The sequence below is a fragment of the Actinoplanes sp. NPDC051411 genome (assembly GCF_040682075.1).
In the GTDB taxonomy this organism is placed as follows: Bacteria; Actinomycetota; Actinomycetes; order Mycobacteriales; family Micromonosporaceae; genus Actinoplanes.
In genome coordinates, this window is the sequence record NZ_JBFBAD010000081.1 from 1 (window position 1) to 45,900 (window position 45,900).

Below are 45,900 nucleotides of genomic sequence, written 5' to 3' on the forward strand. Positions count from 1 at the left end.
GCGGTACGCGCCCAGTTCGTGCAGCAACAGCTCGACCAGGCCGTCGCCGAGCGTCAGGCCCGATCGCCGGGCCGGCTCCTCGATCGCCCGTCGCCGCGCAGGGCGGCGCCGAAGCGGGACGCCGCGACGGCCACGGCCGCGTCGCGGGCGGCCAGCGTTTCCTCCGAGGTCAGCGTGCGGTCGGGGGCGCGGAAGGTCAGCTTGTACGCCAGGGACTTCTTGCCGGCGCCGACCTGGTCGGATTCGTAGACGTCGAACAGCGAAACCGACTCGAGCAGCTCCCCCGCGCCCTCGGCCAGCGCCGACTCGACCGACGCGGCCGGGACCGCGCGGTCGAGGACCAGCGCCACGTCGATCAGCGCCGGCGGGAACGTGGAGATCCGCTTGGCCTGGACCACCGGGGCGGCCGGGACCGCGTCGAGCGAGATCTCCATCGCGCAGGTGCGCTTGGGCAGTTCGAGCGCCGAGACCACCGCCGGGTGCAGTTCGCCCGCGAAGCCGACGATCACGCCGTCGACCGCGACGGCCGCGCACCGGCCCGGGTGCCAGGGGGACTTCTCGGCCGCCGCGAGGGTGACCCGGGCGGCGTCCATGCCGGCCGCGGCGAGCGCGATGCGGGCCGCCTCGATCGCGTCGGCCCAGCCGGCCGGGCGCCCGTCGCCCCACCAGCCGGACGGCTCGATCTCGCCGGTCAGCGCCACCGCCAGGTGCCACGGCTGCTCGGGGACGATCGCGTTGGCCGCCGCCCACTCCTCGTCGGTGGGCCGCCGGTCGACGCCGAGCATCGGCGGCGCGGTGGTCACCAGGTGGGGCAGGAAGACCGTGCCGATCTCGAACAGCGCCAGGTCGCGCTTGCCGCGGCCCAGGTTGCGCTTGACCGTGGCGAGCAGCGGCGGCAGCAGCGAGGTGCGCAGCAGCGGTTCCTCTTCGGACAGCGGGTTGGAGAGCCGCACCGCGCTGCGCCGCGGGTCGTCGGCCGGGTAGCCGAGCTGGTCGGCGGTGCCGGGCGTGACGAACGGGTAGGAAAGGACTTCGACGTATCCGTTTTCGGCCATCGCCCGGCCGACCGTGCGCCGGCGCCGCTGCGCCGGGGTGGCGCCCTGGCCGCCGCGGGCCGGGGGCAGCACGCTCGGGATGTCGTTGTAGCCGCCGAGCCGGGCGACCTCCTCGACCAGGTCGATCGGGGCGAGCAGGTCGGGCCGCCAGGACGGCGGGGTGACCTCGAGCGGCGTCGAGCCGGCGACCCGGCAGCCGACCTGGCCGAGCAGGTCGGTGACCCGGTCGGCCGGGTAGGGCAGGCCGATCCGCTGGGCCGGCAGGGCCGGATCGAGAAGGATCTTGGGAGAAGAAAGAACGTGGTCGATGTCGAGGATCCGCTCGTCGACCGTGCCGCCGGCGTGCGCGGTCAGGATCTGCACCGCCCGCTCCAGCGCCGCCAGGGCGATCGTCGGGTCGACGCCGCGCTCCCAGCGCTTGGCCGCCTCGCTGAACAGCTTGTGCCGGCGGGCCGTGCGGCCGACCATCACCGGGTCCCAGTGGGCAGCCTCGAGGAGCACGTCGACCGTCCCCGGGTGCCACTCGCTGGTCTCGCCGCCCATGACCGCGGCGAGCGAGATCGGCCCGGTGTCGTCGCAGATCACCATGTCCTCGGCGTCGAGCGCGCGGGCCACGCCGTCGAGGGTGGTCAGCTTCTCGCCCGGCCGGGCCCGCCGCACGATCAGGCCGCCGGAGAGACGGTCGAGGTCGAAGACGTGCATCGGCTGGCCGAGCTCGAGCATCAGGTAGTTGGTGATGTCGACCGGCAGCGAGATCGTCCGGATGCCGGCCGCGGTCAGGCGGCGCTTCATCCAATCCGGCGAGGGGGCCTTCGGGTCGATGCCGCGCACCACCCGGGCCGCGAACCGGTCACAGCCCACGGTGTCTTCGACGGTGACCGGGTGCGGAGCCTCGGCGGTCGCTCCGGGCGCATCGATGAGCGCCGGGTCCGTGTACGCGGCGGCGAACGCATGAGAGAGCTCGCGCGCCATGCCCCGCAGGCTCATCTGGTAGCCCCGGTCGGGGGTGATCTCGACCTCGACCAGCACGTCGTCGAGCCCGACCACCGGCCGGGCGTCGTCGCCGGGCGCGGCCACCCCGGCCGGCAGCACCACGATGCCGTCGTGGTCGTCGCCCAGCCCCAGCTCGCGGGCCGAGCAGATCATGCCGTTGGAGTTGCGCCCGTACGTCTTGCGGGCCCCGATCTTGAACCCGCCGGGCAGTTCGCCGCCCGGCATGATCACCACGACCAGGTCGCCCTCGACGAAGTTGCGGGCACCGCAGACGATCTCCTGCGGGGTGGCGTTGCCGACGTCGACCTGGCAGAAGCGGATCGGCTTCTTGAAGCCGGTCAGCTCCTCGATGGTCAGCACCTTGCCGACCAGCAGGTCGCCCTTGACCGTGGCGGCCTGGTCGACGATCGACTCGACCTCGAGGCCGAGATTGGTCAGCGCGTCGTCGAGCTGCTCGGCCGTCAGCGACGACGGCAACTCGACGTAGTCGCGAAGCCACGACAGTGACGTCTTCATCGCGCTCAGACCTCCATGCCGAAGTTCGTGGTGAACCGGACGTCACCCTCGACGAAGTCGCGCATGTCGCGCACCCCGTTGCGGAACATCAGGGTGCGATCGACGCCCATGCCGAACGCGAAGCCCGAATAGCGGTCGGGGTCGATGCCGCAGGCGACCAGCACCCGCGGGTTGACCATGCCGCAACCGCCCCACTCGACCCAGCGCGGCCCGTCGCGGTGCTGCGCGAACCAGACGTCGAACTCGCCCGACGGCTCGGTGAACGGGAAGTAGTGCGGGCGCCAGCGGGTGCGCGCGTCGGGCCCGAACATCGCCTTGGCGAAGTGGTCGAGGGTGCCGCGCAGGTGGGCCATCGTGATGCCCTCGTCGATGACCAGGCCCTCGATCTGGTGGAACACCGGGCTGTGGGTCGCGTCGAGCTCGTCGGAGCGGTAGGTGCGGCCCGGGCTGACCACATAGATCGGGGGCTGCCGGGTGAGCATGGTGCGCACCTGGCCGGGCGACGTGTGCGTACGCATCACCAGGCCGGGCAGGTCCACATAGAAGGTGTCCATCGTGCCGCGGACCGGGTTGTCCGGGCCGATGTTGAGCGCGTCGAAGTTGGCCCACTCGAGGTCGAGCTCGGGACCCTCCACGATGTCGTAGCCCATGCCGGCGAACAGGTCGCCCATGTGCTCCATCAGCGTGGTCAGCGGGTGCCGCGCGCCGCGGGGGCGGCGGTTCCACGGGAGGGTGACATCGACCCGCTCCTCGACCAGGACCTTCGCCGCCCGCTCGATCTCGAGCTCCTGCTGGCGCGAGTCGAACGCGCCCTGGATGGACTGGCGGGCCAGGTTGACACGCTTGCCGGCGTCGGACTTGGCGGCCGGCGGCAGCGAGCCGATCTCACGCCGGGCCAGCGACACCGGGGATCGGTCGCCCAGGTGGGCGGGTTTCAGGGCGCCGAGCGCGTCGAGGTCGGACGCGGCGTCGAACGCCGAGCGCGCCTCGGTCACGGCGGCCTCGAGCGCGGCCGGGTCGAGCAGGGCGGCCTGCTTCGGGTCATATGGATCGTTGCGGTAGGACATGGACTCCCTCACACCGTTATGCCACGGGCAGTGTACGGACGCGCGACTGGGCCGCAGCCCGCCGGTCAGGGAGTTTGGGGGTTCAGACGGCCCTCAGCCCGCGACCAGCGGGCTGACTAAAGAGCAACTGGGAACCCGGCACGGCGCCATCTTACCCAATCACTCGGTGACGGCGACGACGATCCCGGAGTGGGCCGGGATGGGCGAGTCCATCGCGGTCAGTTCGACGCCCGCCTGCTCGAGAGGGATCACGTTGCCGACCAGCCGCTGCGGCTTGAGCCGGCCGTCGGCGACCAGTTCGAGCATCGCCGGGTAGTCGGCGGCGGCCATCCCGTGCGAGCCGACGACCTGTAACTCCCGCGCGACGACGAGGTCCCACGGCAGCGGCGCCTGCGCGTCGGCGCCGAGCATCAGGCCGACCTGCACGTGCCGGCCGCCCCGGCGCAGGCTGCGCACCGAGGCCAGCGCGGTCGCGGCCGAGCCGTACGCGTCGATCGCCACGTCCGCCTCGTCGACCACCTCGTGCACGATGATCGCGCCGAGCGAGGCGGCCATCGCGTTGGCGGCCGGGGACGGATCGACCGCCGCCACCCGGTGGCCGAGCGCGACCGCGACCATGATGGCCGACAGCCCGACGCCGCCCGCCCCGAAGACCGCGACCACCGCGTCAGGATGCAGCGGCCCGTGCCCGGTGAGCGCCCGGAACGCGGTCGCGAACCGGCAGCCGAGCGCGGCCGCGCCGACGAAGTCGAGGGCGTCGGGCAGCCGGACCAGGTTGGTGTCGGCCGCCCGCACGACGACCCGCTCGGCGAACGAACCCCAGTGGGTGAAGCCGGGCTGGGTCTGATCGGGGCAGACCTGGGCCCGCCCGGACCGGCACCACTCGCAGTGCCCGCACCCGTTGACGAAGGGCGCGGTCACGCGCTCGCCCGGCACGAACCCGGTGACCTGCTCGCCGACCTGCGCGACCACGCCGGCGAACTCGTGGCCGGGCACGTGCGGCAGGCGCACCGGGTCGTGCCCGCGCCAGGCGTGCCAGTCCGACCGGCAGACCCCGGTCGCCTTGACCTCGACGATCGCGCCGTCGGGCGGGCAGACCGGGTCGGCGACCTCGCGCAGCAGCGGCAGCGTGCCGGTGCGGTCGTAGACGATCGCCCTCATTGCCGCTGGGCCCGCGCCGACGCGTAGAGGCAGACCGCCGCCGCCGCGGCCAGGTTGAGACTCTCCGCCCCGCCGTAGATCGGCACCCGCACCCGCCGGTCGGCCGCCTCGAGCAGGGACTCCGGCAGGCCGTGCGCCTCCGAGCCGAACAGCCAGGCGGTCGGTGCACCGAGTGCACCGTCGTCGAGCAGGGAGTCGAGATCGTCGGCGCCGGAGCCGGTGGTGGCGAGAACCTGCAGACCCGATGTGCGGAGATCGTCGACGACGGCCAAGGGGGAACGGATCACCTCAACATGAAACAACGAGCCGGCCGACGCGCGGACGCATTTGCCGTTGTACGGGTCGACCGCGTCACCGGCGAAGATCACCGCGCTCGCGCCCGCCGCGTCGGCCGTCCGCAGGATGGTGCCGGCGTTGCCCGGATCGCGCACCTCGGCGACCACCGCGACCAAGCGTGGTCGCTTGGCCAGGGCGTCACTCAGCGGCACGTCGAGTTGCTCACAGACCGCGACGAGGCCCTGCGGCTGCACGGTCTCGGCGAGCACCGCCATCGCCTCCTCGGTCACCACCGAGGCGGCCGGAGTCTGGGTCGTCAGATCGGCGTACCGCTGGAAAGCCGCCGCGGTGGCGAAAAGCTCGACCACCGCTCCGGCGCTCAGCGCCTCGCGAACGGCCTGCGGCCCTTCGGCGAGAAATCGGCCGGTCTGATCGCGATCCTTGCGGCGCTGCAGGCGCCGGGCAGCGACAACCCGGGGGGTACGCGGCGTGAAAGTCACTGCTTCTCCCAAAGCGAAGCGCCTCCCGAGATCCTCGGGAGGCGCTACAGGTGATGCGCGATCAGGCAGCCTGCGCGGCCGCGCCGCCGGTGCCCTCGGCCGCGACGGCAGCCCGCGCGACCTCGACGATCGCCGCGAAAGAGGCGGCGTCGTTGACGGCCATGTCGGCCAGGATCTTGCGGTCCACCTCGATCTCGGCCAGCTTCAGGCCCTGGATGAGGCGGTTGTACGTCATGCCGTTCGCGCGAGCGGCGGCGTTGATGCGGGTGATCCACAGCTGGCGGAAGTCGCCCTTGCGGTCACGACGGTCGCGGTACGCGTACTGCATCGAGTGCAGTACCTGCTCCTTGGCCTTGCGGTACAGGCGCGAGCGCTGGCCGCGGTACCCGCTGGCGGTCTCCAGCAGGGTGCGGCGCTTCTTCTGAGCGTTGACAGAACGCTTGACGCGTGCCATTTCGGTACTCCTTACAGGGTTACGAGTGTGGCGCGCGCGTCAGCGGCCCAGCAGCTTCTTGACTCGCCTGGTGTCGGCCTTGGCGACGACGACCGTACCGGTCATCCGGCGGGTGACGTGAGAGGACTTGCTCTCCATGCGGTGGCGCTTGCCGACCTGCTCGGTGAGGAGCTTGCCCTTGCCAGTCACCTTCACCCGCTTGCCCGTACCGGTGTGGGGCTTGAACTTCGGCACTGAAAGCCTCTTTCTGATCTTTCCGTCCGGCCGGGGACCGGACGGAAAAGCTGACTACTCTGCGATGGTCTCGGCGACCTCGGCGACCGGCTGCTCGGCGCCGTCCGCCTCGCCCTCGGCCTCGCGGGGCTCCCGCGGCGGTCGCGCGTTCGCCGCGATCGTGGCGGCCGCGGCCGCCTTCGTCGCCCGGTGAGGGGCGAGCACCATGATCATGTTTCGGCCGTCCTGCTTGGGACTGGCCTCGACGAAACCGAGCTCCGAGATCTCCTCGCTGAGCCGGCGCAGGAGCCGGAAACCCAGCTCGGGGCGGCTCTGCTCGCGACCGCGGAACATGATCGTCACCTTGACCTTGTCGCCCGCCTTGAGGAACCGCACCACGTGACCCTTTTTGGTCTCGTAGTCGTGCGGGTCGATCTTCGGGCGAAGCTTCATTTCCTTGATGACGGTCTGCTGCTGGTTGCGCCGTGCTTCGCGGGCCTTGAGCGCGCTCTCGTACTTGAACTTGCCGAAGTCCATGAGCTTGCACACCGGCGGCCGCGCCATGGGAGCAACCTCGACCAGGTCCAGGTCGACGTCCGCGGCCAGTTGAAGAGCGCGCTCGAGCGGCACGATGCCGACCTGCTCACCCTCCGGACCGACCAGGCGGACCTCACGAGCCCGGATCTGTTCGTTCACGCGTGGTTCGACGCTGATGGGGCCTCCTCAGAACGTACTTTTCTGCGCTTCCACAGCTCGTGCCGCGGACAAGCGCTGCCAATGTCGGTCGGCCCTGGGACCCCGAGAAAACGCCTCGGGTCACCCGGGAAAGCAGAAGGCCCCGGTGCGCGCCGCCTGAGGGTCTGAAACCTCAGTAGCGCATGCCGGGGCCCGCTCGACCGGTCATCGGCGCCCTGAAGGGACGCTCCCACGGCCTCGAGTATTCCCGGAGGAACACCGTTCCCGAAGGAACACCGAGGACCGCATGACCGGACCCGGCCGTCTTGTTGACGTCGGGTGGGAACCAGCGGGCTCCTCTTTCGCGCCCGCGAACCTGACTAGAGCTAACCAGAAAGGCACGCAGACGTGGTCGACTGCGAGCCAGTCTATCAGGCGTTGACGGACGCCTTGTGCAGGGCCCGCAAGGTGCGCACACCCTCGACCGCGTAGTCCTTGTCGGCCGCCTGCAGGGCGTGGATCGAGACCTGCTCCTCGTCGTAGAGGTCGAGCTGGGCCCAGGGCGAGTTGCGGTCGAAACGCACCGCCCGCACCACCGACCAGGGCAGTTCGTAACCACCCACCACGTTGCGGATCTTGATGCCCTCGGCGTCGGCGCTCACCTTGGGCCGGCAGAAGGTCAGGATGCCGAGGCCGATCAGGATGCCGAGGCCGATCATCGCGGTCTGGTCGCCCCGCTCGAACCGGCCCGAGTCGTCGAACCCGGCCGAGCCGTGCAGGCCGAAGCTGATCACGGTGAAGAGCACGACCACACCGGCCGCGGCCACACCGGCCACCCAACGGATCTTGTGCGGCCGGTAGGTCGCCGTCTTCTCGTCCACGACCCTCAGGCTACAACCGCCTTCGGATCACCTCGCCCACCACCCACGACAGGCCCTAAAGCCGACAGTTCGCAATGTCGGTGACCAGGATGGCCCGGGCGCCGATCTCGTACAGGTCGTCCATCGTGCGGTGCACCTCGGCCCGGCGGACCATCGCCTGCACGGCCACCCAGCCCTCGCGGTGCAGCGGCGAGACGGTCGGCGACTCGATGCCCGGAGTCAGCGAGGTCGCCGTCTCCATCAGGTCGGCCCGGACGTCGTAGGCCAGCATCACGTAGCTGCGGGCGACCAGCACGCCCTGCAGGCGGCGGATCAACTGGGCGACGCTGGTGGCGCCGCCGGCCTCGGAACCGGTGAGCTCGGGCCCGATCAGGATCGCCGAGGACACCAGGATCGGGTCGCCCACCGTGACCAGGCCGGCCTGACGCAGCGTGGCGCCGGTCTCGACCACGTCGGCGATCAGGTCGGCGACCCCGAGGCGTACGGCATTTTCGACCGCGCCGTCGAGGCGCACGACCTCGGCCTTGATGTCGTGATCGTCGAGGTACCGCTTGACCACGCCGGGATAGGCGGTGGCGATGCGACGGCCGCCGATCTCGTCGGTGCTCGACATCTTGCCGGCCGGGGCGGCCCACCGGAACGTGGCGCCGCCGAAATTGAGGTCGAGCATTTCCTGGGCCGGCACGCCGGAGTCGACCAGCAGGTCGCGGCCGGTGATGCCGAGGTCGAGGTCACCCGAGGCGACGTAGGTCGCGATGTCACGGGGTCGCAGGTAGAAGAACTGGACCCCGTTGGCCTCGTCGTTGCAGAGGAGGTCCTTGGGGTCGGTGCGCTGGCGGTAGCCAGCGTCCTTCAGCATCTGCGAGGCGGGCTGGGACAGCGTCCCCTTGTTGGGGACCGCGATGCGCAGCATCAGACGTGCTCCTTCTTCTCGAGTCATGGCCTGCCGAGGTGAGAAACGCACGTCACAGATGTCGATAGACGTCCTGGAGATCGAGACCCGTGGCGATCATGAGAACCTGGGCCTGGTAGAGCAGCTGGGAGATCTCCTCGGCGGCCCGCTCGGGCCCCTCGTGTTCCGCGGCCATCCACGACTCGGCCGCCTCCTCGACGACCTTCTTACCGATGAAGTGGACCCCCCGCTCCAGCGCCGCCACGGTCGACGATCCCGGGGGTTTGTCGGCCGCCTTCGTCTGCAACTCGGCGAACAGCTCTTCGAACGTCTTCACGGAGAGCCATTGTGGCAACTCATCACGGGATGACGACGAACGGCCCCAGCAGGTGGGACGTGCCCTAGGCTCCCGTTCATGGTCAGCCGAAACACCCTCATCTCAGCCGGCGCGACGGCGCTGCTGCTGACGGCGGCGGCGGGCTGCGCGCCCGCCGACGACACCCCCTCGGCCGGCGCGTCCGCATCCTCCTCAGCGGACGTCTGCCCTGCTGGCGCGCTTGGAACCAAGACCGCTGGCAAGATCACGATCGGCACCGACACCCCGGCCTACGAGCCGTGGTTCAGTGACAACAAGCCGAGCAACGGCAAGGGCTTCGAGAGCGCCGTGGCCTACCAGGTGGCCGAGCGCCTGGGCTACCCGGCCGGAAACGTGACCTGGGTCTCTGTGACCTTCAACAACGCCATCGCCCCTGGTCCGAAGGCTTTCGACTTCGACATCAACGAGTTCTCGGTGACACCCGAACGGCGTACCGCGGTCGACTTCTCCTCGCCCTACTACCTGGTGCGGCAGACCGTGATCACGACCAAGGGCTCCAAAATCTCCAACGCGAAGTCGATCGCCGAGCTCAAGACCGCGAAGCTCGGCGCCCAGGTCGGCACCACCAGCTATCAGGCCATCACCGACCTGATCAAGCCGAACGGCCGGCCCCAGGTCTTCAACAACAACGACGACGCCCTGGCCGCCCTGAAGAACCGTACGGTCGACGGCATCGTGGTCGACCTGCCGACCGCGTTCTACATGACCGGCGCCCAGCTCGACAACGGCGTGATCGTCGGCCAGCTGCCGCAGATCGGCGTGCCCGAGCAGTTCGGCCTGGTGCTCGACAAGGATTCCCCGCTCACCGGCTGCGTCAGCAAGGCCGTCGACACCCTGCGCAACGACGGCACCCTGGCCGTGCTGGAGAAGACCTGGCTGGCCGGCACCGGCGGAGCCCCCGAACTCCAGTGAGCACCGGCACTCACCGGCCCAGCGCCTACCAACCCAGCGAGATCCAGCTCGGGCGGGCCGCCTACCGGCAACGGCAGACGGTCCGCTCGGTGCTGATCGCGGCCTTCTCGACGCTCGTGGTCGGCGTCGCGATCTACCTCGGCATCACCGGCTCGCCGGGCTGGGACCGGGTCCGCACGTCGTTCTTCAGCTGGAGCGTCGCCAAGGCGTCGTTCGTGCCGGTGCTCGAGGGACTCTGGCTCAACATCCGGATGCTCGTCGTCTGCGCCGCGCTGGCCCTCGTGCTCGGACTGGTCATCGCGGTGCTGCGCACGCTCCGGGGACCGGTCTTCTTCCCGGTGCGGGCGCTGGCGACGACCTACACGTACGCGTTCCGGGGCATCCCGCTGATCATCGTGATCTACCTGTTCGCGTTCGGGGTGCCCGGGCTGCGGCTGCAGGGCACGCCCAACGTGTACATCCTCGGCGGCGCGGCGCTCGTGGTCACCTACGGCGCCTACCTGGCCGAGGTGTTCCGGGCCGGCATCGAGTCGGTGCACCCGAGCCAGCTGGCGGCGGCCCGGTCGCTCGGCCTCACCTACCGGCAGACCATGCGCCACGTGGTGCTGCCGCAGGCGATCCGCCGGGTCGCCCCGCCGCTGCTCAACGACACCGTGGCGCTGCAGAAGGACGTCGGCCTGGTCTCCCTGGCCGGGCCGGTCGATGCGGTACGCGCGGCCCAGATCGCCACCGCCGAACACTTCAACTACACGCCCTACATCGTGGCCGCCGTGCTGTTCGTGCTGCTGGCGCTGCCACTGATCGCGATCACCGACGCGGTCACGCTCCGGGCGGCCCGCCGCCAGAACGCGGGGGCCTGAATGCTGCAGACCGCACACGTCCGCAAGGTCTTCGGCTCGTCGGTGGTGCTCGACGACCTGTCGCTCGACGTCGGCGAGCACGAGGTGGTGGCCCTGATCGGCGCCTCCGGCTCGGGCAAGTCGACGCTGCTGCGCTGCATCAACCTGCTGACCGAGATCGACGACGGCACGATCACGCTGGACGGCGAGGACATCACCGACCCCCGGGTCGACCCCGATCTCGTACGCCGGAAGATCGGGCTGGTCTTCCAGTCGTACAACCTGTTCCCGCACATGACGGTGCTCGACAACATCACGCTCGCGCCCACCCGCGTACACCAGAAGAGCGCGAGCGAAGCGCGAGCCCAGGCCCGGGAATGGTTGTCCCGGGTCGGCCTGGCCGACAAGGCCGGCAGCTACCCGGACCGGCTCTCCGGCGGCCAGCAGCAGCGTGTCGCGATCGTGCGGGCGCTGGTCAACAGCCCGCGGCTGCTGCTGCTCGACGAGGTCACGTCGGCGCTCGACCCGGAGCTGGTCGGCGAGGTGCTCACGATGATCCGCGACCTCAAGAGCGACGGCATGACGATGGTGCTGGCCACCCACGAGATGGGCTTCGCCCGCCAGGTCGCCGACCGGGTCGCCTTCCTGGACGCCGGCCGCGTGCTCGAGCAGGGCCCGCCCGGGCAGGTGCTCGGCGACCCGGTGGAGGCGCGCACCCGCCAGTTCCTGGCCCGCATCATCGAGGCCGGCCGCCTGTAATCAGGCCGGCCGGGCGGATGCCTTCCGGCAATCCGGCCGACCGGCCCGCGCGGAATCCGCTCCCCCGCGCCACCCGGCAACCAGGCCCCACCCCACGAGAGATCCCGGACCGGCCGCCCTTCGGCCACCGGGCCCGTCCCCCCGCGACGCTGCCGCCCGACCGCCGACCGACGTGCGAAAACCAGGGTTCCGCAGCTCAGTCGTTGACCCCGCGCAGTGCGAGCGCCGCGTCGAGCACGGCGACAGCGGTCGCCCAGCCCTTGTCCTCGATCGAATCCTCCAGGCCCGCGCGGTCGCGGGCCTGGCCGAGACTGTGCACCGTCAGCACGCCGTGGCCGACCGGGGTGCTCTCGTCGAGCGCGACCCGGGTCAGGCCCGTGGTCACCGCCTCGCAGACGTACTCGAAGTGCTGGGTCTCGCCCTTGATCACGACGCCCAGCGCGACCACCGCGTCGCATTTGCGGGCGAGTGCCTGAGCGACGACCGGCAGTTCGACCGCGCCCGCCACCCGCGTGACGAGGACGTCGGTCACGCCGCACTCCTTGGCCGCGGCCTGAGCCCGCTCGATCATGTGATCGATCAGGTCGGCGTGCCACCGCGAGCCGACGATGCCGAGCCGCAGCCCGGACGCGTCGACGGTTTCCATGTGTGGATCACCGAAGCCGGCCATGTTTGCCCCCTTTGAAAGCAGTTTCGCGTTGAAGGCCGGAAAAATCAGCCCAACGCCTCGAACAGATGCCCCATCCGGTCCCGCTTGGTCCGCAGGTAGCGCACGTTCTCCGGATGTAACCGCACCGGCAGCGCCTCCCGGCCGAGCACGGTCAGGCCGTACCCCTCGAGCCCGGCCCGCTTGTCCGGGTTGTTGGTCAGCAGCCGCATCGACCGCACGCCCAGGTCGTACAGGATCTGCGCGCCCGTGCCGTAGTCGCGGGCGTCGGCCGGCAGGCCCAGCTCGAGGTTCGCGTCGACCGTGTCGAAGCCGCGGTCCTGCAGCTGGTAGGCCTGCAGCTTGTGCAGCAGGCCGATCCCCCGGCCCTCGTGCCCGCGCATGTAGAGCACGACGCCCCGGCCCTCCGAAGCGACCCGGGAAAGGGCCGCGTCGAGCTGCGGGCCGCAGTCGCAGCGCCGCGAACCGAAGACGTCCCCGGTCAGGCACTCCGAATGCACCCGCACCAGCACGTCCTCGCCGTCGCCGACCTCGCCGAAGACCAGCGCGACGTGCTCGCCGCCGTCCACCTCGGCGCGGTAGCCGACCGCGGCGAACTCGCCGTGCTCGGTCGGCAGCCGGGTCTCGACGACCCGCTCGACCTGCTTCTCAGTGCGACGCCGGTAGGCGATCAGGTCGGCGATCGAGATCAGCACCAGGTCGTGCTCGACCGCGAACTTCTCCAGGTCGGGGCGGCGCTGCATGGTGCCGTCGTCGTTGACCATCTCGCAGAGCACACCGGCCGGACGCAGCCCGGCCATCACGGCCAGGTCGATGGCGGCCTCGGTGTGGCCGGCCCGGCGCAGCACGCCACCCGACTTGGCCCGCAGCGGCACCACGTGGCCGGGGCGAGACAGGTCGGTCGGCTGGGTGCCGGCCGAGGCCAGCAGGCGGATCGTGTGGGCCCGGTCGGCGGCCGAGATGCCGGTGGAGACGCCGCTGCGGGCGTCCACGGTCACCGCGTACGCCGTACCCCGCTGGTCCTGGTTGGTGTGGTACATCGGCGGCAGTTCGAGCCGGTCGGCCTCGCCCTCGGGCAGCGGCACGCAGATGTAGCCCGACGTGTAGCGGACCATGAACGCCACCAGCTCGGGCGTGGCCAGCTCGGCCGCGAAGATCAGATCGCCCTCGTTCTCGCGGTTCTCGTCGTCGACCACGATCACGGCGCGGCCCGCCTTGATGGCCTCGACCGCCTTCTCGATGTCCTCAAACATTGCGGGCCCCCAGCATCTTCTCGACGTACTTGGCGATGACATCGACCTCGAGGTTGACCGGGTCGCCGACCGCCTTGCTGCCGAGCACGGTCATCTTCAACGTCGTCGGGATGAGCCCGACACTGAACGATTCGTCGTCCACGGCCATGACCGTCAGCGAGACGCCGTCGACGGTGATCGATCCCTTTTCCACGACGTACTTCTGGTTTTCCGCAGGAAGGGAGAACCGCAGGACTTCCCATTCCCCAGCCGGCTCGCGGCTCTCCAGACGGCCGACGCCATCGACGTGCCCCTGCACCAGGTGGCCGCCCAGACGGCTGCCGGCCAGCGACGCCCGCTCGAGATTGACCTGGCTGCCGACCTTCAGCGCGCCGAGCGAGGAACGCCGCAGCGTCTCACCCATGACGTCGGCGGTGAAGACGCCGTTCTCGTTGTCGATCACGGTCAGGCAGACGCCGTTGACCGAGATCGAGTCGCCGTGCCGGGCGTCGGACGTGACCAGCGGGCCGCGGACGGCGATGACCGCCGAATCGCCGCCCCCGTCGATGAGGCTCGTGACCTCACCCAGCTCTTCCACGATGCCGGTGAACATGTTAGATGGCCATTCCTTCCGAATAAGGGTGGTGGGCGGGGTGGTCGGATGGCTTTTGTCGGAGCGATGCGGTGAAACGCAGGTCGGGGCCGATCTGCGTCAGGTCGGTGAGATCCAGCTCGATCGCCTCGGCGATCGTGGTGACGCCCGCGTCGAGCACGGCCGTCTTGCCGGCGCCGAGCAACTTCGGCGCGACGTAGCCGATCACCTGGTCGACCAGGCCCTCCTTCAGGAAGGCACCGGCGAGGGTCGGGCCGCCCTCGAGCAGGATCGATCGGATGCCCCGGCTGAACAGGGCGGCGAGCAGGGCGTTCAGGTCGACGCGGCCCTCCGGGCCGGCACCGATCTCGTCGGTGGTCACGATCCAGGTGGGGGCGGCGGCGTCGCGAACGCGCGCGCCGGCCGGCGTACGCCCGTGCGAGTCGACGACGACCCGCAGCGGTTGCTTGATCGCGAGCGTGCCGTCCTTCAGATATCGCACGGTGAGCTGCGGATCGTCGGCGAGCACCGTGCCGACACCGACCATGATCACGTCCATCGTGCTGCGCAGCGTGTGCACGTCGGTGCGGGCGGGGGCGGAAGTGATCCACTGGCTGGTGCCGTCCACGGCGGCCGAGCGGCCGTCCAGCGTGGCGGCATACTTCCAGGTCACGTAGGGGCGGCCGCGGCGTACGGCGGTCAGCCAGGCGATGTTGCCCTGCTCCGCCTCGTGCCGGCGTACCCCGGTCTCGACCTGGACCCCGGCCCCGCGCAGCGCGGCCGCGCCGCCGGCCGCGCGTGGCGTCGGGTCGTCGACCGCGATCACCACCCGCTTCACCCCGGCGCCGATCAGCGCCTGGGCGCACGGACCGGTGCGGCCGGTGTGATTGCAGGGTTCCAGGGTGACGATCGCGGTGCCGCCGCGGGCGAGCTCGCCGGCCTGGGCCAGCGCGACGATCTCGGCATGGGGGCCGCCGGCGTAGGCGTGGAAGCCCTCGCCGACGACTTCGCCCTCGGCGTCCAGCAGCAGGCAGCCGACCACCGGGTTGGGGCTGGTCGTGCCGAGGCCCCGGGCGGCCAGCGCGATCGCGCGGCGCATTGCCTCGTCCTCGGTCACCATGGCGCTTTTCCTCCTCGCGCGGTGCGGTCACGCGCTGAGGGCAAAGGAGGGAGAAAACGCCAGGAACAGGACACGGGGGTGCACTTGATGCACCCCGGACGTGGAGAGCCCACGGTCCTATCCCGCGCGCTGTCTCCCATCCGGACTGTCTGACCTGCTCCCGCAGATCAACCGTCGGCCCTGGATTTTCACCAGGTCCACCGTCCGTCAGCTTCGACGTCCGGGTCGCGGGCTTACCGATCTTACGATCGGATCACCGCCGGTTCGGAATTTCACCGAGTCCCGCCAGCGCGTGGTGGGTCACTGCAAAGTCTTACACGCCGCACCCCGGTGGCCGCCACCCCCGCGAGCGACGTCACATCACTCGTCGGTGTCGGAATCCGAGCGGCGGCGGTCGATCGCGACATATGACCCCGGCTGGGACTTGGCGACCTTTTTCATCTCGGAGGCGACCGCGATCACCACCCGGGGGTCGGTGAAGCGCCGGCCCTCGAACGTCGCCTGGGCGACGCCGATCGACAGGGTGACCAGGGCGGCCCGGTTCTTGTTGCCGCGCCGGTCGGGCACCTCGATGAAGCCCCGCTCGGCGTCGGCCGGGTCGTAGAGCTGGTCGGCCGCCTGCTCGAAGTCGGTGACCGTGCGCTGGGTCAGCGGCAGCACCTGCTCGGGCGCGCAGATGAAGACGAAGTCGTCGCCGCCGATGTGCCCGAGGAAGACCGACGGGTTCTTGATCGTCGCGACCGCCTTGTGCAGGCTGCGGGCCAGCGCGGTGATGAACTCGTCGCCCCGGTCGAAGCCGTAGACGTCGTTGACGCTCTTGAACCGGTCGATGTCGATGTAGCCGACCGAGTATTCGCCGCCCGCCTTCATCCGGTCGGCGACCTCCCGGCGGACCCGGGCGTTGCCGGGGAGGCCGGTCAGCGGCGAGACCTCGCGCATCTCCTTGTTGCGCCGCAGCGTGGCCGACACCCGGGCGATCAGCTCGGCGTTGTCGAACGGTTTGACCAGGTAGTCGTCGACGCCGGCGGTCAGGCCGACGACCTTGTCGACGGTCATGCCCTTGGCGGTCAGCATGATCACCGGGAGCGCGGAGGTCAGCTGCTCGGCCCGGAGCATCCGGGTCAGCGTGACGCCGTCCATGCGCGGCATCATCCAGTCGACGATCGCCAGGTCGGGCCGCCGCGTCTCCATGAGCTCGAGCGCCTCCTGGCCGTCCCGGGCGCGCATCACCTGGTAGCCGTGCATCTCGAGGTTGAACGCGACGAAGCCGGCGATGTCCGGGTCGTCGTCGACGATCATGATCAGGTCGGGACTCTCCTCGGGCTCGAGCCCCAGGTCGTCGACGTCGTGGCGGATGGCGCCGGTGCTCATCGGGCGGCCGCGGCCAGCGCCCGCAGCTTCTGCACCGCCTCGGCCGGGTCGCCGGCACCGTAGACCGCCGTGCCGGCCACGAACGCGTCAGCCCCGGCCGCCGCCGCCTGCTCGATCGTGTCGGCCGCGATGCCGCCGTCGACCTCGAGGCGCACCTCGAGATCTTTGGCCGTGATGCGCCGGCGCACGTCGCGCACCTTGTCGAGCATCTCGGGCATGAACTTCTGCCCGCCGAAGCCGGCCTTGATCGTCATGATCAGCACGGTGTCCACGTAGGGCAGGAGCTCGAGATAGGGCTCGACCGGGGTGTCGCGGTCGATCGCCAGCCCGGCCTTGGAACCGGCCGCCCGCAGCGTCTTGGCCAGCGCCACCGGCTCGTCGCACGCCTCGGCGTGGAAGGTGACGTTATAGGCGCCGGCCTCGGCGTAGCCCGGGGCCCAGCGCTCGGGTTCGGTGATCATCAGGTGCACGTCGAACGGGAGCGCCGTCGCTTTGCGCAGGCTCTGCACGACCGGCAGCCCGATGGTCAGATTGGGGACGAAGTGGTTGTCCATGACGTCCACGTGCACCCAGTCGGCGGCACCCTCGATGGCGTGCACCTCGTCGGCCAGCCGGGAGAAGTCAGCGGCCAGGATGCTCGGGGCGATGATCGGCGATGGCTCCACGGCAGAAATCGTATAGCCTCGCGCCGCCGCCGGGTCGCGGCTGCCGGTAGCTGTGGACAACCGCCGCGCTAGAGTGACCGCCCGCTCGGGTGTCTGGGGAGGCCAGCAATGCGACGGTGGGCCGCCACCCTAACCTGCACGTTCCTGCTGTTCACGGCCTCGGCCTGCGGCGGAGCCCCGAAGGGGATCGACGGCGATCTCACCGACGACTGGGCGCCGCCCGCTCCGGCGGCCCAGTTCCGCCCGGCCGCCGGCACCTGCCACGATGACCTGAGCCCGGAGGGCTCGCTCGACGACTACGCCCCGATCCCCTGCACCGCGGCCCACGTCGCCGAGTCCGCCGCGGTCGTCGACCTGCCCGGCGCCGAGGGCCCGAAAGACCGGGCGCGGAGCGCGGGCGACGCGTTCAACACGTGCAGCAGGCAAGCCGACGCCTTCCTCGGCGGCGACTGGCGCACCGGCTGGCTGCTCCTGCAACCGGTGCTGCCGAGTCCGGCCGCCTGGAACGGCGGCGCCCGGTGGGTCCGGTGCGATCTGGCCGAGGTGTCGCCGCTCGACGGCCGCGTGATCAACCGCAAGACCAGCCTCAAGGCCGGGCTGAAGGCGGGTGGCGGGCTGCGGATGACCTGCGCCAACCCCACCATCAAAGGCGAGCAGGTCACCGAGATGCACCCGGTGACCTGCTCGAAGTCCCACACGTCCGAGTTCGCCGGCCTCTTCACGACGACCGCGAAGACCTCCGGCGCCGTCTCCGAGAACCAGGTGGCGAAGGGCTGCGACGCGGCGATCGCCCGGTTCACCCGGATCCCCGACGACGGTTCGATCACCGCCCGGGTCGGCTGGCTCGGCTTCCCGCCCGACGACTCGTCATGGGCGGCCGGCGACCACTCGATCCGCTGCTTCCTCTGGCTCAACGGCGAGAAGATGACCGGCTCCTACCGCAACGCCGGCCCCGCCAAGTTGAAGATCCACTACACTAGCTGACCCGGGCGGCCAGATTCTCGTTGAACGTCACGGTGTCGTTGAGCCGCGGGAACGGTGTCTCGGGCACCGGCACCCCGAGGAACGAGCAGAGCGGCTCCCAGCCCTGGGCCACCTCGAAAACGAGCAGGCGGTCGGCCGGGATCTCGCGCCGCACCCGCGCGTTGTGCTCGAGGAAACGCTGGATCGTCGCCTCGCGGTCGGCGAACCGGCCGTCGAACGTGCCTTCCCACACCGTGGCGTCGACCATGCTGATCACATCCGGGTCCATCACCCCCGACTCCCGGCCGGCGTTGGCCGCCGCATAGATCGTCTTGTCGGCGCTCTCATACCACTTCTCGGGGTCGCGGACGGTCAGGATGACCTTGGCCGCCGGGTGGCGGTCGACCAGCTCGCGCCAGAAGTACGTCATGGGCCAGTCGACGGTGGCCCGGTAACCCTGGAGGGCGACGTCGAGACTGTCGACATCGCCCTCGGCGGCCTTACGGATGAGCGCTGATGTTTCTGGGTCCTGCAACAGAGGAACCATGTGCAGGCATGGTCCGAAGCCCAGTTGTTCGAGGGCGACCTTGAGGCTGAGTGTCCCGGTTCGTCCGAATCCTGCGCCAATGACATCCATGCCCTCTGTATACCCTGAGCATGTCGATCAAAGCGGTGAAGATTGCCGAATCAGGCCGTCCGGCGCAACACCGCCAGGAACATCGCGTCGGTGCCGTGACGGTGCGGCCACAGCTGCACGGTCGGGCCCGCCCCCAGGCCAGGCATGCCGGGCGGCAGCAGCGGACGCGCGTCCACGAAGTCGACCTCCACGCCGCTGCGCCGCGCCCCCTCGCTGACTGTGACTTGCGTCTCGACCATATGGGGTGAACACGTCACGTAAGCGACCACTCCTCCGGGACGAACCGCCCGCAGCGCCGCGACCAGCAACTCCCGCTGCAGCCGGGTCAGCGGCGGCAGATCGGCCGGTTGCCGGCGCCAGCGCGCCTCCGGCCGCCGGCGCAGCGAACCGAGCCCGGTGCAGGGCGCGTCGACCAGCACCCGGTCGAACGACTCCTCGGGCAGGTCGGGGTCGCGGCCGACCGAGCGGCCGTCCATCGGCAACACGGTCACCGGCATGCCCTCGGTGGCCTGCTCGACCAGCCGGGCCCGGTGCTCGGCCACCTCGACCGCGGTCACCTCGGCGCCGCGCAGGGCGGCGATCGAGCCGAGCAGGCCGGCCTTGCCGCCCGGGCCCGCGCACAGGTCGAGCCAGCGGGTGTCGCGCCCCTCCAGCGGGGCGGCCAGCATCGCCGCCGCGACCAGCTGCGAACCCTCGTCCTGCACGTGCGTACGGCCGTCGTGGATCGCCGCCAGCTCGCGCGGGGAGCCGCCGTTCAGATAGACCGCGTACGGCGAGAACGCCCCCGGCACCCCGTCGACCTCGTCGGCCAGCTCGACCGCGTCGACCCGCCCCGGACGGGCGCACAGGTGCACGGTCGCCGGCTGGTTGTCTTCGATCAGGAGCCGGGCGGTGTCCTCGAGGTCGCCGCCGAGCGCCTCGGCGAACGACCGGATGATCCACTGCGGGTGGTTGTGCAGCACCGACAGGTTGCCGACCGGGTCTTCCGCATAGGGCGGAGCCAGCCGCTCCAGCCACTCGTCGAGCGAGCGCTCGGTGATCGCCCGCATGACCGCGTTGGCGAACCCGGACGCCCCCGGCGCCACCGACCGCACCAGGTCGACCGTCTGGTTGACCGCGGCGTGCGCCGGTACCCGGGTGTAGAGCAGTTGATAGGCGCCCAGGCGCAGCGCGTCGCGGGCCGGCGGGTCGATGCGGGCCACGTCACGACCGGCCGCCTCGGCCACGATCAGGTCGAGAGTGCCGAGCGCGCGCAGCGTGCCGTAGGTCAGCTCGGTGGCGAAGGCGGCGTCCCGGCCCGACAGGTGCATCTCGCGCAGGATGTCGGACAGGACCAGGTTGGCGTACGCGTCGTCGCGGTGCACCGCCGCGATCGCCTCGTACGCCGCCTGGCGGGCCGGGTCGGACGGCGGGCGACCGGAACGCGGAGCCCGGCCCGCACGGTCGTCGCGGGCATAGCCCGGGCCGGAGGGACGGCGCGGCCGGCCCGATCCGTGCGGCCGGTCGGCTCGATGATCGTTCACTGGAGCTTCTCCCCCGGTTGGATGCGCAGGCCACGGGCCCAGTCGGTGGCGGGCATCGGCTTCTTGCCGGCCGCACGCACCTCGCCCAGCGCGACCGGCGTGGTCGCCGTGCCGACCAGCACCTGCGTCCGCTCGATCAACAGATCACCCGGAGCCAGCCCCGCCGCGTTCGCCACCGGCTTGACCGGGCCCAGCTTGAGCCGGTCGCCGCGCAGCGTCGTCCACGCGCCCGGCGCCGGCGTGCAGGCCCGGATGCGGCGGTCGACCGCGAACGCCGGATCGTCCCAGCGGACGCGCGCGTCGTCGATCGTGATCTTGGGCGCGAGCGTGACCCCGTCAGCCGGCTGCGGATGGGCCCGGGCCGTGCCGGCGTCGATCGCGTCGAGCACCGCCACGAGCAGCCCCGCCCCCTCCCCGGCCAGCCGTTCGAGCAGGTCACCGCTCGTATCGGCGGGCCGGATGTCCTCGGTCAGCGTGCCGTAGACCGGGCCGGTGTCGAGCCCCGCCTCGAGCTCGAAGACGCTGGCCCCGGTCACCTCGTCGCCGTGCAGCACCGCGTGCTGCACGGGCGCGGCGCCCCGCCAGGCCGGCAGCAGCGAGAAGTGCAGGTTGACCCAGCCGTGCCGCGGAATCTCCAGAGCACTCGGCGGCACCAGAGCGCCGTAGGCGACGACCGGCACGCAGTCGGGCGCCAGCTCGCGCAGCCGCTCCTGGAACTCGGGCTCCCGCGGCCTCTCCGGCGTGAGCACCTCGATGCCGTGCTCGTCGGCCCACGCCCCGGCGGGCGAACGCACCAGGTGGCGGCCCCGGCCGGCCGGGGCATCGGGCCGGGTCACGACCGCGAGCAGTTCGTGGCTCGACGCGGCGATCGCGTCGAGAGCGGGCAGGGCGACCGCGGGAGTGCCGGCGAAGACCAGACGCAACCCGCTCACCGCCCCACGCCGAAGATGCCCCGGCCGTGCGGGCTCTCCTTGATCAGCGGCGGCCGGTCGGCGTTGTACCACTCCGCGGCCCGGATCTGCTTCATCGCGTCCTTCCGGCTGGCCGAGTCGAGGCGGTCGAGGAACAGCACGCCGTCGAGGTGATCCGTCTCGTGCTGCACACAGCGGGCCATCAGCCCGGTGCCGACCAGTTGCAGCGGGTCGCCGTGCTCGGTGAAACCCTGCGCGACCACGTTCTGCCGGCGTTTGGTGTCGATGTAGATGCCCGGAATCGACAGGCAGCCCTCGGGGCCGTCCTGCTCCTCGTCGTCGGGGAACGACAACACCGGGTTGATGATGTGGCCGACCACGTCGTCGACGTCGAACGCGAACACCCGCAGACCGACGCCGAGCTGCGGGGCGGCGAGTCCGGCGCCGCCCTCGTCCTGCATCGTCTCGATCAGGTCCTTGACCAGGTTGCGCAGTTCCTTGTCGAAGTCGACGACGGGATCGGCGGGCGAGCGAAGCACCGGATCGCCGAAGAGACGGATGGGCTGGACGGTCACGCGGAGAGACTCCCTCATTCAAAGCAACAGCCAAGTCTACGTTTCTAGAACAGAGCGGCCGGGTCGACCTCTATGCGTACCGGCAGGGCCGCCTTCCGGGCGCTGCGCACCCCCGACGCCTCGTGCAAGGCGTGCGCCATCTCGGCGGCCCGCCCCCGATTCACCCGGACGAGCATCCGCTCCTGCTCATCGTCGGCCGGAACCGGCCCGAGCAACTCGGCGCCGTCCGGCAGCTTCGCCGCCGACAGAAGCTCGGCGACGGCCTCGGCCTTCCCGGTCACGCTCGCCATCCGTACGGCCGGGGGAAAGCCGAGTTCGCGCCGCTCAGCCAGCTCGCGGGCGGCGAACCACCCCGGATCCCACCGCAGGAGCGCCTGCACGGTCGCCAGTCCCCCGTCGGCGACCACGACGACTCGCCCGTCGGACCTCGCCAGCGCCGCCGCGTTGAGCCAGCGGCGCATCGTCTCCTCGGCCGCCCGCAGATCGGCCCGGGTCAGCAGCGCCCACGTGTCGAGCAGAAGCACCGCGCCATAGCCACCCTCGGCCGTAGGTTCGGCCCCCGGCGTGGCGACCACCACGGCCGCTTCGCCGGGCACGTGATCGAGGACCTCGTCCCGCCCCGAGGTCCGGATCGTCGCCCCGGGAAACGCCCGCCCCAGCTCCTCGGCGGTCCGCCGGGCCCCGGTCACCGAGGCCCGCAGCCGGCGGCTGCCGCAGTTCGGGCAGCTGTACGCGGCGGCCGCCCGGCCACACCAGTGACAGGTCGGAACGTCGCGGGCCCCCGCCAGGCCGAGCGACCCCGAACAGTGCGGACACCGCGCCGGAGTCCGGCACTCGGCGCAGGCGGTGTTCGGCAGATAACCCCGCCGCGGCACCTGCACCAGCACCGGAGTGTCATGCTGCAGCGCCTGCCGGGCCGCCTGCCAGGCCAGGCTGGGCAGCCGCGCGGTCGCCGCACCCGGATCGCGCGCCAGCTGAGGATCGTCGCCGGTCGGGGCGATCGCCGGCGACCGCAGCCGCAGCGTGTCCCGCGGGGCCGAGATCTCCTTCGCCCAGCCGGTCTCCAGCAGCAGCTGGGCCTCGCCCGTCCGCGCGAAACCGGCCACCAGCGCCGCACAGTCACTCAGCTGAGCCCGCGTGAGCAGCACCTCGCGCGCGTGCGGGTAGGGCGACCTCGGCTCGGCGTGCAGGTCGTCGCCGTCGTCCCAGATCACGACCAGGCCCAGCTTCGACGCCGGCGCCCACATGGCCGCCCGGGTGCCGACGACAACCGGCACCTGATGCCGGCTGGCCTGCAGAAACCTTCGATAGCGCTCGGCCGGCCCGAGGGCGGCGTTGAGCGCGACGTGCTGCCCGGAACCCAGCGCCTCGCCGAGCGCCCGGTCCATCCGGTCGAGATCCCGCGCGTCAGCCACGACGATCACGACCCCGCGCCCGGCCCGCACGGTCGCGGCGGCGGCCTCGGCGATCCGGCGGGCCCAGTCCTCCCCGGGCAGCGCACCCCAGACGGCCCGGAGCGCCCGCCCTTCCGAGAGCCCGCGCAGGAAGGCCGCCCCGGCGGTGTAGGCCCCCCAGCCCTCCCCGGGCGCGACTTCCACGGCGCCCTTTCTGCCGGACCCGCTCTCCGCCCCGATCTCGCGTTCGGTCTCCGGCCCGGTCTCGAGCTCGATCTCCGTCCCAGCCTCGATCTCCGGCCCAGCCTCGCGCTCGGCCTCCGGCCCAGTCTCCGGCCCAGCCTCGCGCTCGGCCTCCGGCCCAGTCTCCGGCCCAGCCTCGCGCTCGATCTCCCGCCCAGCCTCGGGCCTGGTCTCAGACTCGATCTCCGGCCCGGTGTCGAGCTCGGTTTCGTCCTCCCCGGTCGCGGGTTCTTGGTCGGCGGCGTTCGGCAGCGCCTTAGGCGCCTGCGTCTCCACCCGGGCGTGTCGCGGCGGCACGGCGAGCCGGAGCACGTCACAGAGATTTCCGGCGTAACGGTCGGCCACCGCCCGCGCGAGCCGGGCGACCTCCGGGTCGAGCACCTGCTCGGGCGAAACGATCTTCTCGAGGTAGGCGAGTTTGCCGGTGTGCGGCGAGCTCTCGACCCGCTCCAGCAGAAACCCGCCGACCAGCTGCCCGGCGAACCGCACCTTGACCCGCACGCCGGGCCGGGCGACTTGATCGTCGGCGGACTCGACCAGGTAGTCGAAGGGGCGATCCAGGTGCGCCAGGGGGACGTCGACGCACACTCGGGCGACCGGCAGCTGCTCGGCCGGTTCCCGATCTTTGCGCGCGCTCCTCGTCACCATCGGGCCAATCATGCCCGGCGGCTACGACACTTCCGCGCACCGGCGCCCACGCGGACCCGGGTGATCCGCCCACGACCGCCCAGGCACTCGCGACCGGCGCAACCACCCCAGGGGCCAGCCACTCACAGCGACCCAGCAACTCAGAGCGGGCCAGCCACTCACAACGACCCAGCCACTCACAGCGGCTCAGGCAATGGAAATGGCCGGCGCCCCACCCGGGGCGCCGGCCATCACGTGTGGCCGCCTATCAGGCGGCGGCGTTCTTCAGGTCCTGGGCGCGGTCGGTGCTCTCCCACTTGAGCTCGGGGAGATCACGGCCGAAGTGGCCGTAGGCCGCGGTCTGCTGGTAGATCGGGCGCAGCAGGTCGAGGTCACGGATGATCGCGGCCGGGCGGAGGTCGAAGACGTCGTTGATGGCCTTCTCGATGCGCTCGACCGGCACGTTCTCGGTGCCGAAGGTCTCCACGAACAGCGACACCGGGTGGGCCTTGCCGATCGCGTACGCGACCTGGGCCTCGCACCGCTCGGCCAGGCCGGCCGCGACGACGTTCTTGGCGACCCAGCGCATCGCGTACGCCGCGGAGCGGTCCACCTTGGACGGGTCCTTGCCCGAGAAGGCGCCGCCGCCGTGGCGGGCGTAGCCGCCGTAGGTGTCGACGATGATCTTGCGGCCGGTGAGGCCGGCGTCGCCCATCGGGCCGCCGATCTCGAAGCGGCCGGTTGGGTTGACCAGCAGGCGGTAGCCCTCGGTGTCGAGGCCGAGGCCCTCGAGCTCGGGGGCGATGACGTGCTCGCGGACGTCCGGGGTGAGCAGGCTCTCGAGCGAGATGTCGGCGGCGTGCTGCGACGACACGACGACCGTGTCGAGGCGAACCGGGCGCAGGCCGTCGTATTCGATCGTGACCTGGGTCTTGCCGTCGGGCCGCAGGTAGGGGATCGTGCCGTCCTTGCGGACCGCGGACAGGCGGCGGGCCAGGCGGTGGGCGAGCGCGATCGGCAGCGGCATCAGCTCGGGGGTCTCCGAGCAGGCGAAGCCGAACATCATGCCCTGGTCGCCGGCACCCTGCGAGTCGAGGACGTGCTCGGAGTCGCCGGTGCGCAGCTCGATGGCGCTGTCGACGCCCTGGGCGATGTCGGGCGACTGGGAGCCGATCGAGACGCTCACGCCGCACGACGCGCCGTCGAAGCCCTTCTTCGACGAGTCGTAGCCGATGCGGAGGATCGTGTCGCGCACGATGCTCGGGATGTCGGCGTACGCCTGGGTGGTGACCTCACCCGCGACGTGCACCTGCCCGGTCGTGATCAGGGTCTCGACCGCCACGCGGCTGCGCGGGTCCTGCGTGAGCAGGGCATCGAGAATGCCGTCGCTGATCTGGTCAGCGATCTTGTCCGGGTGGCCCTCCGTGACCGACTCGGAGGTGAACAGGCGGCGTGCCACGGTGCTCCTCAGTATGTCGACTACTAGCTGTCGCGGGCAGTGTAGTCACCACGCCAAACAAAAGTCGCCTGGAGGTTCAGTCAGTCCCACCCGGGCCGACCTGCCGATCCATCCTGCGGATTTAGGATCGGCACAACGATGTCCCAAATCATATCGGCCACATCGTCTTTCGGCAGTTCGCCCAGCTCGGCCCTGCTGCCGTCGGCCCCGAGGATCGTGACGGTGTTGCGATCGGCGCCGAAGACCTTGTCGACACCGACCTCGTTGACGACGATCACATCGGCACGTTTCTTGATCAATTTAGCGCGGGCGTTCTCGAGCGCGTCGTGCGTCTCGGCCGCGAACGCGACCAGGACCTGCCCAGGCCGCTTGTTCGCACCCAGTTCGGCGGCGATGTCGGGGTTGGTCACCAGAGCGATCGGCTCCGGCGTACCCCCCTCGGTCTTTTTGATCTTCTGATCCCGGACCGTCGCCGGCCGGAAATCGGCCGGCGCGGCCGACATGACCACGACGTCGGCGCCGGCCGCCGCGGCGACGGTCGCGGCCCGCAGTTCCTCGGTCGTGCCGACCCGCACGATGTCAGTTCCTGCGGGATCGGACAGGGTGACATTCGCCGCAATGAGTGTGACCCGCGCCCCGCGGGCCGCCGCCGCCCGGGCCAGCGCATAACCCTGCTTGCCCGACGACCGGTTCCCGAGGAACCGCACCGGATCGAGCGGCTCGCGCGTCCCGCCCGCGGTCACCACCACATGCCGGCCGCCAAGATCAAGGTCAAGACCCTTTTTCCGTACGCGCAGTGCCAGCTCGAAAATCTCCCGCGGCTCCGGCAGCCGGCCCTTACCCGTGTCCTTGCCGGTGAGGCGCCCGACCGCCGGCTCGATCACGATCGCCCCACGCGCCCGCAGCGTGGCGACGTTGGCCCGCGTAGCCGGGTTTTCCCACATCTCCGTGTGCATCGCCGGCGCGAAGACCACCGGGCACGTGGCCGTCAGCAGCGTGTTGGTCAACAGATCGTCGGCGATGCCGTGCGCCGCCTTGGCCAGCATGTCCGCCGTAGCCGGCGCCACCACCACCAGCTCAGCCTGCCGCCCGATCCGCACGTGCGGCACCTCGTGGGCGTCCTGAAACACCTCGGTCGCCACCGGCTGCCCCGACAGCGCCGCCCAGGTCGGCTCCCCCACGAACTTCAGCGCCGCCGCGGTCGGCACCACCCGCACCCGATGCCCCGCCTCGGTGAACAGCCGCAGCAGCTCACACGCCTTGTACGCGGCGATCCCCCCGCACACGCCCAGCACTACCTCAGCCACCACACGCCCCTAAACATGGGTCGATCTTTCACCGTGCCCAACGTTAGGCGCTGCCAGCCCCGCCCCCGCACTTATCCCCCACCACAGCCGCCTGACACCGCGCCCAGCTCACCGGCGCGGCGACGAACCGGAACCGGCCGGTCACCGATCCACTCCTCGCCGAACAGGCACCCACCTTCCGCAAGATCCGCTTCCTGTTGCAGTTCCGCACTCTGCCCCCGCAACCAGGCAAGCTCGCCGTCTTGCTCCCGCAGCGACGCCGGCCCCTGCCGGTCAGCCTCCGATCGCCCACGACGTCTGCCCATCCAACAAGCTCGTCAATGCCCAGGAGGAGCAAGACCGCCACGGCCCGACGCGCAGGCGCGCAACAACCACCGAACCGCCGCGACCCACCGCCCAGACCCGGAACAACGACCGAACCGCCACGACCCGGCAAGCAGGCGCGGAACAGCCGCCGAACCGACACGACCCGGCACGCGGCCGCAGGACAGCCGCCGAACCGCCACGACCCGGCGGCAGGCGGCCGCGGGACAGCCGCTGACGACACAGTCAAAGCGACTCGCGACAGACACTCGGTCAAAGCGTGACGGCACCGCCCACACATCCAAGCGAGTCCGCGAAAGCGACGCGGCGCTGACTTGCGCCCGAAGCCGCCCTGCCGGGCAGAGCAGCCCAGCTCATCGGCCCTACCAGCGCAGAAATACAAAATGCCCCTTGTTCGCGCGTTCCGCGAACAAGAGGCACAGCACTTTGAAACTCACCGCAAGAAATCACCCAACGCACGGCCGCCGCGCGCAAGCGCTCACCAGCAGCATCGCAACGTGGCGGTCACCGCAAGCAAACCGCCCGGCGGAAGCACCCGCAACGTGACATCGCCGCAAGCAAACCAACCGCCCAGGGGAAGCACCCACAACGCGGCCCTGCCGCAAGCAAACCGCCCAAGCAGAACACTCGCAACGTCGCGCTCCCGCAAGCAAACCGCCCAGCAAAGCATCCGCAACGCGGCCTTGCCGCGAGCCAACCGCCTAGTGGAAGCACCCGCAACGTCGCGCTCCGCAAACCAATCACCCAGCGGAAACACCCGCAACGCGGCCTTGCCGCGCGCTAACCGCCTAGCGGAAACACCCGCAACGCGGCGCTCCCGCGAGCGACCCGCTCAGCGCAACCACCGCAACGCGGGGCGTCCGGGGGCTCGGCCCCCGGAGCTAGCATCCGTAATCGCCCACCGCGGTTCGCGCTTTCCGCGAACACACTTTACCCGGGCGATTACGGCTGGTCGGTGGGCTCGGCCGTGAGCAGGCCGGCGTTGATCTCGCGCATGGCGATGGAGAGCGGCTTTTCCTGCGGAGTGGTCTCGACCAGGGGGCCGACATACTCCAGGAGGCCCTCACCGAGCTGGCTGTAGTAGGCGTTGACCTGGCGGGCGCGCTTGGCCGCGAAGATCACCAGCGAGTACTTCGACGAGGTCTTGTCGAGCAGCTCGTCGATCGGCGGGTTGGTGATGCCTTCGGGGTTCGCGATGGTTCCCACTTTGTCGAACTTCCTTAATGATCTGGGTTTCAGAGATCCCGGGCCGGGGTCAGAAATGATGAACCGAGCAATCCTACCAGCTCATCTGCGGCCCGCTCGACGAAGTCGTTGACGACGGTCACGTCGAACTCGCTTTCGGCGGCGAGTTCCTCGTCGGCGTGGGCCAGTCGCTTCTTGATCGTTTCTTCGTCGTCGGTGCCGCGGCCGACCAGTCGGCGCTTGAGTTCTTCCACGCTGGGCGGGGCGAGGAACACCAGTTGCGCGTCGGGCATCGCGGCTCGGACCAGCCGGGCGCCCTGCAGGTCGATCTTCAGCAGTACCGGCCGGCCCTGGGACAGCCAGCCCTCGACCTGGGCCCGGGGCGTTCCGTAGAGGTTGCCGGCGAATTCGGCCCATTCGAGCAGTTGTCCGCCGTCGATCAGTCGTTGGAATTCCGGTCGGGTGACGAAGTGGTAGTGCTCTCCGTCGGTCTCGTAGTCCCGCTTCTTCCGGGTTGTGACCGACACCGACAGTCTGATCCAAGGCGAGCGCGCCCGGATCAGCTCGATCACGCTGTCCTTGCCGACCCCACTGGGGCCGGACAGGACGGTGAGGCGGGCTGCCGGGCGCGCGTCGTCATCCATGCTCACAGGCTCATTCAACACGAGCCGGTGAGTCAGTTGGCAGCGAACTCCCCCAGGAGGGCCTTCCGCTGCTGGTCGCCGAGGCCGCGCAGGCGGCGGCTGTCAGCGATCTTGAGCTTCTCCATGATCTGGGTCGCGCGGATCTTGCCGATGCCCGGCAGCGCCTGAAGCACGGCCGAGACCTTCAGCTTGCCGACGACCTCGTCAGCCTCCGCGCGGTCGAGCACGGCGGCCAGGGTGGTCTTGCCGGACTTGAGCTGTTCCTTCAGCTCAGCCCGCGCCTTGCGAACTTCCGCGGCCTTCTCCAGCGCTGCAGCGCGCTGCTCGGGGCTCAGTGACGGGAGCGGCACCAGTTCTCCTCAGGTCCCTATCGCGGCGGTAGCAATACCGGCGCATCTGTGAAACGTGGTGTGCCAGGGAACCAAAGGGGCATGTGGTTCCTGGCGCCGGGAAAACTAGCGGTCAACGAGGGATTCGGCAACGTGGGGGTACCCCCGTACCGGTTCTTCGCGGGCCTGATAAGCAGGCCCTTTCACCCGAGCGCGAGCCGGCAGTCCCGCGTCGCGCGCTCCGCGGCGGCCCGCAGTTCGGCCACTGATGGTCCCGCCGTGAGAACTTCCCGTGAGTACGACGGCAGCACGTTGCGCATGCTTTTTCCGAAGACCGTACGCAGGTCCGCAGGGGTCGCACCCTGCGCTCCGAGGCCCGGCGAGAGCAGTGGACCGTTCACTTCGGACAGATCATGACCGGTGTCCCCAATGGTTGCTCCGACCACCAGCCCGAAGCTCCCGAGTGGCTCCACACCCTTGTTGAGCTGGGAAATCTCATCGATCACGGTTTGCGCGACGGTCTTGCCGGACGCCGAGACGGCATGTTGGACGGCCGGTCCCTCCGGGTTCGACGTCAGCGCCAGGGCGAAGACTCCGGCGCCGTTCGCGGCCGCGAGGTCGAATGCCGGCTGCAACGAGCCGACTCCGAGATAGGGACTCAGAGTAATCGCATCGACACTCAGCGAACTCGCAGGATCGAGGTACGCGCTTGCATAAGCGGCCATGGTCGAACCGATGTCGCCGCGCTTCACGTCGAGAAGTACGAGCGCACCGGCCTCCCGGGACTGTCGGATAGTTGACTCAAGAATTCCGATGCCTTGTGACCCGAATCTCTCAAAAAAAGCCGACTGCGGCTTCAACACGGCCACCCGATCGGCCAGGGCTTCGACGACCGTACGGGCGAAGCGTTCCAGGCCGGCGACATCGTCCGAGAGGCCCCAGCGAGCCAGCAGCCCGGGGTGTGGATCAATACCGACGCACAGCGGCCCGCGCTTCTCGATCGCGTCGTAGAGCCGTCGGCCGAAGGTCTCCATCGCGGTGTCTCCTTACTGTCGGCTAGCCGCCACCGCGGCGGCGATTCCCGCGGTAATGCGGGCCACGTCGGCCGCGTCCGTGACGAACGGCGGCATCGTGTAGATCAGGTCGCGGAACGGCCGCAGCCACACCCCGGCGTCCACGGCGGCGGCGGTCGCCGGGGCCATGTCGACGTCGTGGTCGAGCTGGACCACGCCGATGGCGCCGAGGACGCGTACGTCGGCGACGCCTGGAGAACCCCGCAGTGGGTCGAGGCCGGCGTGCAACTCACGCTCAATTGCGCGTACGCGGGAAGCCCAGTCGAACGACCGCAGGAGGCCCAGCGAAGCGTTGGCCACCGCGCAGGCCAGCGGATTGCCCATGAACGTCGGACCGTGCGCGAGGCCACCGCCCGCCCCGGCCGAGATGGCCGCGGCGATCTCCGGGGTGCACAGGGTGGCCGCGAGGGTGAGATAGCCGCCGGTGAGTGCCTTGCCGACCGCCATGATGTCCGGCGAGACCGAGGCGTGCTCGGCGGCGAAGAACGTCCCCGTTCGCCCGAAGCCAGTGGCTATTTCGTCAAATATCAGAAAGATCCCGTGGCCCGCCGTCGCCTCGCGCAGCACCCGAAGGTAGGCCGGGTGATGAAAGCGCATGCCGCCCGCGCCCTGCACCACCGGCTCGACGATCACCGCGGCGATCTCGTCGGCGTGCTGATCGATCATGTCGACCAGAGAGGCGGCGTACGCGTCGTCGTAGGAAGCCGGCGGCGGGCCGGCGAAGATCTGGGCCGGCAGCACCCCGGTCCAGAGCGAGTGCATGCCGCCGACCGGATCGCAGACGCTCATCGGGTGGAACGTGTCGCCGTGGTAGCCGCCGCGCCAGGTGGCCAGCCGGCGCCGGCCCGGCCGCCCGAGGGCGAGCTGGGCCTGCAACGCCATCTTGATCGCCACCTCGACGCCGACCGAGCCGGAGTCGGCCAGGAAGACGTGCTCGAGGCCGGGCGGGGTGAGCTCGACCAGCGTGGTGGCCAGTTCGATCGCCGGCTCGTGGGTGAGACCGCCGAACATCACGTGGCTCATCCGGCCGGCCTGGTCGGCCAGGGCGGCGTCGAGCACCGGGTGGCGATAGCCGTGGATCGCGGCCCACCACGAGGACATCCCGTCGACCAGCTCGCGGCCGTCGGCCAGCTTCAGGCGGACGCCTTCCGCGCTTCGCACGAGGTAGGGGTCGGAGCGGCCGGGCATCGGCCCATAGGGGTGCCAGACGTGGGCCCGGTCGAGGCCGATCAGGTCATCGGCCGACGAACCGGACGGCCGCACGGCCGGATCGGCCGTGGTCACGGCCGACCGGCCGCTGAAGCCGCCGTCATGGCCGGCTCACCGCGAAGCGGCCGGCCTTCCGCACGAGCCGCCGTCATGGCCGGGCCACCGCGAAGCGGCCGGCCTTCCGCACGAGCCGCCGTCATGGCCGGGCCGCCGCGAAGCTGCGGGCCGCCGCCCGCACGAGGGCCGGTCCCTTGTAGATGAAACCGCTGTAGAGCTGCACCAGCGAGGCGCCCGCGTCGAAGAGGCGGGCCGCGTCGTCGGCCGTCATCACGCCGCCGACCCCGATGATCGGCAGCCGGCCGCCGGTCTCGGTGTGGACGAAGTGGACGATCTTGCGGGCCTTCTCGGTGAGCGGGCGCCCGGAGAGCCCGCCCGCCTCGGCCGCCCGGCTCTGGTCGGCTGCCGCCAGTCCGTCGCGGGCCAGCGTCGTGTTGGTCGCGATCACGCCGGCCGCGCCGTAGTGCAGGCAGACCTCGAGCACCTCGGCGATGGCCGTCTCGGCCAGATCCGGAGCGATCTTGACCAGCACCGGGGTCTTGCCGACCAGCGCGCCGAGCAGGCCCGCGATCGCGTCCTTGTCCTGCAGCGTGCGCAGCCCGGGCGTGTTGGGCGACGAGACGTTGACCGCGATGTAGTCGGCGTACGGGTGGAGCAACTGGTAGGAGGTCAGATAGTCCTCGACCGCGTCCTTGAGCGGCGTGATCTTGGACTTGCCGAGGGAGATGCCGAGCGGCACGTCAAGCGGACCGAGGTCTTTCAAACGGGCCGCGAGGGACGAAGCCCCGGCATTGTTGAAGCCCATCCGGTTGATGATCGCCTCGCTGTCGCGCAGCCGGAACAGCCGGGGCTTGTCGTTGCCCGGCTGTGCGTGCGCGGTGACCGTGCCGACCTCGACGAAGCCGAACCCGAGCGCGGGCCACGCGGGCAGCGCGACACCGTTCTTGTCCATCCCGGCGGCCAGGCCGATCGGGTTGGGGAACTTGACGCCGAACAGCTCGACCGGGGTGGTCGTCGAATACCGCGCCCGGAGCAGCGCTTTCGAAAGGCCGCCGAGACCGGCCAGCCGGTTGAGCGTGGCCTCGTGCGCGCTCTCCGCGTCGCCACCGCCCAGCCGGAACAGGACCGGCCGGACGGTGGATTCGAACAGGGTCACTCCTTGCCTCGCAGGGCCGCGTGCAGCTCCTGCAGCGGGCGGACCGTCATGTCGCCGCGCATCAGCGCCTCGATGCCCATGACCGCGGCGGCGGCACCGGGAACGGTCGTGATGCTCGGGATGTCGGCCGTCACCGCGGCGCTGCGGATCTCGTACCCGTCCATCCGGGCGCTGGCGCCCGAGCCCTGCGGGGTGTTGATGATCATCGCGATCTCGCCCGCCTCGATCAGCGCGACCGCGTTCTGGCCCGGGCTCTCGAAGTGCTTCGGGACGATCTCGCAGGCGATGCCGTGCCGGCGCAGCACCTCTCCGGTGCCGGCCGTGGTGACGATCGTGAAGCCGAGGTCGGCCAGCCGCTTGATCGGGAAGATCATCGACCGCTTGTCCCGGTTGGCCACCGAGACGAAGATCTTGCCGCTGGTCGGCAGCGACCCGTACGCCGCGGCCTGCGACTTGGCGAACGCCTGGCCGAAGCCGGCGTCGATGCCCATCACCTCGCCGGTCGACTTCATCTCGGGCCCGAGCAGGCTGTCGACGCCCTGGCCGGTCGGGGTGCGGAACCGCTTGAACGGCAGCACCGCCTCCTTGATCGCGATCGGCGCGTTCTCCGGCGTCGTGCCGCCGTCGCCGGACGGCAGCAGGATGCCCTCCTCGCGCAACTCGGCGATGGTGGCGCCGAGCATGATCCGGGCGGCCGCCTTGGCCAGCGGCACCGCGGTCGCCTTGGAGACGAACGGCACCGTCCGGGACGCCCGCGGGTTGGCCTCGAGCACGTAGAGCGCGTCGTCCTTCAGCGCGTACTGCACGTTGAGCAGGCCGCGCACGCCGACCCCGCGGGCGATCGCCTCGGTGTAGCGGCGGACCTCGGCCAGGTGCGAGCCGGCCAGCGTGATCGGCGGCAGCGAGCAGGACGAGTCGCCGGAGTGGATGCCGGCCTCCTCGATGTGCTCCATCACACCGCCGATATAGACCTCGCCGGTGGCGTCGCACAGCGCGTCGACGTCGATCTCGATCGCGTCGTCGAGGAACCGGTCGACCAGCACCGGGTGGTCGGGCGAGATCTCGGTCGCCCGCTCGATGTAGCCCCGCAGGATCTCCTCGTCGTAGACGATCTCCATGCCGCGGCCGCCGAGCACGTAGGACGGCCGGACCAGAACCGGGTACCCGATCGTGTCGGCGATCGCCTTGGCCTCGTCGAAGCTGGTCGCCGTGCCGTGGTCGGGCGAGCGGAGCCCGGCCTTGGCCAGCACCGCGCCGAACAGGCCGCGGTCCTCGGCCAGGTCGATCGACTCGGGCGAGGTGCCGACGATCGGGATGCCGGCCTTCTTGAGCCGCTGGGCCAGGCCGAGCGGGGTCTGGCCGCCGAGCTGGACGATCACGCCGACCACGCCCGGGCCGCCGGCCGCCTTGCCGCTGGAGTCCTCGGAGTGGAAGACCTCGAGGACGTCCTCGAAGGTGAGCGGTTCGAAATAGAGCCGGTCGGCGGTGTCGTAGTCGGTCGAGACCGTCTCCGGGTTGCAGTTGACCATGACGGTCTCGTAGTCGACGGCCCGCAACGCCATGACCGCGTGCACACACGAGTAGTCGAACTCGATGCCCTGGCCGATGCGGTTGGGGCCCGACCCGAGGATCAGAACCTTCGGCCGGTCGCTCGGCGCGACCTCGGTCTCTTCGTCGTACGCGGAGTAGTGGTAAGGAGTCTCGGCTTCGAACTCGGCGGCGCACGTGTCGACCGTCTTGTACACCGGGCGTACGCCGAGCCGGTGCCGCAGAATGCGGACGCCGTCCTCCCCGGCCAGCTCGGGCCGCAGCGCCGCGAGCTGCCGGTCGGAGAGCCCGGACCGCTTGGCCCGGCGCAGCAGTTCCTCGTCGAGCACCGCGGCGTCGATGATCTCGGTCCGCAGGTCGACCAGCGCCTGGATCTCGTCGAGGAACCAGGGGTCGATGCCGCCGCTCGCCTCGTGCACCTGCTCGACCGTCGCGCCCAGCCGGAGCGCTCTCTCCACTGTGTAGAGACGGCCGTCGTGCGGAATCCGGAGCGCCGCCAGCGTGTCTTCGAGCGAGGAGGAAGGGTCGGGCCGGGTCCAGAATCCGGCCGCCGACGTCTCCATCGAGCGCATCGCCTTGTTGAGCGCCTCGGCGAAGTTGCGGCCCAGGCTCATCGCCTCGCCGACCGACTTCATCGTGGTGGTCAGCTCGGGGTCGGCGCCCGGGAACTTCTCGAACGCGAACCGCGGGATCTTCACCACCACGTAGTCGAGGGCGGGCTCGAACGCGGCCGGCGTCTGCAGGGTGATGTCGTTGGGGATCTCGTCGAGCGTGTACCCGATGGCCAGCTTCGCCGCGATCTTGGCGATCGGGAAGCCGGTCGCCTTCGAGGCGAGCGCCGAGGACCGGGAGACCCGGGGGTTCATCTCGATCACGACCAGGCGGCCGTCGGCCGGGTTGACCGCGAACTGGATGTTGCAGCCGCCGGTGTCGACGCCGACCTCGCGCAGCACGGCGATGCCGAGGTCGCGCAGCTTCTGGTATTCGCGGTCGGTCAGGGTCATCGCCGGGGCGACGGTCACGCTGTCGCCGGTGTGCACGCCCATCGGATCGACGTTCTCGATCGAGCAGACGACCACGACGTTGTCGTGCTTGTCGCGCATCAGCTCGAGCTCGTACTCCTTCCAGCCGAGCACGCTCTCCTCGATCAGCACCTCGTGGACCGGGGAGTAGGCCAGGCCGGCGCCGGCGATCCGCTCGAGATCCTCGCGGGTGTGCGCCATGCCGGAGCCGAGTCCGCCCATGGTGAACGAGGGCCGGATGACCACCGGCAAGCCGAGATCTTCCACCGTGGCGAAGACCTCGTCCATCGAGTGGCACACCCGCGACCGCGGGGTCTCGCCGCCGGCGAGCGCCACGATGTCCTTGAACAGCTGACGGTCCTCGCCCTTGCGGATCGCGTCGATGTTGGCGCCGATCAGCTCGACGCCGTACTTCTCGAGCACGCCGTTCTCATGCAGGGCGACCGCGGTGTTGAGCGCGGTCTGGCCGCCCAGCGTCGGCAGGATCGCGTCCGGCCGCTCCTTGGCGATGACCAGCTCGACGAACTCGGGGGTGATCGGCTCGACGTAGGTCGCGTCGGCGAACTCCGGGTCGGTCATGATCGTGGCCGGGTTGGAGTTGACCAGCGAGACGCGCAGCCCCTCGGCGCGCAGCACCCGGCACGCCTGGGTGCCGGAGTAGTCGAACTCGCAGGCCTGGCCGATCACGATCGGCCCGGAGCCGATCACCATGATGTGCCGTAGGTCGTCACGTTTCGGCATGATCAGCCCTTCTTTTCGACGAGCTCGACGAACCGGTCGAACAGGTAGTCCGCGTCATGCGGGCCGGCTGCCGCCTCGGGGTGGTATTGCACCGTGAACGCGGGGACGTCGATCCCCCGCAGGCCCTCGACCACGTTGTCGTTGAGGCAGACGTGCGAGACCTCGACCCCGCCGAAGTCGGTGTCGATCACCTGGTTGAGCGGCGCGTCGACCGCGAACCCGTGGTTGTGGCTGGTCACCTCGACCTTGCCGGTGGTCTTGTCGAGCACCGGCTGGTTGATGCCGCGGTGGCCGTAGCCCAGCTTGTAGGTGCCGAAGCCGAGCGCCCGGCCGAGGATCTGGCTGCCGAAGCAGATGCCGAACAGCGGCACGTTACGGCTCATCACGTCCCGAGCAAGTGAAACCGGTGCCTGCGCGGTGGCCGGGTCGCCCGGGCCGGGCGAGAAGAAGACCGCGTCGGGACCGACCGCGAGCAGGTCGTCGATGGTCGAGCCGGCCGGGAAGACGTGCGTGGTGACGCCCCGCGCGGCGAGCCGGCGGGAGACGTTGCGCTTGATGCCGAGGTCGAGCGCGGCGACCGTGTAGCGGTGCTCGCCTTCCGCCTCGACGGTGTAGCGCTCGGGGGTGCTGACCTGGGCCGACAGGTCGGCGCCGAGCATCTGCGGGGTCTCTTTGACGCGAGCCAGCAGCGACTGCGGGTCGAGGTCGACGCTGGAGACGCCGGCCCGCATCGCGCCGCGCTCGCGCAGGTGGCGGGTCAGCGCGCGGGTGTCGATGCCGCTGATGCCGACGATCTTCTCGGCGGCCAGCCGCTCGCCGAGGTCGCCGGTCGCGCGCCAGTTGGACGGGCGGCGGGCCGGGTCGCGTACGACATAGCCGGCGACCCACATGCGTCCCGACTCGTCGTCCTCCGAGTTGACGCCGGTGTTGCCGATCTGCGGGGCGGTCTGCACGACGACCTGGCGGTGGTACGACGGGTCGGTCAGCGTCTCCTGATAGCCGGTCATGCCGGTGGTGAACACGGCCTCACCGAAGGTCTCGCCGACCGCGCCGTACGCGCTGCCGTAGAACGTGCGCCCGTCCTCGAGTACAAGAATCGCCTTGGGCATTACTTGACCGCCTTCCCGTCCAGGACTGTCGGCTCTCCCCGGAGGAAGGTCGCGACGATGCGACCCGGCAGGGTGGTGCCCGCGTAAGGGGTGTTGCGGCTGCGGCTCGCCGACTCACTCGGGTCGACCACCCGGCGCGCCGACGGGTCGACCAGCGTGAGGTTGGCCGGAGCGCCCGCCAGGAGGTCATGGCCGTGGCCGGCCAGTCCGGCGATGCGCGCGGGCGTCCGCGACATGCGGTCGGCGATCAGCTCCCACTGCTCGCCGAGCACACTCAGCACGACCGGGAGCGCGGTCTCCAGCCCGACCATGCCGGGCCGGGCGTACGCCCACTCGCACTCCTTGTCTTCCACCGCGTGCGGGGCGTGGTCGGTGGCCACGATGTCGATGACCCCCTCGATCAGCGCCGCGCGCAGGGCCTCGACGTCTTCCCGCGTCCGCAACGGGGGGTTGACCTTGAAGACCGGGTCGTAGCTGGCCGCGAGCTCGTCGGTGAGCAGCAGGTGGTGCGGGGTGACCTCGGCGGTGACGTTGACGCCGCGGGCCTTGGCCTGGCGCAGCACCTCGACCGACCCGGCGGTCGAGACGTGGCAGACGTGCAGGCGGCTGCCGACGTGCTCGGCGAGCAGCACGTCGCGGGCGATGATCGCCTCCTCGGCCACGGCCGGCCAGCCGGTCAGCCCGAGCCGGGTGCTGACCTCGCCCTCGTGCATCTGGGCGCCCTCGGTGAGCCGGGGCTCCTCGGCGTGCTGGGCGATGACCCCGCCGAACGCCTTCACGTATTCCAGTGCGCGCCGCATCAGTCGCGGGTCGGCCACGCAGTGCCCGTCGTCGGAGAAGATCCGCACATTGGCCGCCGACGTGGCCATCGCGCCGAGCTCGGCCATCTGCTGGCCGGCCAGCCCGACCGTGACCGCGCCGATCGGCTGCACGTCGACCAGCCCGGCCTCGCGGCCCAGGCGCCAGACCTGCTCGACCACGCCGGCGGTGTCGGCGACCGGCGAGGTGTTGGCCATCGCGCAGACCGCCGTGTATCCGCCGAGGGCCGCGGCGCGGGAGCCGGTCTCGACCGTCTCGGCGTCTTCGCGGCCCGGTTCCCGCAGGTGGGTGTGGAGGTCGACGAGGCCGGGGAGGGCTACGAGGCCGGCGGCGTCGATGACCTCCGCGCGACTGTCCGACTTGTCGGACAGAACGCCGTCCTGAATCAGAAGATCCTGGGCACCCCGGCCGAGGACGGAAGCACCGCGAAGCAGATATGAGGTCACGCTTTGCCTCCGAGCAGCAGATAGAGAACGGCCATCCGGGCACTGACCCCGTTGGCAACCTGTTCGACGATGGTGGAACGGGACGAGTCGGCCACCTCGGGCGTGATCTCCATCCCCCGGTTCATCGGGCCGGGATGCATCACGATCGCGTGGCCCGGTAGCCGCCGCATGCGCGCGAGATCGAGACCGTAGCGCCGGCTGTACTCCCGCGCGGACGGGAAGTACGAGTCCTGCATGCGCTCGGTCTGCACCCGCAGCATCATCACGACGTCCATCTCGGGCAGGACGCTATCGAGGTCGTACGACACTTTCAGCGACGGCGAAAGGGAGGCCGCGATGTCGACCGGAACCAGCGTCGGCGGCCCGACCACGGTCACTTCCGCGCCCAGCGTCGAGAGCAGCAGGACGTTGGATCGAGCGACCCGGCTGTGCAGCACGTCCCCGACGATCGCGACCTTCAGGCCCTCGATCTTCCCGAGCCGCGAGCGCATCGTGTAGGCGTCCAGCAGCGCCTGGGTCGGGTGCTCGTGCGTACCGTCGCCGGCGTTGATCACCGAGCCGTCGATCCAGCTCGACAGCCGGTGCGGCGCGCCGCTGGCCGAGTGCCGGATGACGACCGCGTCGGCGCCCATCGCCTGCAGGGTCAGCGCGGTGTCCTTGAGGCTCTCGCCCTTGGAGACGCTGGAGCCCTTGGCCGAGAAGTTGATGACGTCGGCCGACAGGCGCTTGGCCGCCGCCTCGAACGAGATGCGGGTGCGGGTCGAGTCCTCGTAGAAGAGGTTGACCACGGTGCGGCCGCGCAGCGTCGGCAGCTTCTTGACCTCGCGGCCGGCCAGCGCGGCCATCTCGCCCGCGGTGTCCAGGATCAGGGTGGCGGTGGCCGCGTCCAGGTCGGCCGCCGAACGCAGGTGTTTGATCATTTGTCGCCCCCGGTCAGCTTGATCTCGTCGAGGCCGTCCGTCTCGGTCAGTGAGACGCGGACGCTCTCGGTCAGCGCGGTCGGGATGTTCTTACCGACGTAGTCGGCGCGGATCGGCAGTTCTCGATGACCCCGGTCGACCAGCACGGCCAGTTGCACCGAACTGGGCCGGCCGACGTCGTTGAGCGCGTCAAGCGCGGCCCGGACCGTACGCCCGGAGAACAGCACGTCGTCGACGAGAATGACCTTGCGGCCGTCGATGCCGCCGCCCGGCAGTTCGGTCTTGCCGAGCGCGCGGGTCGCGTGCAGCCGCAGGTCGTCGCGGTAGAGGGTGATGTCGAGCGAGCCGACCGGCACGTCGATGCCCTCGAAGGCGTGGATGCGGGCGGCCAGCCGGTGGGCCAGCGGCACTCCGCGGGTCGGAATTCCGAGGAGAACCGTGCCGGTCGCGCCGGAGGTCTTCTCGAGAATCTGATGAGCGATCCGGTCGACGACCCGGTGCAGGTCGGCCCCGCTCAAAATGATCTTCGTTGCTGTGTCGGCACGCGGCTGCGCCACGGCGGACCCCCTTCCCCGCCTCACGGGACGGGTCGTTAAAGGACGTCTATCGAGTGTTCGGCTCGATGGCTGACGCTACGTTACCAGCGGCAGCGGCGATGACGATCGTGACGTGGCTGACGTCGAAATCAACGGACGAATCAGGCAACTCGCTCGCGCGGCACACGACTCATCGGTAACCGGCACTTGACCGGGGGCGCCGAACTCCGTACCGTCACGCTGCGTAGCGATCGTCGGAGGAAGAACCCTCCGCGCCTTGCACAGTGGGAGTGTTCCGAATGCCGTCTGAGTACGCCAAGTCGCTGGGCGCCCGCCTGCGCTCCATCCGGCAGCAGCAGGGCCTGTCCCTGCAGGGTGTGGAAGAGAAGTCGAACGGCCGGTGGAAGGCCGTCGTCGTCGGCTCGTACGAGCGCGGCGACCGTGCCGTGACCGTTTCCCGCCTCGCCGAATTGGCCGACTTCTACCGCGTGCCCGTCTCGGAGCTGCTGCCCGACGGCAGCGGCGTCCGGCTCGAGGCAACCAACAAAATCGTGCTCGACCTGGAGAAACTGTACGACACCACGGGCGAGGACCTGGCCTACGTCGCCCGGTACGCCCGGGCTATCCAGCAGCAGCGCGGTGACTACAACGGCCGCGTCCTGTCCATCCGCGCCGACGACCTGCGCGCGCTGGCCATCGTCTACGACATCTCGCCCTCAGGCCTCATCGAGCGCCTGACCGAGCAGGGTGTCCTGGTCGCCGACCCGCGCGCGTTCTTCGCCAGCTGACCTCCACCCCTTGATCGAGCCCGCGCTCCCCCGCGGGCTCTTTCGCTTTTCCCGCCCAAACCCCCAAAACATTTTTTTGTACGCGGACCGGGCGTCCCCGATGACAACGTTGTCCGTTCCGCCGTCCACCGCGACGCGGGGCGTCAAACGGCCGTAGCGCGACTTTCGCGCGTAGCGGTGGGTGATCGGGTGGGCCGGCGGCGCGGCTCGCGCTGAGGCGGTCTGGCGCTCCGTCGATCGTGAAAACGACGTCGATCTTGAAACGATCCGGACGGCCGGTCACCGACCGGGTAGGTGACGGTTACCGTCCGAGATCAAGCTCAGAGCGATTTGTAATAGCGGACCAACGGCAGCGGCGAAAACCCGGCGCCTTCATAGGCGCGCCGGGCCGGCGCGTGGCCGGGATCGCCCCCGGTGCCGACGGCGACGATGCGGACCCCGGCCTTCCGCATCCGGTCGAAGGCGAACTCCATCAGCGCGGTCGCGATCCCCCGGCGCTGATGCCCGGGGTCGACGGCGAGCATCTCGATGTCGGCGCCGGGCGCCCCACGATCGAAGACCACCACGATGAACCCGACCGGACGCCCGTCGACCTCCGCGACCCACGTCGAGTCGAGACAGCCCCGGCAGATGCCCGCGACGTCCCGGGCCTGCGACGTGCGCCAGTCCGGATAGACCCTCGGATAGATCTCGTCGCCGAGCACCGCGCGGAACGACTCGAAAACCGGCGCCCACGCCCGCAACGAGAAGGCCACCACCTCGTCGATGTCAGCCTCGGCAAGCGCCCGGATCGAAACCGTCATGCCCCGAGCCAACCACGCCCGTCGAGCCGAGTCTCAGGCCCTCGACATCGTGCGCGCGGAGAAGCAGCCGGTCATCGCCGTCCTGACAAGTGCCGCCGGATCGGCCGGTCGGGCATCCGCGTCGGCAAGGGCCTGCGGCACCACCGGGAGCAGGCGCGCTGCCGACCGGCAAGCGGGCGTAACCGAAGCAGCGGCGGGAGCCTGCCGGCTCACCGGACCGAGGAAGCCCGATCGCTTCGGTCACACCCGGCGGGCTGCCAGAACGGCAGTTCAGCGCCTATCGGGTGGCGAACTCGGCGATGCGGCCGAGGATGCCGTTGAGGAAGCGCGGGCTGTCGTCGGTGGACATCTGCTTCGCGAGCTCGACCGCCTCGGTGATCGCGACCGGGTCGTCGATCTCGGGCACATAGAGCAGCTCGAAGACCGCGATCCGCGCCAGGTTGCGGTCGACCACCGGCATGCGGTCGATCGTCCAGCCCTCGGCGTACGACGCGATCAGCTCGTCGATGCGGTCGAGGTTTTTCGCCACACCCTCGATCAGCATCTCCGCGTAATCCATGTGATCGGGGCGCGGCTTCTCGATGCGATCGAGATAGGTGATCAGGACCTGAGCGGGAGGCAGATCGCGGATATCGGCCTCGTAGAGCACATCCAGTGCCCTCTTGCGCGCCTTGCGGCGGGCCGGCATCTGCGTCTTGGGGCCTTCGGCCATGTCAGGAACGACCGAGATAACGGCCGTCGCGGGTGTCGACCTTGATCTTCTCGCCGGTGGTGATGAAGAGCGGGACGTTGACGGTCGCGCCGGTCTCGACGGTGGCCGGCTTGGTGCCGCCGGTCGAGCGGTCGCCCTGCAGGCCCGGCTCGGTGTAGGTCACCTCGAGGAAGACGCTGGTCGGAAGCTCGATGTAGAGCGGAACGCCCTCGTGGGTCGCGACGGTCGCCTCGGCCTCGGGCAGCAGGTAGTTCGCGTTTTCCGCGACGGTGCCGCCGGGCACGGTGATCTGGTCGAAGGTGTCCAGATCCATGAAGACGAAGTCTTCGCCGTCCTGGTAGAGGTATTGCATCGTCCGCTTGTCGACCGTGGCCGTCTCGACCTTGGTGCCCGCGTTGAAGGTCTTGTCGACGACCTTGCCGGAGAGCACGTTCTTGAGCGTGGTGCGCACGAACGCCCCGCCCTTGCCCGGCTTGACGTGCTGGAACTCGACGACGGCCCAGAGTTCGCCTTCGAGGTTGAGCACCAGGCCGTTCTTCAGGTCGTTCGTGGAAGCCATGTCCTACCCTGCTGTTGATACGTATTGGTGACCGATCGAGTCTACCGACGCGAACCGCCGACCGGCGAATCGGGGTTTCCGGTCGTCAGGTGCTCGATCGCCAGGCGATAGCCGTCGACGCCGAGGCCCGCGATCACCCCGGTGGCCACCGCCGAAATGAGCGAATGATGCCGGAATTCCTCGCGCGTGTGGATGTTCGAGATGTGCACCTCGACCAGGCGTCCGGTCAGCATGCCGCAGGCGTCCCGCACCGCGATGCTGTAGTGACTCCAGGCCGCCGGGTTGAGCACCACGTCGGCGCCTTCGTCGGCCGCCGCGTGCAACCAGCCGAGCATCTCGTACTCGGCGTCGGTCTGGCGCACCACGACGTCGACACCGAGGCGCGAACCGGTCTCCTCGCAGAGGCGCACCAGGTCGGCGTAGGTCGTGCGGCCGTAGACGTCGGGCTCGCGGGTGCCGAGCCGGCCGAGGTTCGGGCCGTTCAGGACGTAGATCATCGGGCCACCTCGGCGTAGGCCCGCTCCAGGAGGGCCTCGTCGGGCCCGGTCAGGATGCCCGGCTTCGCCAGGCCGTCCAGAACCACGAAACGCAAGGTCGCGGCCCGCGCCTTCTTGTCGACGCGCATCGCGCTCAGGAGATCGGTCCAGGCCCCTTTCCCGTACGCCGTGGGCAGCCCCAGCAATTCCAGGACGTCCCGATGGCGACGGGCGGTCGCGTCGTCGAGGCGGCCGCTGAGCCGGGACAGCGCCGCCGCGAAGATCAGCCCGACCGAGATCGCGTGCCCGTGCTTCCAGGTGTACTTCTCGCGCTTCTCGATCGCGTGCCCGAGCGTGTGACCGTAGTTGAGGATCTCGCGGAGCCCGGACTCCTTCAGATCGACGCCCACCACGTCCGCCTTGACCCGGATCGAGCGCTCGACCAGCTCGCGGATGGTCGAACTGACCGGATCGGTGGTCGGATCCTTCTCGATCAGCTCGAGGATCACCGGGTCGGCGATGAACCCGCACTTGACCACCTCGGCCAGCCCGGCGACCAGGTCGTCGGCCGGTAGCGTGGCGAGCGTGTCGAGGTCGCAGAGCACGCCGGCCGGCGGATGGAACGCGCCGACCAGGTTCTTCCCGGCCGCGATGTTGACCGCGGTCTTGCCGCCGACCGCCGCGTCGACCATGCCGAGCAGCGACGTCGCACAGGGCACCCAGCGCACGCCCCGCAGCCACGCCGCGGCCACGTAGCCGGCGAGGTCGGTGACCGCTCCCCCGCCGACCCCGATCACCACGTCGGTGCGGGTGAAGTTTTCCCGGCCCAACTCGTCCCAGCAGTGCGCGGCGACGGCGACGGTCTTTCCCGCTTCGGCGTCGGGGACTTCGACGAGCACCGGGCGTACGCCGGAAGCCTCAGCCACCCGCTCAGCGTGAGCGCGCAGCGGCGCGGAATAGAGCACCGCGGCCTTCGCCGCGCCTTTGACCAGGGACGGCAGCTCGCCGGCCAGGTCATGGCCGACCAGGACGTCATAGGCCCGGTCACCGGCCACCGGGATGCGTGTAACCACACGGAAGACCTTAGTGACGAACGATGGGGTTATATCTTCTAACCCCAAGTGCGGGTTATAAACGGTGCATGCCAAAAATCAACGTGTACCTACCGGACGATCTGGCCGACGCGGTCCGGGATGCCGGCATCCCCGTCTCCCCGATCTGCCAACGAGCCCTCGAACAGGCGGTCCGCCGCTCCCAGGAAGTGCGGCAAACCGTCCTCAGCGATCTCACGACCGCCGACCTCACCGAACGCCTCCAGACCGTCTTCACCTCGCGGGCGATCACCGTGCTGGGCCTCGCGATCGAGCGGGCCCAGACCAACGTGACCACCTCCGACCTGCTCCACGGCATAGTCACCGAACCGGCCAACCTCGCCCGCCAGATCCTCACGACAATGGACATCGACCCCGCTTCGCTGACCGCGCCGGCCGACGCCGAGCCGTCCCTGCCGGCGGCCGAAAGAGGCGGGCTGCGGTTCAGCAAGCCGATGGCGGTGGCACTGGAACTGACTGTGGGAGAGGCGACGGGGCTCGGGCACAACTACGTGGGCTGCGAACACTTGCTGATCGGCCTGGTGGCCGAGCCGGACGGAGCGGCGGGGGCGCTGCTGCGGTCGCGGGGGCTGGAGCTCAAGGCGGTCAGGCGCTCGGTCGCGGCGGCCGTGGCGGGGTACGCCCATCTGCGCAATACCCTGCAAAGCGCTCAGCCGCAGCCGAATGCCTTGCTCAGTGCTGTCCGGGCTGAGATCGCTCCGTTGATCGCTCGTATTGAGCGGCTGGAGGGGGGTGGCCGGTAGTCGTTCGTTCGATCGATCGCGGGGGTTTTCTTGCGGTCGGACGCGATTGGGGGCCAGGGTGACCAAGATCGAGGTAAAGCATCTAGTTCGGTCTTGGTCACACTCGCCCCAAATCGCTTGCAACTCATGGTCAGCCGGCGTCAAGTTGGATCTTTGGTCTCTGCGGGCAGGCGCTGTCTCACCACTGGAGATCCCGTCTCGCTGGCACGTCCCTTTCGGTCAGGGGGCACGCCAGGGGTTTCGGTCGGGCAGGGCCGAGCTGGGTGGGTGGTACTTCGGCCTCAAATCGCCCGCCTGCGCGGGCTTTGGGTCATTGAAAAGACGTCGGTGGTACAGGTTTGAGGGCCACTGAGCGCTTTAAAAGCTTTGCGTGTCACGTGTTTGCGGCCAGTGCTGTGCCCAGGGGCGCTCGCGGGTTCTTGCATGCCCGCCGACGCCGGTGGTGAAGGTCGCGCTTCAAAGCTGAGTTACGGCTGGAGCCCCGCCGCCTCTCGTCCCTTTAAAGCGCTTGGTTGACGTCGATCCTGTACCACCGATCCACAACCGGCTCACGTGCGCGGGATGCCCCTACGGACATCACAAGCAGCACCCCACGACCACGCGCAAAGCTTTAAAGCGCTCAGTGACCTCAAACCTGTACTGAGCTTCCCCCAGTTTTCCGGACACCTGAGGTGAGGTGGATGACGGCTTCCAGGAAGGATGTCGTGTCATGCCTGCTCCTCACCCTGTCGAGT

45 protein-coding genes and 1 riboswitch are annotated in these 45,900 nt (G+C 70.1%); of the genes, 6 read left to right on the top strand and 39 right to left on the bottom strand.

What is annotated here, in order from left to right; all coding sequences use genetic code 11:
- Positions 1 to 53 precede the first annotated feature (53 nt).
- From pheT to AB0M88_RS35050, 10 genes are all read right to left on the bottom strand, one after another.
- Positions 54 to 2,564 (bottom strand): phenylalanine--tRNA ligase subunit beta, encoded by a 2,511-nt coding sequence (gene pheT / locus AB0M88_RS35005; RefSeq protein ID WP_364110093.1) that lies wholly within the window; start codon positions 2,562 to 2,564, stop codon positions 54 to 56.
- 5 nt (positions 2,565 to 2,569) lie between these two features.
- Positions 2,570 to 3,631: a phenylalanine--tRNA ligase subunit alpha gene (gene pheS / locus AB0M88_RS35010; protein ID WP_364110132.1), complete on the bottom strand. Its 1,062-nt coding sequence runs from the start codon at positions 3,629 to 3,631 to the stop codon at positions 2,570 to 2,572.
- A 159-nt stretch (positions 3,632 to 3,790) separates the two neighbouring features.
- The gene (locus AB0M88_RS35015) at positions 3,791 to 4,792 is read right to left on the bottom strand and encodes an alcohol dehydrogenase catalytic domain-containing protein (protein ID WP_364110094.1); all 1,002 of its coding nucleotides are present in this window, start codon (positions 4,790 to 4,792) and stop codon (positions 3,791 to 3,793) included.
- A complete protein-coding gene (locus AB0M88_RS35020; RefSeq protein WP_364110095.1) occupies positions 4,789 to 5,568 on the bottom strand; it encodes an RNA methyltransferase in 780 nt (259 codons plus the stop codon). Before AB0M88_RS35020 ends, AB0M88_RS35015 begins: the two co-directional genes overlap by 4 nt.
- A gap of 61 nt (positions 5,569 to 5,629) precedes the next feature.
- Positions 5,630 to 6,022: a 50S ribosomal protein L20 gene (gene rplT / locus AB0M88_RS35025; protein ID WP_364110096.1), complete on the bottom strand. Its 393-nt coding sequence runs from the start codon at positions 6,020 to 6,022 to the stop codon at positions 5,630 to 5,632.
- A 39-nt stretch (positions 6,023 to 6,061) separates the two neighbouring features.
- Positions 6,062 to 6,256 (bottom strand): 50S ribosomal protein L35, encoded by a 195-nt coding sequence (gene rpmI / locus AB0M88_RS35030; protein WP_364110097.1) that lies wholly within the window; start codon positions 6,254 to 6,256, stop codon positions 6,062 to 6,064.
- A gap of 54 nt (positions 6,257 to 6,310) precedes the next feature.
- Complete coding sequence (gene infC, locus AB0M88_RS35035) at positions 6,311 to 6,931, bottom strand: translation initiation factor IF-3 (RefSeq protein ID WP_364110098.1); 621 nt, start codon at positions 6,929 to 6,931, stop codon at positions 6,311 to 6,313.
- A 410-nt stretch (positions 6,932 to 7,341) separates the two neighbouring features.
- Positions 7,342 to 7,800: a PH domain-containing protein gene (locus AB0M88_RS35040; protein WP_364110133.1), complete on the bottom strand. Its 459-nt coding sequence runs from the start codon at positions 7,798 to 7,800 to the stop codon at positions 7,342 to 7,344.
- A gap of 46 nt (positions 7,801 to 7,846) precedes the next feature.
- Complete coding sequence (gene hisG / locus AB0M88_RS35045; protein WP_364110099.1) at positions 7,847 to 8,704, bottom strand: ATP phosphoribosyltransferase; 858 nt, start codon at positions 8,702 to 8,704, stop codon at positions 7,847 to 7,849.
- A 52-nt stretch (positions 8,705 to 8,756) separates the two neighbouring features.
- Positions 8,757 to 9,038: a phosphoribosyl-ATP diphosphatase gene (locus AB0M88_RS35050; RefSeq protein WP_364110100.1), complete on the bottom strand. Its 282-nt coding sequence runs from the start codon at positions 9,036 to 9,038 to the stop codon at positions 8,757 to 8,759.
- Between the two features lie 60 nt (positions 9,039 to 9,098).
- Here AB0M88_RS35050 and AB0M88_RS35055 point away from each other — a divergent pair, with 60 nt between their 5' ends.
- From AB0M88_RS35055 to AB0M88_RS35065, 3 genes are read left to right on the top strand one after another with little or no spacing between them, the layout of a single operon-like run.
- A complete protein-coding gene (locus AB0M88_RS35055) occupies positions 9,099 to 9,971 on the top strand; it encodes an ABC transporter substrate-binding protein (RefSeq protein WP_364110101.1) in 873 nt (290 codons plus the stop codon).
- Positions 9,968 to 10,831 carry an amino acid ABC transporter permease gene (locus AB0M88_RS35060; protein WP_364110102.1) on the top strand — a complete coding sequence of 288 codons (864 nt, stop codon included), beginning with the start codon at positions 9,968 to 9,970 and terminating at the stop codon, positions 10,829 to 10,831. Before AB0M88_RS35055 ends, AB0M88_RS35060 begins: the two co-directional genes overlap by 4 nt.
- Positions 10,832 to 11,569 carry an amino acid ABC transporter ATP-binding protein gene (locus AB0M88_RS35065; RefSeq protein ID WP_364110103.1) on the top strand — a complete coding sequence of 246 codons (738 nt, stop codon included), beginning with the start codon at positions 10,832 to 10,834 and terminating at the stop codon, positions 11,567 to 11,569. It begins immediately after the preceding gene.
- A 196-nt stretch (positions 11,570 to 11,765) separates the two neighbouring features.
- On the opposite strand, the gene ribH is transcribed toward AB0M88_RS35065, so the two are convergent.
- The 6 genes from ribH to rpe form a co-directional block, all read right to left on the bottom strand.
- Positions 11,766 to 12,239, bottom strand: coding sequence for a 6,7-dimethyl-8-ribityllumazine synthase (ribH, locus tag AB0M88_RS35070; protein WP_364110104.1), 474 nt, complete (start codon positions 12,237 to 12,239; stop codon positions 11,766 to 11,768).
- Positions 12,240 to 12,283: 44 nt separating this feature from the next.
- Positions 12,284 to 13,489, bottom strand: a complete 1,206-nt coding sequence (locus AB0M88_RS35075; RefSeq protein WP_364110105.1) for a bifunctional 3,4-dihydroxy-2-butanone-4-phosphate synthase/GTP cyclohydrolase II — start codon at positions 13,487 to 13,489, stop codon at positions 12,284 to 12,286.
- Positions 13,482 to 14,081 carry a riboflavin synthase gene (locus AB0M88_RS35080; RefSeq protein WP_364110106.1) on the bottom strand — a complete coding sequence of 200 codons (600 nt, stop codon included), beginning with the start codon at positions 14,079 to 14,081 and terminating at the stop codon, positions 13,482 to 13,484. The genes AB0M88_RS35075 and AB0M88_RS35080 overlap by 8 nt, the downstream gene beginning before the upstream one ends.
- Before the next feature lies 1 nt (position 14,082).
- On the bottom strand, positions 14,083 to 15,180 hold the full coding sequence (gene ribD, locus AB0M88_RS35085) for a bifunctional diaminohydroxyphosphoribosylaminopyrimidine deaminase/5-amino-6-(5-phosphoribosylamino)uracil reductase RibD (RefSeq protein WP_364110107.1): 1,098 nt from the start codon (positions 15,178 to 15,180) through the stop codon (positions 14,083 to 14,085).
- Positions 15,181 to 15,304: 124 nt separating this feature from the next.
- A riboswitch (FMN riboswitch) is annotated at positions 15,305 to 15,474 on the bottom strand.
- Positions 15,475 to 15,540: 66 nt separating this feature from the next.
- Positions 15,541 to 16,479, bottom strand: a complete 939-nt coding sequence (locus AB0M88_RS35090; RefSeq protein WP_364110134.1) for a response regulator — start codon at positions 16,477 to 16,479, stop codon at positions 15,541 to 15,543.
- A 68-nt stretch (positions 16,480 to 16,547) separates the two neighbouring features.
- Complete coding sequence (gene rpe, locus AB0M88_RS35095) at positions 16,548 to 17,216, bottom strand: ribulose-phosphate 3-epimerase (RefSeq protein WP_364110108.1); 669 nt, start codon at positions 17,214 to 17,216, stop codon at positions 16,548 to 16,550.
- A 108-nt stretch (positions 17,217 to 17,324) separates the two neighbouring features.
- On the opposite strand from rpe, the gene AB0M88_RS35100 reads away from it, so the two are divergent.
- A complete protein-coding gene (locus tag AB0M88_RS35100; protein ID WP_364110110.1) occupies positions 17,325 to 18,200 on the top strand; it encodes a septum formation family protein in 876 nt (291 codons plus the stop codon).
- Here AB0M88_RS35100 and AB0M88_RS35105 read toward each other — a convergent pair.
- The 18 genes from AB0M88_RS35105 to pyrR all read right to left on the bottom strand — a co-directional run bounded on the left by AB0M88_RS35105 (position 18,193) and on the right by pyrR (position 39,994).
- Positions 18,193 to 18,816, bottom strand: a complete 624-nt coding sequence (locus tag AB0M88_RS35105; protein WP_364110111.1) for a sulfotransferase family protein — start codon at positions 18,814 to 18,816, stop codon at positions 18,193 to 18,195. The genes AB0M88_RS35100 and AB0M88_RS35105 overlap by 8 nt on opposite strands.
- A gap of 50 nt (positions 18,817 to 18,866) precedes the next feature.
- Positions 18,867 to 20,339: a transcription antitermination factor NusB gene (locus tag AB0M88_RS35110; protein WP_364110112.1), complete on the bottom strand. Its 1,473-nt coding sequence runs from the start codon at positions 20,337 to 20,339 to the stop codon at positions 18,867 to 18,869.
- Positions 20,336 to 21,262 carry a methionyl-tRNA formyltransferase gene (gene fmt / locus AB0M88_RS35115; RefSeq protein WP_364110135.1) on the bottom strand — a complete coding sequence of 309 codons (927 nt, stop codon included), beginning with the start codon at positions 21,260 to 21,262 and terminating at the stop codon, positions 20,336 to 20,338. The genes AB0M88_RS35110 and fmt overlap by 4 nt, the downstream gene beginning before the upstream one ends.
- A gap of 5 nt (positions 21,263 to 21,267) precedes the next feature.
- On the bottom strand, positions 21,268 to 21,825 hold the full coding sequence (gene def, locus AB0M88_RS35120) for a peptide deformylase (protein WP_364110113.1): 558 nt from the start codon (positions 21,823 to 21,825) through the stop codon (positions 21,268 to 21,270).
- 44 nt (positions 21,826 to 21,869) lie between these two features.
- Positions 21,870 to 24,110 (bottom strand): primosomal protein N', encoded by a 2,241-nt coding sequence (locus AB0M88_RS35125; RefSeq protein WP_364110114.1) that lies wholly within the window; start codon positions 24,108 to 24,110, stop codon positions 21,870 to 21,872.
- A gap of 247 nt (positions 24,111 to 24,357) precedes the next feature.
- On the bottom strand, positions 24,358 to 25,548 hold the full coding sequence (metK, locus tag AB0M88_RS35130; protein ID WP_364110115.1) for a methionine adenosyltransferase: 1,191 nt from the start codon (positions 25,546 to 25,548) through the stop codon (positions 24,358 to 24,360).
- An 80-nt stretch (positions 25,549 to 25,628) separates the two neighbouring features.
- Positions 25,629 to 26,858 carry a bifunctional phosphopantothenoylcysteine decarboxylase/phosphopantothenate--cysteine ligase CoaBC gene (coaBC, locus tag AB0M88_RS35135; RefSeq protein ID WP_364110116.1) on the bottom strand — a complete coding sequence of 410 codons (1,230 nt, stop codon included), beginning with the start codon at positions 26,856 to 26,858 and terminating at the stop codon, positions 25,629 to 25,631.
- 1,263 nt (positions 26,859 to 28,121) lie between these two features.
- Positions 28,122 to 28,385 carry a DNA-directed RNA polymerase subunit omega gene (rpoZ, locus tag AB0M88_RS35140; RefSeq protein WP_208470182.1) on the bottom strand — a complete coding sequence of 88 codons (264 nt, stop codon included), beginning with the start codon at positions 28,383 to 28,385 and terminating at the stop codon, positions 28,122 to 28,124.
- Positions 28,386 to 28,414: 29 nt separating this feature from the next.
- Positions 28,415 to 29,008: a guanylate kinase gene (gene gmk, locus AB0M88_RS35145; protein WP_364110117.1), complete on the bottom strand. Its 594-nt coding sequence runs from the start codon at positions 29,006 to 29,008 to the stop codon at positions 28,415 to 28,417.
- Between the two features lie 32 nt (positions 29,009 to 29,040).
- Entirely contained in the window at positions 29,041 to 29,358 is a 318-nt protein-coding gene (gene mihF / locus AB0M88_RS35150) for an integration host factor, actinobacterial type (protein ID WP_364110118.1), read from the bottom strand.
- 182 nt (positions 29,359 to 29,540) lie between these two features.
- Entirely contained in the window at positions 29,541 to 30,371 is an 831-nt protein-coding gene (gene pyrF / locus AB0M88_RS35155) for an orotidine-5'-phosphate decarboxylase (protein WP_364110119.1), read from the bottom strand.
- 12 nt (positions 30,372 to 30,383) lie between these two features.
- Positions 30,384 to 31,694: an adenosylmethionine--8-amino-7-oxononanoate transaminase gene (locus AB0M88_RS35160; protein ID WP_364110120.1), complete on the bottom strand. Its 1,311-nt coding sequence runs from the start codon at positions 31,692 to 31,694 to the stop codon at positions 30,384 to 30,386.
- 121 nt (positions 31,695 to 31,815) lie between these two features.
- Positions 31,816 to 32,832 (bottom strand): quinone-dependent dihydroorotate dehydrogenase, encoded by a 1,017-nt coding sequence (locus AB0M88_RS35165; protein WP_364110121.1) that lies wholly within the window; start codon positions 32,830 to 32,832, stop codon positions 31,816 to 31,818.
- Positions 32,829 to 36,143 carry a carbamoyl-phosphate synthase large subunit gene (carB, locus tag AB0M88_RS35170; RefSeq protein ID WP_364110122.1) on the bottom strand — a complete coding sequence of 1,105 codons (3,315 nt, stop codon included), beginning with the start codon at positions 36,141 to 36,143 and terminating at the stop codon, positions 32,829 to 32,831. Before carB ends, AB0M88_RS35165 begins: the two co-directional genes overlap by 4 nt.
- A gap of 2 nt (positions 36,144 to 36,145) precedes the next feature.
- On the bottom strand, positions 36,146 to 37,252 hold the full coding sequence (gene carA / locus AB0M88_RS35175; RefSeq protein WP_364110123.1) for a glutamine-hydrolyzing carbamoyl-phosphate synthase small subunit: 1,107 nt from the start codon (positions 37,250 to 37,252) through the stop codon (positions 36,146 to 36,148).
- On the bottom strand, positions 37,252 to 38,517 hold the full coding sequence (locus tag AB0M88_RS35180; protein WP_364110124.1) for a dihydroorotase: 1,266 nt from the start codon (positions 38,515 to 38,517) through the stop codon (positions 37,252 to 37,254). The genes carA and AB0M88_RS35180 overlap by 1 nt, the downstream gene beginning before the upstream one ends.
- Positions 38,514 to 39,437, bottom strand: a complete 924-nt coding sequence (locus AB0M88_RS35185; RefSeq protein WP_364110125.1) for an aspartate carbamoyltransferase catalytic subunit — start codon at positions 39,435 to 39,437, stop codon at positions 38,514 to 38,516. Before AB0M88_RS35185 ends, AB0M88_RS35180 begins: the two co-directional genes overlap by 4 nt.
- Entirely contained in the window at positions 39,434 to 39,994 is a 561-nt protein-coding gene (gene pyrR / locus AB0M88_RS35190; protein WP_364110126.1) for a bifunctional pyr operon transcriptional regulator/uracil phosphoribosyltransferase PyrR, read from the bottom strand. The genes AB0M88_RS35185 and pyrR overlap by 4 nt, the downstream gene beginning before the upstream one ends.
- 278 nt (positions 39,995 to 40,272) lie before the next feature.
- Between pyrR and AB0M88_RS35195 the strand changes: the two genes are divergently transcribed.
- Positions 40,273 to 40,761, top strand: a complete 489-nt coding sequence (locus AB0M88_RS35195) for a transcriptional regulator (RefSeq protein ID WP_020517563.1) — start codon at positions 40,273 to 40,275, stop codon at positions 40,759 to 40,761.
- Positions 40,762 to 41,081: 320 nt separating this feature from the next.
- Here the strand turns inward: AB0M88_RS35195 and AB0M88_RS35200 are convergent, their stop codons facing one another.
- From AB0M88_RS35200 to aroB, 5 genes are all read right to left on the bottom strand, one after another.
- A complete protein-coding gene (locus AB0M88_RS35200) occupies positions 41,082 to 41,564 on the bottom strand; it encodes a GNAT family N-acetyltransferase (protein WP_364110127.1) in 483 nt (160 codons plus the stop codon).
- A gap of 277 nt (positions 41,565 to 41,841) precedes the next feature.
- Positions 41,842 to 42,252: a transcription antitermination factor NusB gene (gene nusB / locus AB0M88_RS35205; protein ID WP_364110136.1), complete on the bottom strand. Its 411-nt coding sequence runs from the start codon at positions 42,250 to 42,252 to the stop codon at positions 41,842 to 41,844.
- Between the two features lie 25 nt (positions 42,253 to 42,277).
- Complete coding sequence (gene efp, locus AB0M88_RS35210) at positions 42,278 to 42,835, bottom strand: elongation factor P (protein WP_364110128.1); 558 nt, start codon at positions 42,833 to 42,835, stop codon at positions 42,278 to 42,280.
- Positions 42,836 to 42,876: 41 nt separating this feature from the next.
- Positions 42,877 to 43,332, bottom strand: a complete 456-nt coding sequence (gene aroQ, locus AB0M88_RS35215; RefSeq protein WP_364110129.1) for a type II 3-dehydroquinate dehydratase — start codon at positions 43,330 to 43,332, stop codon at positions 42,877 to 42,879.
- Positions 43,329 to 44,384: a 3-dehydroquinate synthase gene (gene aroB / locus AB0M88_RS35220; RefSeq protein WP_364110130.1), complete on the bottom strand. Its 1,056-nt coding sequence runs from the start codon at positions 44,382 to 44,384 to the stop codon at positions 43,329 to 43,331. The genes aroQ and aroB overlap by 4 nt, the downstream gene beginning before the upstream one ends.
- A gap of 23 nt (positions 44,385 to 44,407) precedes the next feature.
- On the opposite strand from aroB, the gene AB0M88_RS35225 reads away from it, so the two are divergent.
- Positions 44,408 to 45,166 (top strand): Clp protease N-terminal domain-containing protein, encoded by a 759-nt coding sequence (locus AB0M88_RS35225; protein ID WP_364110131.1) that lies wholly within the window; start codon positions 44,408 to 44,410, stop codon positions 45,164 to 45,166.
- The last annotated feature ends 734 nt before the right edge of the window (positions 45,167 to 45,900 follow it).

Coding starts and splice junctions, on each gene's coding strand:
- AB0M88_RS35105 (WP_364110111.1), bottom strand. CDS start 18,816: ATGGATGTCATTGGCGCAGGATTCGGACGAACCGGGACACTCAGCCTC.
- AB0M88_RS35185 (WP_364110125.1), bottom strand. CDS start 39,437: ATGATCAAACACCTGCGTTCGGCGGCCGACCTGGACGCGGCCACCGCC.
- hisG (WP_364110099.1), bottom strand. CDS start 8,704: ATGCTGCGCATCGCGGTCCCCAACAAGGGGACGCTGTCCCAGCCCGCC.
- pyrF (WP_364110119.1), bottom strand. CDS start 30,371: ATGGAGACCTTCGGCCGACGGCTCTACGACGCGATCGAGAAGCGCGGG.
- AB0M88_RS35090 (WP_364110134.1), bottom strand. CDS start 16,479: ATGATCGTCGACGACGACCCGGACATCGCCGGCTTCGTCGCGTTCAAC.
- AB0M88_RS35080 (WP_364110106.1), bottom strand. CDS start 14,081: ATGTTCACCGGCATCGTGGAAGAGCTGGGTGAGGTCACGAGCCTCATC.
- AB0M88_RS35015 (WP_364110094.1), bottom strand. CDS start 4,792: ATGAGGGCGATCGTCTACGACCGCACCGGCACGCTGCCGCTGCTGCGC.
- aroQ (WP_364110129.1), bottom strand. CDS start 43,332: ATGATCTACGTCCTGAACGGCCCGAACCTCGGCCGGCTCGGCACCCGC.
- AB0M88_RS35225 (WP_364110131.1), top strand. CDS start 44,408: ATGGGGTTATATCTTCTAACCCCAAGTGCGGGTTATAAACGGTGCATG.
- rplT (WP_364110096.1), bottom strand. CDS start 6,022: ATGGCACGCGTCAAGCGTTCTGTCAACGCTCAGAAGAAGCGCCGCACC.
- AB0M88_RS35055 (WP_364110101.1), top strand. CDS start 9,099: ATGGTCAGCCGAAACACCCTCATCTCAGCCGGCGCGACGGCGCTGCTG.
- pheS (WP_364110132.1), bottom strand. CDS start 3,631: ATGTCCTACCGCAACGATCCATATGACCCGAAGCAGGCCGCCCTGCTC.
- carA (WP_364110123.1), bottom strand. CDS start 37,252: ATGCCCAAGGCGATTCTTGTACTCGAGGACGGGCGCACGTTCTACGGC.
- AB0M88_RS35075 (WP_364110105.1), bottom strand. CDS start 13,489: ATGTTTGAGGACATCGAGAAGGCGGTCGAGGCCATCAAGGCGGGCCGC.
- ribD (WP_364110107.1), bottom strand. CDS start 15,180: ATGGTGACCGAGGACGAGGCAATGCGCCGCGCGATCGCGCTGGCCGCC.
- AB0M88_RS35065 (WP_364110103.1), top strand. CDS start 10,832: ATGCTGCAGACCGCACACGTCCGCAAGGTCTTCGGCTCGTCGGTGGTG.
- AB0M88_RS35100 (WP_364110110.1), top strand. CDS start 17,325: ATGCGACGGTGGGCCGCCACCCTAACCTGCACGTTCCTGCTGTTCACG.
- pheT (WP_364110093.1), bottom strand. CDS start 2,564: ATGAAGACGTCACTGTCGTGGCTTCGCGACTACGTCGAGTTGCCGTCG.
- gmk (WP_364110117.1), bottom strand. CDS start 29,008: ATGGATGACGACGCGCGCCCGGCAGCCCGCCTCACCGTCCTGTCCGGC.
- AB0M88_RS35200 (WP_364110127.1), bottom strand. CDS start 41,564: ATGACGGTTTCGATCCGGGCGCTTGCCGAGGCTGACATCGACGAGGTG.
- AB0M88_RS35195 (WP_020517563.1), top strand. CDS start 40,273: ATGCCGTCTGAGTACGCCAAGTCGCTGGGCGCCCGCCTGCGCTCCATC.
- AB0M88_RS35125 (WP_364110114.1), bottom strand. CDS start 24,110: ATGGTGACGAGGAGCGCGCGCAAAGATCGGGAACCGGCCGAGCAGCTG.
- ribH (WP_364110104.1), bottom strand. CDS start 12,239: ATGGCCGGCTTCGGTGATCCACACATGGAAACCGTCGACGCGTCCGGG.
- nusB (WP_364110136.1), bottom strand. CDS start 42,252: ATGCCGGCCCGCCGCAAGGCGCGCAAGAGGGCACTGGATGTGCTCTAC.
- efp (WP_364110128.1), bottom strand. CDS start 42,835: ATGGCTTCCACGAACGACCTGAAGAACGGCCTGGTGCTCAACCTCGAA.
- carB (WP_364110122.1), bottom strand. CDS start 36,143: ATGCCGAAACGTGACGACCTACGGCACATCATGGTGATCGGCTCCGGG.